Raw genomic sequence first — 55,621 nt, 5'->3', positions numbered from 1 at the left:
TGGTGGACCGCGTCCAGGTGACGCTCTTCCCCGTGATCACCGGCCAGACCGGGCTGGACCCGATCTTCCAGGGCGGGGCCGACTTCGACCTCGAGCTGATCGAGTGCCGGACGCTCGACGGCCGCGTCCAGGAGCTCGTCTACCGGCCCAGCCTGCATGTCTGAGCCGCCCTGTGGCGTCCGGCCCTGAACGGCTGAGGTTTTCCGCAGGACGGCCGGGCGGGGCACCGCATTCCGCCGGGAAGCCGATCTCCCTAGCGTTGATCACATGATGCAGACACTGATGAACGTGCTGGTGGCGGCGACCGTGGCGGCCGGCGGGCAGGACCTCGGGGTGGGCCAGGAGCTGGAGCGGATCGTGGCGGGCAAGGGCGCGACGGCCGCGCTGGCGCGCGTCTCCGACGGCAACCGGACCTGGACGGGCGCCGCCGGCGTGCGGGACGTCGAGCGCGGCGGGCGGCCTTCCCCCAACGGCTACTTCCGGATCGGCAGCGTGACCAAGACCTTTGTCGCGACCGTGGTGCTCCAGCTCGCGGACGAGGGCAAGGTACGGCTCGACGATCCCATCGACGAGTACCTGCCGGGCCTGGTGCCGGACGGCGAGCGCGTCACGGTCCGCCAGATCCTCAACCACACCAGCCACCTGTACGACTACATGAGCGAGCCGGGTTACTCGACCAACCGGTGGCGCGGCGAGGCCCGGTTCCGCTCCTACCAGCCTCGCGAGCTGCTGAAGGTGGCCTTCGCCAAGAAGCTGCCCGACGACGGCAGGTGGCACTACTCCAACACCAACTACGTGGTGCTCGGGCTGCTGGTCGAGAAGCTGACCGGCAGCCCGTACGGGCAGGAGGTCGAGCGCCGCATCCTGCGCCCGCTGAAGCTGCGCCACACGCTGGTGCCGGGCGACCGGGCGGGGCTGCCGTCGCCGCACGCCAAGGGGTACGAGCCGATGCCCGAGCTGGTGGACGCGACCCGGATGAACCCCTCTCTCGACTGGGCGGCCGGAGAGATGATCTCGACCACGGCCGACCTGGAACGCTTCATGTCCGCCCTGCTGAGCGGCAAGCTGACCAGCGCCGTGTCGCTGCGGGCCATGCGCACGACCGTCGAGACCGGGGCCGGGTTCTCCTACGGGCTCGGGTTGCAGGCGTACAAGCTGCCGTGCGGCACCGTGTGGGGGCACAGCGGCGAGCTGATCGGCTACCTGACGTTCGCGTTCCGCTCGGACTCCGGCAAGTCGCTCACCATGTCGTTCAACCCCTCGACGCGCAACCCGTCCACCGAGGAGGTCATGGGGATCGCCGTCAGGACCTTCTGCGGGTCCTGAGCGCGGCGTCGGCCCGGGGGGGCCGCGAACCGGCTAGCCGAGCTGCTCGGACAGCCCGACGATGATGCCCTCGGGGCCGCGGAGGTAGCAGAGCCGGTAGCTGTCCTCGTACCGCGCCAGCTCGCCGACCAGCTCGGCGCCGTGGGTGCGCAGGCGGGCGACGACGTCCTCGATGTCGTCGACGGCGAACATGATGCGGCGGATGCCCAGCGTGTTCGCCGGCGCCTGTTTGGGCGCCGGGCTGATCGCCTCCGGCGTGTGGAACCTCGCCAGCTCGATGCGACCGTGGCCGTCCGGGGTCCGCAGCATGGCCACGTCCTGCCGGACGCCGTCGATCGCGATGATCCGGTCCACCCAACGTCCCTCGACGGGGCCCCTGCCCTCCAGCTCCATGCCGAGTTCGACGAAGAACGCGATGACCGCGTCGAGGTCGTCGACGACGATGAGGACGTTGTCCATCCGCTGGATCGTCATGCTGTGCCTCCCTTGTCCGGTGCGGCCGCGGTGGCCGCATCCGACCCTGGGACGGAGCCGCCGGGCCGTTCTCGACATGGTGGCAGCGGCATGGGCCCTGCCGTCACCGTGCCGTGGTCGTCATCGCGGCCGCCAGCAGCGTGCGCAGTGTCGCCAGCGCTCTGTCCGGGTCGACGAGGTCGGGCGCCAGCAGCCACTGCTGGTGCACGCCGATCCCGGCCCCGATGATCACCGTGGCCAGCGCGTCGGCGGGCAGTTCCGGCGGCAGCGGCAGACGTTCGAGCGACCGCCTGCAGTGCTCGCGCAGGGTGTTGTGGATCTCCACGTACCGGCCCTGGATCGGCGAGCCCGGCTCCAGCGCCTCCACCAGCAGGGTCACGAACAGCTTGGTGGTGGGCTGCACGAACAGGGCGGCGGCGGCCTCCGCCATCCGGTCGAAGCCCGCTTCCCCGCTCTCGGCCGGTTCCTCGCCGAGGCGCGCGCGGATCAGGTCCATCGAGCGTTCGAGCACGGCCAGCAGCAGGCCCTCCTTGCTGCCGAAGTGCCACGGGATCGACCCTCGGCTGATGCCGGACCGCTCCGCCACGTCCGCGAACGTGGTCTGCCGGTACCCCTTGGCCGCGAAGAGCTCGGCCGCCGCGGTGAGGATCAGCTCGCGGCTCTCCTGGCTGGTCTGCTCTCGTCGTGTTGTCACGCCATCCCCTCCTGTGCTAGCAATCCTATTCTATGCTGGCCAACACAGGAGGCCGAAGAGATGAGACTTCCGAACACCGCGCACACCACCCGCCCCTGGCGGATCCACGCGCTGACTCCCGACTTCCGGGTCGAGGACGTGTGGGCGCTGCCCACCCCCGGCGGCCCCGGCGACCTGCCCCGCCTAGTGCGGCAGATGTCATCCGGCGAGGGCGGCTTCTCCGGCGCCGCCCGCGCGCTGTTCGCGCTGCGCTGGAAGCTCGGCCGGCTGTTCGGCTGGGACGGCCCGCGCACCGGCGTCGGCGCCCGGGTGCACAGCCTGCGCGAGCGGCTGCCCGCCGACCTGCGTGACGGCGAGCGCGGGCCGGACCTGCGCGCGGTCCCGCTGACCTCGGTGTTCCTGACCGGCGACGAGTGGGTGGCCGAGACGGCCAACCGGACCGTGCACACGCTCATGCACATCGGCTGGGTCCCGGACGGCTCCGGCGGCTTCAGCGCCCAGATGGCCGTGCTGGTGAAGCCGAACGGCCTGTTCGGCACCGCCTACATGGCCGCGATCAGGCCGTTCCGCCACCTGATCGTCGACCCGGCGCTGGTGCGGCTGATCGGGCGCGGCTGGGGGAGGCGTCCTTGACTGCGGATCCACAGTTCCTTGATCAGGCGTGCACTCCCCCGCCTCCTCCGGGAATCGCATGTTAACGTCATGAGCATCAATTGTTATGGGCATTAACATCGGAGGAAACCGCGATGGCGTCATCAGCGGTGCTCGTCACCGGCCGCTCCTCGCTCCGGCTGAGCCCGGGCGGTGGCGTACGCTGACCCGCGAGCGAGCGAAGGGTGTGGGTCGTGGGGGTCAAGAAGCGCGGGTACCACCACGGCGACCTGCGCGTCGCTCTGATCGACGCCGCCGTCCAGCTGATCGGTGAGCATGGCGTGAAGGGCTTCACCCTGGCGGAGGCCAGCCGCCAGCTGGGGGTCAGCGTCGCGGCCCCCTACCGCCACTTCGCCGACCGCGACCGGCTCGTCGCCGCGGTCGCGGTACAGGCGTGCGGGATCATCGGGGAGGCCGTGAGCGCGGCGGGCGGGGAGACTCCCGCCGAACGGCTGGCCGAGGCGGCCCGCGCGTACGTCTCGGCGGCCGCCGCCAACCGGCCCCTGTTCGTGGCCCTGGTCGGCGTGGGCCTGGACAAGCGGCGCTACCCGGAGGTGGAGGAGGCGGCCCGCCCGGTGGCGCAGGCGTTCCTGGAGCCGGCACGGCTGATCACCGGTGCGGAGGAGGACGCGGTGCACCTCACCGAGACCGTCGTCGCCATCGCTCACGGGCACGCGGTGCTGCTCATGGACGCCTCGTTCGGCCCCGGCCCGCGAGCCGCCGCACCGGTCGCCGCCCGCGCGGCCCACGCCGTTCGCGCCGTCGTGGAGTGCCTCCGGTCCGCGGGCTCCCCGGCCTGAGCACCCCTGCCCCGCCAGGTGACGCCTCGGACGCGAGCCCCGATCCAAGGAGGGATGATGAGAGCGCAGACGTTGATCGGCTTCCGTGACCTGGAACGGCGGATCACGCTCGGCCCTGTCCAGGTGGTGATGAACCCCCGGCTTCCCCTGGAGGCCGATGGCGCCGGCGACGTCTACCGGATACTGGTGCCCCTGTCCGGAAGGGCGTGCGTGAACGAGGTCGTCGTCCACGACGCGGTCACGGAGCGCGGAGCGGCCGGCCTGCTGGAGGGGGCCGTCACCCGCGTGCCCAAGGCCCTGCTGCCGATTCCCCGGGAGCGGGTGGAGCGGCTGGCGGGCCGCCGCCTGCCGAACACCGGCGGCGTGGGCGCCCTGCTCCGCCGCTTCGTCGCCGACCTGGTGGACGAGGAGGAGACGTTCCGCCCGGCGGACGGGCCGCGGCTGGGCATGGTGCTGCTCGATCTGCTGACCGCGTTCCTGGCGGTGGCCACGGAGGCGCCAGGCGGGCCGGACGGCGGAACCGTCGTGCCGCTGAACCCCCGCGCCGAGCTGACCCTGCGGATCCGCGCCTACATCGAGGAGCACCTGCCCGACCACGGGCTCGGCCCGAGGTCGGTGGCCGCGGCGCACCACATCTCGGTCAGCTACCTGCACCGCCTGTTCCAGGACGCCGGGACGACGGTGGCGGCCTGGATCCGGGGCCTGCGGCTGGACCGCGCCAGGCAGGACCTGACCGACCCTGCGCTGCTCGACCTCCCGGTGTACGTCATCGCCGAGCGTTGGGGCTTCGCGAACCCCGCCGACTTCAGCCGTGCCTTCAGAGCGAGGTACGGCCTGCCGCCGAAGGAGTTCCGGCGGCAGGCGGTGAGCCGGCATCCGGCGGCGTGAAGGGGCTCCTCCTCCTCAGCAGCACCCACACCACGCCGGCCGCGCCGGCACCTCGCTGACGAAGCGGGCGTTCAGCGGGCCCGCCCACCGGATGCACCGCGTTTCGCGTGCATTCTCCGTCAAGTGGCCGTCGACTCCCCGTCATGGACATCGAGCGGACCGGCCGGGGATCATGGTGGGCGCCGCATGTCCGGGGGGAGAGGCATCGATGACGTCAGGGGATTCGTTCGACCTGTTCAACAGCCAGATGGGCGGCCTGGAAGTGGACTTCGACCACGAACGCGCATTCCAGGCCGGCGGGCGCGGGGCGGACCTCGGCGCGGTGCAGGTGGCGGTCAAGTCGGTCAGCCCGGTCACGCTGCGACGCCGGCGGACCGGCGCCGATCAGGTCTGGGACGACGAGCTGTACCAGATCGTCATGCCCACCCACGGCACGATCACGGCCGCCTGGGGAGCGCGGGAGGCCAAGGTGGCCGCCGGGGAGGTGTACCCGCACGACATGGCGCGGCTGGAGGGCTGCGAGATCACCGGCTCGGCGGAACGCGAGGAGTTCGAGATGTTGCTCCTCGCCTTCCCCAAGTCCCTGCTGCCGTTCGGCGCGGCGGACCTCGACCGGGTGCTCGGCCGGTCCGTGCGGGGCACGAGCGGGCTCGGCGCCGTCCTGCGGAACTTCACGGCCACCCTGACCGACAGGACGAGCGCGCTGGGGTCCGCCGATCGGTCGCGGATGGGCATGGCGCTCGTCGACCTCGCCACCGCCTTCCTCGCCGGAGAGATCGAGGAGTCGAGCGGCGTCGGCCCGGGCCGGCCCCGGCACGGGCTCACGCTCCGCATCCAGGCCTACATCCTCAGCCACCTGCGCGACCCCTGCCTGTCACCGCGCGACATCGCCGCCGCGCACCACATCTCGCTCAGCTACCTGCACCGGCTGTTCCTGGACCAGAGCGAGACGGTCGCCGCCTGGATCAAGGGCCGCCGCCTGGAGAGGGCCCGCCGCGACCTGGCCGACCCGGCGTTCTCCGCGCTGCCGATCCACGCCGTCGCCGGCCGCTGGGGGTTCGTCCACCCCGCCGACTTCAGCAGATCCTTCCGTACGGCGTACGGCATGGCTCCCAGGGACTTCCGCCACCACGCCCTCACCACGCAGGAACACCGGTCGTAGGGCTCGCCGGACCACCGCCCGGACCACCGCCCGGGCCTCCGGCGGGGCGGTGCCGGGAACGGGCTTCCCCCTGCCGGATCGCCTCTTCAGCCGCCGGGAGCCGCGGGCGCCGCCAGGCCCGGTGGCGGCTCACCCTGCCCGCTCCTGTTGGCCTCGGTGATGAGGGCCAGGGCGAAGTCGGCCGTCCGGGTGGCGATCTCCCCTGCCGGGCTCCGCCTGCCGGTCTCCAGCCACCAGGTGATGGCTTGCAGGAACATGCCGCCCAGCAGTGTCGGCACCAGGTCGCCCGGCTGCTGGGGCACGTGCTGGGCGGTCATGCCGGCGAGCGTGGCGTGCATCCTGCGCGCGAACCAGGGGCTGCCGTTGCCGCCCAGCAGCGCGCCGTAGAGGCGGTGGTACCGGTCGATGTGCTCGAAGAACGCGGTCCACCGGTCGAGCACGGGCGTGCCGGGACTGTCGGTCATGGTGCCGAGCAGTTCCGCCATGGCCTCGTCGAAGATCTGCTCCACGAGCTGGTACTTGTCGCGGTAGTTGCGGTAGAAGGCCGCCCTGCTCACCATCGCCCGCTCGGTGATCTGCCCGACCGTGAGCCGCTCGAAGCCGTGCTCCTCGATGAGCTCGACCAGTGCCTGCCGGAGCAGCGTGCGGGTGCGCCGGACCCGGACGTTCTCCCGCGACATTTCGGGCCTCCTGTCTCCCTCGAGACGTCACGCCGGTGTTGAGGCTGGCCAGTGTAGGCCGGTCCGGACAGCCTGTCTCCTGGAAGACAGCACCGTCACCGAGCTCGGCGACGTCGTACCGGCGTCCCCGATCAGGAGCCTGTCCCCCGTGCGAGCTACCCGCGAATGTCCTCTGGATGGTGACGATTCCGGAACCGCCGATTCCATAGCGTTACGACCTGGCCGCCGCGCATCCGCCGCCGGCCCTTACAGCCAGGTCAATCAGCTCCACCCCATTCTTTCCCTGGAGGACATCGTGCTCGGCAAGCACAAGGCATGCGTCGTGGCCGCACTGTGCAGCACCGTGATCGGCGCCGGAGTCACCGGCTGCGGCGCCGATTCGCTGGAGAACTGGGACCCCCTCGCCCCCGCGACGCGCACGGCCGACGCAGGCGCGATCTCCGGCACCGAGAAGATCGACGTCGAGGGCCGGTCGGTGAACGTGTCCTGTTCGGGTGAACCGGCGAAGGGCGAGCCGGTCATCATGCTGATGCACGGAGGTGGTGACGCGCTCGACAAGCTGGCCGCCCTCCAGAAGACGCTGAGCGAGCAGCACCGGGTCTGCTCCTACGACCGGCTCGGCGCGGGCGCGAGCGCCCAGCCGGAAGGCCCGCAGGACTTCGCCGGGGCGGGCAGGATCCTGACCGGGGTGCTCGACCGCGTCGCCGGTGACAGGCCGGTCGTGCTGGCGGGGCACTCGCTGGGCGGGCTGCTCGCCGCCCGGTACGCCCCCGACCACAAGGAAAGGGTCAAGGGGCTGGTCCTGATGGACGCCACCTCCCCCACCATGGCGGACGACATCACGAAGGCGATCCCCGAGTCCGCCACCGGCCCGGCGGCCGAGCTGCGCGCGCAGAATCTCGCGATGTTCCAGGGCCAGAACCCGGAGAAGCTCGTCATCGCCGACGGGAAGGTGCGCTCTGCCGGGGACATCCCGGTGGAGGTGATCCAGCACGGGAAGCCGTACCTCGCGGCCGTCCCCAAGTACGGCAAGCGCCTGGAGCAGGCGTGGGCCGCGGGCCAGCGCAAGTGGCTCGCGCTGTCCAGCGGCAGCAAGCTGAGCACGGCCGCGAACAGCGGCCACTACATCTACCTCGACCAGCCCGAGGTCGCCGTCAAGGCCATCGACCGCGTCGCCGCGCAGGCCGCGCGTCAGTCGCAGGACCAGTGACCGGTCCGCTCGGCGCCGGTCGCCGGCGTCCGCGGGGCGATGCTCGGTGAGGCGTTCCCCGTTGCGGCGGGCGAGGCCGGCCTTCTGATCATCGGTGCCGGGCGCGTCCTCCAGGAAGGAGCGGGCGGCGCCGTTGCAGACTCGGGGTCAGGCGGTCCGCCGCGCCGACGCTGGTTGCGATGAGTTCGCGGGGCGCGCGGAGTCTGTTCCTTCAAGGAGCCGGACCTGCCGGCCTCCGGCGGAGAGGAGATCCGACAGTGGCAGTGGGGATCTTCGCGGGCATCCCTGTCCGCGACTGCAAGAGCGCCGTGGAGTGGTACACCAGGCTTCTCGGCAAGGACCCGGCGTTCTGGCCCAACGACGTCGAAGCGGTGTGGCAACTGGCCGAGGACCGGTACGTGTACGTCATCGAGGACGCCGCTCGCGCCGGAGGCGGCGTGGGCATGATCTGGGTGGACGATCCGGCGTCCGAGGTGGACCGGATCGCGGGGCGCGGGCTGCGGCCGGTGGACAAGGAGCAGCACGGCAACGTCTGCAAGTGGGTCTTCCGTGACGCCGACGGCAACGAGACGGGCATCGGGGGCGAGATCGCTCCCGCGGCCTGAAGCGGCGGGCGCGCGGGAGGCTTGGCGCCGAGGCCTCCCGCGCCGCTGGAGCGGTTGCCTTCACGCGGGGCCGGTCCCTAGTCTGAAGGGAGCGTGCGAGGGCGCTGCCAGTCCGCGGGCAGGGATTTTCCCACCTCGAGCAGCACATCGACGCACTGGACGAGACCAACCTCTTTCCGGCCGGGCAAGCGGACCTCGGCGACGAAGGAGGTTGCGATGCGCGATCGACATTTCGAGCTGCCTGCCCGCCCGAACCTGGAGTACTACCGCAAGCAGGCCAAGCACCTGCGGCACGCGTACGCGGCGGGCGACCCGGCCGCCGGAGCCAGGGTCGCCGACGTGCTGGGCGATCGGGCCGCCGAGCGGTTCCTGCTCGGCGACGCCCAGTTCGTGCTCGCGCAGGAACACGGGTTCCGGACCTGGGCCGAGTTCCGCGCCCACGTCGAAGGCCACGTCGAAGGCCACGTCGAAGGCCATGGCGCCGGCGCGGAGCGGCCGGTCTCCCGCCTCATGGGGATCAGGCCGGACCTGTACGCCTCGATGGCCGGCGCGCTCCTCGTCGAGCTGCGCCGCGCCGACCCCGGCGCGCTGCGACGGCTGCGGGCGTACGTGCCCCGGCACGCCACCGCGACCTCGCCCGCGGCAGCCGAGCTTCGCGACGCGCGGCTGGTCATCGCGCGGGAGCTCGGCTTCCCGACGTGGCAGGAGCTCGTGTCGTTCACCGAGAAGTCCCGGCGCGACCTCGGCGAACGCCGGGAGCAGCGGCGGCGGCTGCACCGCGAGGCCGAAGCCCTGCTGGCCGGCGACACCGCCCGGCTGGCCGGTCTGACCCCCGAGCAGGCCGACACCCTGCTGCAGATGCTCGCGCGCCCCGAGACGATCCCCGGCGTCCGGCTCGGCAGGGAGCTCGGCGTGCCACGCGCCGCGGTCGAGGTCCTGCTCGGCAGGGCCGCCGACCTGGATCTCCCGCTCATCTGGGCGGCCCGCTCCAACCGGGTCGCGTACGTGCGGCTGCTGCTCGACGCCGGCGCCGACCCCGGCGTCCGGACCTGGGGCGTCACCCCGCTGGAGAACGCCATCCACCACGACGACACGGAGATCGTCGACCTGCTCGCCGAGCACGCGATCGTCCCGCGGGCGCTGTGGACGTACGCCGCGTGCGGCCGGCTGGATCTGGTGCGGGCCTGCTTCGACGCGGACGGGGGCCTGCGGCCGGACGCCGCGCGGGCGCGCCCCGACCTCGCCGACACCGGCTCGGGCTTCCCGTCCCGGCTGCCGCCGGCCGACGATCCGGAGGAGATCGTGGGCGAGGCGTTCGTGCACGCCTGCCAGCACGGCCGGATCGAGGTCGTGCGCTGGTTCCTCGATCGCGGCGTGCATCCCGACGTCGCGCCCTACCTGGGGCGGACCGGCCTGCATTGGGCCGTTCGGGGCGGCCGTCCGCACGTGGTGCGCCTGCTCCTGGAGCGCGGCGCCGACCCGTCCGTCCGCGACGATCTCCTCCGGTCCGACGCCGGCGGCTGGCTGCGCATCGCCTTCGCCGCCCGCCCGTACGATCCCGTGGCCCGGCAGCTCCACGCTCTGCTCGGGTCCCGGTCGCGCTGAACCGTCGCCGCGGGTCCGGGCCGGCCCGGTCCACGCGCTCTGCGACGCATCCTCTCCACGAGAAGGGACTCCGGATGAAGGTAGAGGTGTACGCCGATATCGCCTGCCCGTGGTGCCGCCTCGGCACGCACCGGTTCCACCGCGCGGTGGCCGCGGCCGGGGCGGGCACGGACGTCGAGCTCGTCCATCGTCCGTACCAGCTCATGCCCGACGCGCCCGAGGAGCCCCGGCCGCTGATGGACACGGTGGCCGAGTTGTTCGGGCCGGAACAGGCCGGGGCGATGGTCACGGAGATGGCCCGGATCGGTGCCGGTGAAGGGATCGTGTACCGGTTCGACCGCGCGGTGGCGGTCAACACCCTGACCGCCCACCGGCTGCTGTGGCTCGCACTGCGCGAGCAGGGCGCCGAGGTGCAGGCCAGGCTGGCGACCGCCCTCTTCGACGGGTACTTCCGCGACGGCGTGAACGTCGCCGACCACGCGCGGCTGGCCGAGCTGGCAGAGCGGGCCGGCTCGGACGGCGGCCGGGCGCGGGCCTTCCTCGCCGTCGGGGAGGGACACGCCGAAGTACGTGCGCTGGTGGCCGCAGCGCGACGGGAGGGCGTCACCACCGTGCCGAGGTTCGTCTTCGGGAACGGCGTGGTGATCGCCGGCGTGACCAGCGCCGAGGCGCTCGGCGACGCGCTCCGGCAGTGACTCGTGCGGCTCACCCCCGAGCGGCGGGCCGGCTCGACGCCGCACTGACCCGGTAGCCCCCGTGGGCGGGGAGCGCGGTGGGCGTCAGGGGGCGGCGGTCTGGCTGCGGTCGATGAGGTCCAGGATCGCGTCGCGGATCTCGCGGAAGAGCGCCAGGGTCTCCTCGGCCGCCGCCTCGACGGCCGCCTCGCCGGGCGTCTCCGCCGGTTCGACCAGCAGCGCCACGGTGTCGGCGAGCACCGCGTACGGATCGCCGACGCCGGCCGGGGCGCTCTCCGGCTGGTAGACGGCGGTGGAGAACCCGTCGAGCAGGGCGTGCAGGGCGTAGGCCTGGCTGGGCAGCGGGCGGTCGTCGCGGATCAGGCCGTGGCGGCGCAGGATCGGCATGACCGCGTTGCACATGGCGGCCGGCCGGGTGCGGGCGTACAGCTCGCGGTCGCGGGAGTCCTGCAGGAGCAGCCGCAGCAGGTCCGGGTCCCCGCTGCGCAGGCGGCGTCCCAGCGGCAGTATCAGCCCGGTACGGACGACGAGCGGCGCCAGGTGGCGCGGCCGGACCGTGGCAGGATCGGCGCTGATGCGGGCGATGCCCTCGTCGAGCAGGGCCAGCATGTCGCGGGCGAACAACCCGCGGATGAGATCTTCCTTGCTGGGCCAGTACAGGTAGACGGTGCCCTTGCCGACGCCGGCCGCCCGGCTGATCTCGGACACGGTGACCTTGCCCGCGCCGTGGTCGAGCACCAGCCCGCGCGCGCTGTCCAGGATGCGGGCGGCCTTGCGCGAGTGGAGTTCGACCAACTGGCTCACCGGAATCCGTCCTCTCCTGGGGTCAGGCAGCGGCGACGTCGACGTTCTTGGCCCGCATGTCCTTGGCCATTATCCTGCCCATCGCCTTTCCGATGCCCGGGGCCCGCATCAGGCGCAGCATGCCGGTACGCAGAAGCTGCTCCTTGCGGTCGTCGGGGGTGAAGAGCCGGCGCATCGCCAGGATGTTGTCCTGCTGGTAGCCGATGAACGGCCGCATCCGGGCCTCCCAGTCCCGCAGCGCGCCGGGCACGTCGTCGCCGTGGCGTCGCAGCATGGTGCCGAGCAGCTCGCCGCCGGCGATGCCGCTGGAGGCGCCCATGCCCGAGTAGAGCGTCAGGCACCAGGCGGCGTCCCCCATCAGGACGACCCGGCCGCGGTGCCAGCGCGGCATCCTGACCTGGTGAACCGAGTCGAACAGGAACTCCGGGGCCTGCTCGAAGCGCGCCAGCAGGCTCTCCAGCAGGGGGCCGGTGGGCTCGGGACCGTAGGCGGCCCGGACGGACTCGATCGGCGGGCGGCCGAACTCGGCGTCGATGTCGCCGGTGCGGTAGGAGAACAGCAGGCCCGGGGCGTGGTCGGCGAAGGGGAAGGTCCACACCGAGCGGCCCGGCTCGGCCAGCACCAGCCCTTCGTGCTGGGCGAAGCCCTCGACCGGCGCGTCCAGGACGGTCGCGCCGATCATGTAGTCCAGCGGATGCAGGAACTCCTCGGGGCCGAAGGCCAACCGGCGCACCGTCGAGCGCATGCCGTCGGCGCCGACCACCAGGTCGAAGCGCTCGGTGACGGTGGTGCCGGCCGCCGTGTCGTGCAGCGTCACCTCCGCTCCTGAGGCGTCCTGGACGATGTGGGCCGGCACGGTGGAGTAGCGGATCTCCACGTCGTCCGGCAGCGACGAGAACAGGCCACGCTCGACATCGCCGCGCAGCAGCTGGCGAGGGCCGCCGGCCAGGGCGGCCGGGCTCATGCCCGGACGGCGGCGCCCGGCCCGGTCCACCTCGTACATCGTGAGGTTCGCGTCGCCGCGGTCGCCGATCGCGTCGAGCACGCCCAGCCGCCGCGCGGAGGCGACACCGGTGCCGAACAGCATGACGAAGTACCCGCTCGACCGTCGCCCGGCCGACCGCTCCACCAGCACCGGCTCCCACCCGACCTGCCGCAGCCGCACCGCCGTGGCGATGCCCGCGATCCCCAGCCCGACCACCAGCGCCCGGCCACCCTTGCGCATGCCTGTCATGACGGCTCCATCCCTCGGCTCGCCACCAGAATACGGCACTTACTGACCAAATTGGTTCTGCTGGTCAGCTTGGGTGGACCTCCGCTGGACACCGCGGGTTCCGCGAGCCGGCCGCGTGCAGCGAGGCGGGAGCGGGCCCGAGGGGAGCGGGCCCGGGGGTGAAATGCCCTGCCGCTCGTGATGTCGCCGCAGGTGGTCAGGGGTGCGCGCGTACCGCGCCTTCCGCAGGGAAGGGGTTTCGTCGATGAACGAGCTGCCGAAGGGGACGATTGACGTGTTGCCTGGTTTCCGGCTGGCCTGGCCGATCTCGGACGATCTCGCCACGCTGCGGGCGGCCGTGCGGGCCTTCGGCACCGGGGCCGGGCTGGCCGACGGGCGCCTGATGGATCTGGTGATCACGGCGAGCGAGGCCGCCGCCAGGGTGCTGGAGCACGGCGGAGGCGGCACTCTGATCGCCTGGAGCGACCCGGACGGGGTGAGCCTGGAGCTCGTGGACGTGACCGGCGTGCTCTCCACGGTGTACTGGGCCGCCGACCGCGAGCCGGCCCCGGCCACCGGGCAGGACGCCGGCTGCCGCCTGATGCGCCGGCTGTGTGATGAGATCGCCCTCGACGACAGCGACGGCACCGCGCGGTTGTACCTGCGGTTCCACCATCAGGACCGGCGGCCCAGGACTCCTCTGACCCCGGCGTGAGCGATCACGCGAGGTCGGCGAGGTCCTCCTCGGTGAGGTCGATCGACCGGGCGGCCAGGTTCTGCTCCAGGTGGGCCACGGAGCCGGTGCCCGGGATGGCCAGCGTCGCGGGGGACACGGCCAGCAGCCAGGCCAGCGCGATCTGGTGGACGGTGGCGCCGTGCCGTTCGGCGACCTTGACCAGGGCGGGGTCGTCGATGTCGGCCCTGCCGCCGCCGAGGGGGAAGAAGGGCACGAACGCGATGCCGGCCTCCTCGCAGGCGTCGAGTACGGCCGTCTCGGCGCGGTTGGCGATGTGGAAGTGGTTCTGGACGGCGGCGACGGGAGCGATCGTGCGGGCCTCGGCGAGGTGGCCGGTGTCGACGTTGCTGAGGCCCAGGTGGCGGATCAGGCCCTCCTCGCGCAGCGCGGCGAGCACCTCGAAGCGCTCGGCGAGCGACTCGCCGTGCGGCGGGTCGGTCTTGCCGATGCGCAGGTAGACCAGGTCGAGGCGGTCCAGGCCCAGGCTCTGGAGATCGGCTTCGACCTGGGGACGGAGCTCGGCGGCGGTGGCCTGGCGAGGGCCGCCGGGGCCGAAGACCGGGCCGACCTTGGTGGCGATGACCAGGGTGCCCGGGTACGGGGCCAGGGCCTCGCGGATCAGGGCGTTGGCGCTCGCCGAGCCGTCCGGGGCGCGGTAGAAGCCGGCGGTGTCGATGTGGTTCACGCCGAGTTCGACGGCGCGGCGCAGGACGGCGCGCCCGGACTCGGCGTCCCGGGCGGGGCCGCCCGGGTGGCTCTGGCACAGGCGCATGGCGCCGAAGCCCAGCCGGTCGATCGTCAGGTCGTGGCCGAGGCGGAACTGGTCGGTCATGTCTCTCCCCGTGAGGTGATGTGGCGTCGGAGCAGCGCTCCGCTTGTTCAGCAGCGGGACGACGCCGACACGCCGATCGCGGAGGCGTCCCGCGGGGCGCCGGTCGCCGAGGTGTCCCGCCAGGTGCACGCGAGGCGGAGCCGCCCGCCGGGCCAGACCACGGTCCAGTGCGGCCCGCCGGCGCGGGGGTGCCGGCCGGCGATCCTGTCGAAGGGGCGGAACGACCGAGGCGGCGTGTGCGTGCGGTTCCTCCGCAGCGCCCGCCCGGTCGTGAGCCTGACCGCCACCGGGCGGCGGCAGCCGTTGCGGTGCGCGAACACCACCGGTGCGTCGCGCGCGTCCGCGGGACCGGCACCGGTGACGAACGTGACCGTCTCGTCGAGCGGCGCGCGCCCCGTGCGGCTGTAGTCCGCCTTGACGTCCTCGAACCCGATCGACATGCCGCAGAACAGCATGAGCCCTTCCGGCGGGTGCAGGACGTCCGCGACGGTCTCGCGGTACACCGACCAGGACATCTGCGGGCAGCTGTGCAGCCCCTCCTCGCGGAGCAGCAGCATGACGGTCTGCAGGTACATGCCGACGTCGGCCCACTGGGGCAGGCCCATGTCGCGGTCGATGTAGCAGAACAGGGCGGCGGGGGCGCCGAAGCACTCCCAGTTGCCCGCCGCGGCCCGCTGGCGCGCCTCCCAGTCCTCGCGTGCGATGCCGAGCGCGCCGTAGCGCTCCCGGCCGAAGGCGGACCGGCGCTCGCGGTACGGGGACTTCAGGTCGGCCGGGTACATCTCGTACTCGCGCTCGTCCCAGGGGTCGCCCGCGGCGAGCCGCTCGCCGGCGCGCCTCTTGATCTCGGCGAGCGGCTCGCCGGTCACCACGTAGACGTGCCACGGCTGAAGGTTCGACCCGGACGGGGCCCAGGCCGCGGCCGACAGCACGCGCTTCAGCACCTCCATGGGGACGGGCTGGTCGGTGAATCCGCGTACCGCCCGGCGGCTCGTGACTGCCTCGTAGACATTCATGATCGTAACCTCCTGCCTGCACTCCGTGTCTATCTGTTTACAGTTCGATCGTATCAGACGCAACCGTATCAATCAATACGATCTCAGGTCATGAAGGCGCCACGAGCCGGTAAAACGTGGGACTTCCGGCGCCCTGCGTGCCGCTGCCTACCGCCCGGCGGGCACGCTCACGCGTCGCCGCCGGCGGGGTAGGCGACCCGGGTCAGCAACTCCTTCAACTGCTCGGCCTCATCGGGGGCCAACCCGGCGGCCAGGCGCGCGGCCTGCGGCTCCGCCGCCACATGGGCCGCGTCGAAGAGCTCGGCCCCCCGCGGCGTGATCTCGACCACCCGGACACGCCGGTCGCCCGGCACCGTCCTGCGCACGGCCAGCCCCTTGCGCTCCAGGTCGTCCACGACCCGCATGACGCCCGCCTTGTCCGAGCCCGTCGCCGCCGCCAGGTCCCGCTGCACCGTGGGCCCGCGGTCCATCAGCACGATCAGCACGGCGAAGTGCCGCAACTCGATGCCGAGCGGCCGCAGCGCCTCCGTCATCACCGAGGCCGCGCGCCAGTGCGCCTGGCGCAGCAGCAGCCCGAGGGCGAAGGGCGAGGTGTCGCCGGGGCGGGCGGTCGCGCGCGAGGTGGCGGCACGGTCAGGGACGTCGGCGGTCATGACGTCATGCTACCGGCCGTCCTATCACCCGAAACAGTTTCATTCGCGATGAAATGGCCACGGCAGGCGCCGGCCGACGGCACCGGCCCGGCCAGGCGTTCGTGGCGGAGTCCTGTCACGATCCCGCGCGGCCGTCCGGTCTCAGGAGGGTGAGCGAAACCATGACGCCACACCACCGGCTGGGAAGACGGCCACGCGGCTACCGGAGGACGACCACATGATCGAACCGGATCGCACGCCGTGGCACGCGCTGCCGGCCGGCGAGGTCGCCGTCATGCTCCAGGCGGCCCCTGAGCAGGGCCTGTCGGCAGGCGAGGCGGCGCGGCGGCTCGACCGTCACGGCCCCAACCGCCTGCGGGAGGCGGCCCGCGAACCGCGCTGGCGGGCCTTCCTGCGCCAGTTCCAGGACCTGATGATCGTGATCCTGCTGGTCGCCGCGGCGGTCAGCCTGCTGATCTCGCGGGAGTGGGAGACCCCGCTCGCGATCACCGTGGTCGTGCTGCTGAACGCCACCATCGGCTTCGTCCAGGAGTCCCGGGCCGAGGCCTCGCTGGAGGCGCTGCGGAAGATGACCTCCACCGTGGCGACCGTCCGGCGGGACGGCCGGCTCGCCCGCCTGGACGCCACGGAGCTGGTCCCCGGTGACGTGGTGGTCGTCGAGGCCGGGGACCGGGTGCCGGCTGACGGGCGGCTGCTGTCCGCGGCCGCCCTGGAGGTGCGCGAGTCGGAGCTGACCGGGGAGGCGCAGCCGGTCGCCAAGTCCGCCACCGCCCGCGTCGAGGAGGGGGCGCCGCTGGCCGACCGTACGAACGCGTTGTTCATGAACACCTCGGTCACCCGCGGCCGGGGCGAGATGCTCGTCACGGCCACCGGCATGGCGACCGAGACGGGGCGGATCGCCGGCCTGCTCGCCTCGGCCAAGCCAGCCCCGACGCCGTTACAACGGCAGATCAGCACGCTCAGCAGGACCCTGGCGCTCATCTCCGCCGTGGTGGTGACCGTCGTGGTCGTGCTCGGGCTGGTACGCGGGCAGGAGTTCGGGGTGTTGTTCGTCACCGCGGTCTCGCTGGCCGTGGCCGCCATCCCGGAAGGGCTGCCGGCGGTGGTCGCGTTCACCCTGGCCATGGGCACCGACCGGCTGGCCCGCCGCGGGGCCATCGTCAAGCGGCTGTCCTCGGTGGAGACCCTCGGCAGCACCTCGCAGATCTGCACCGACAAGACCGGCACGCTGACCCTCAACCAGATGACCGCCCGGGAGATCTTCCTCGCGCAGCGGCGCTTCACCGTCTCCGGTCACGGTTACGCCCTCGACGGGCGCATCCGCTCCACCGACGGCCGCCCGCCCCCGGACACCCTGGACGAGGCGTTGATCGCGATGGCGCTGTGCAGCGACGCGGTGTTCCGCGACGACGAGGAGGTGGCGGTGGTCGGCGACCCCACCGAGGCCGCCCTGGTCGTGCTGGCCGAGAAGGGCGGCATCGACGTCACGGCACTGCGCCGGCGCCGCCCGCGCCTGGCGGAGGTCCCGTTCGACGCGGACCACAAGTTCATGGCCACCTTCCACCGCTGGACCGGCGACGACGGCCGGCCGGTCGTGCGCTGTTTCGTCAAGGGCGCGCCGGACGTGCTGGCCGCTCGGGCCACCCACTACCTGGGCCCGGACGGCGTCACCGAGCTCGGCCCGCAGGAGCGGCGGCACTACGACGAGGCGAACGCGACCCTGGCCGGGCAGGGCCGGCGGGTGCTGGCCGTGGCCCGCCAGGACTTCGCCGACGACGGCTTCGCCACCGGCGGCGGCGACGAGAAGGACTTGCTGGACCGGATCGTCCTGATCGCCCTGGTCGGCATCGTCGACCCGCCGAGGCCGGAGGCGCGGCAGGCCATCGAGCAGTGCCACGAGGCGGGCATCCGCGTCCGCATGATCACCGGCGATCACGCGGTGACGGCCGCGGCCATCGCCCGCGACCTCGGCATCCCCGGCCGGGCCGTCACCGGCGCCGAGCTCGACCGGTTCACCGACGACGCCGGCCTGGCCCGCGGCCTGGACGGCATCGGCGTCATCGCCCGGGTCTCACCCGAGCACAAGCTCCGCATCGTCGGCGCCCTGCAGGCCCGCGGCGACGTGGTGGCGATGACCGGCGACGGGGTCAACGACGCCCCCGCGCTGCGCAAGGCGGACATCGGCGTCGCCATGGGCCTGACCGGGACGGAGGTGACCAAGGAGGCGGCGACCATGGTGCTCACCGACGACAACTTCGCCACCATCGTGGGAGCCGTCCGCGAAGGGCGCGGCATCTACGACAACATCGTCAAGTTCACCCGCTTCCAGGTCTCCACCGCGCTCGGCTTCGTGCTGACGTTCCTGATCACCTCGCTGACCGGCCTCGCCGGCGGCGCCCCGTTCACCGCCCTGCAGATCCTCTTCGTCAACCTCGTCATGGACGGCCCGCCCGCGATGTCGCTCGGCGTCGACCCGGCCGGCCCGGACGCGATGAGCCGCCCGCCCCGCCCGGCACGCGAACCCATCCTCACCAGGGAACGCCTCGTGCGCATCCTGCTGACCAGCACGATCATGGCGACCGGCACCGCCGCCGTCCTCGCCTGGGCGCCGGGCCCCGCAGCCGCCGCAGGTCAGGCCAGCGTCGCGGGCACGATGGCGCTCGTCACGTTCGTCTTCTTCCAGGCGTTCAACCTGCTCACCGTCCGCCACCCCACCCGCAGCCTGTTCCACCGCGAGACCCTGCTCCACCCGAACCCGCTGGTCGCCACCCTCGCGGTCGTCGTCCTGCTGCTCCTCATCGTCGAGGTCGACGCCCTGCACGGCTTCTTCACCACCACCGATCTCGCCTTCGGCCAGTGGCTGGCCTGCCTGGCGGTCGGCTCGGCCATCCTGTGGGCGGGCGAGCTCGTCAAGGTCCTGCTCCGGGCCCGTGACCGCCGTCGAGGCGGGCACGGCGCGTGAACCGGCGGCGGGCCGTCAGGCCGGCTCGTCCGTGCCTTCGAGCAGCGTGGCGCGGATCTGCTTGCGGGAGACGATGCCGAGCTTGACGAAGATCTTGCGCAGGTGCCATTCGACGGTATGGGGGCTGATGAAGAGCTGGGCGCCGATCTCGGAGTTCGTCAGCCCGTCGCCGGCTAACTGCGCGATCTGCGCCTCCTGGGCGGTGAGCGTGGTGCGCACCTCGACGGGGCGCTTGCGTACCGCCTCGCCGGTGGCCTGCAGCTCGCGCCGGGCGCGTTCCGCGAACGCCTCGGCCCCCATCTGGCCGAGCAGCTCGTAGGCGGCGCCCAGCTGCTCCCGCGCGTCGGCGCGGCGGTTCTCCCTGCGCAGCCACTCGCCGTAGAGCAGCCGGCTGCGGGCGCGGGCCACGCCGACCTCGGTGCGGCCGAGCCGCTCGATCGCCTCGCGGTAGAGGGTGTCGGCGGCCGGCCCCTCGCTCACCTGGGCGCGCACCAGCGCGGAGGTGCCGAGGGCCCAGTCGGTGCCGGCGGCCTGGGCCATCTCGTCGAGGTGCCGGGCGGCGGCGACGGCGCGGGCCGCGCGTCCGCTCCGGGTGGCGGCCTCGACGAGCTCGACCATGGACGAGATGGCCAGCCCGAGCTCCTGCGGGTGCTCGCAGCCGCGCTCGGCCGAGACGTACGCCTCCTCGTAGCGGCCCAGGCCGTTGCAGAGCACCGCGCTCGCCCAGTGGGTGGCGGTCAGTACCTTCCCCTCCCCTTGCAGGGCCAGGTCGCGCGTGACCGCCTCGATCGCCTGCCGGGTGGCGGCTTCCCTGCCTCGCCACGGCTCGATCACCAGGGCGCAGTACTGGGCGAAGAAGCGGCTGCCCGTCGCCTCGCCGATCGTCACCGCCTCGGCGACCAGCGATTCCGCGACGGCGAGCTGGCCGGCGTGGGCCCGGTTCGGCACGAGCAGCAGCAGAGCGGGCGGCAGGATCGACAGGGCCCCCGTTTCGCGCGCGAGCTCGACCAGCTTCGCCGAGAGCGTCGACCAGCCGTCGAAGTCCCAGGTGTTGAAGGCCATGCGGGAGGCGAGCGGGAGCCAGCCGAGGCCCTCCTCCCTGGAGATCTCTTCGGTGCTGAAGGCCTCCAGGGCCTGCCGGACCGTCGGCATGCCTGCCGCGTACCCCTCGGTGACCATGGCCGCCACGCCGGTCATGAGCAGGTCGTTGCGCTCGGGGCGCGGTCCCGGCGGTGCGGCCAGTGCCGCCGCCGCCACGTCCGCGAGCTGGGCGCCGCTCGGCAGGCGGCCGGCGGTGAAGGCCGCGTACAACGCGTCGCGGTAGGTCTCGCGGGCCAGCCCGGCGTCCAGCGGCTCCAGCCGCTTGGCGGCCTTGAGCAGCAGCGGCAGGCCGGCGCCCGCGCTCCTGGATGCGAACATGATCTGGCCGCGCAGCAGGTCGGCCTGGGCGAGCTCGCGTTCGTCCAGGGGGCTGAGCTCCGCCGCGTCCAGCAGTTCGAGCGCGGCGTCGTACCCGCCGGCCCGTTGCTTGGCCCGGGCCGCCGCCAGCGCCCTGGCGCCGCGGCGGGCGGCGTCGGGGGTCAGCTCGGCCGCCCGCTCCAGGAAGGCGGCCGCCGCCGCGACCCCGCCGCGGGCCTGGGCCCGGCCGGCGGAGCGTTCGAGCTCGGCGGCCACCGCCTCGTCGGGGCCGGCGGCGGCGTTGGCCAGATGCCACGCCCGGCGGTCGGGGTCTGCCTGGGGGTCGGTCGCGTCGGCCAGCGCGCGGTGCACGCCCTGCCGGTCCTCGGGGGCCGCGACGCGGTAGGCCGCCGAGCGGACGAGGGGATGGCGGAACCGCACCCGGGTCCCGATGGTGATCAGTCCCGCCGATTCGGCCGGCGCCGCGGCGGCCGCTTCGACGCCCAGCAGATCCGCCGCGCGCGCCAGCAGGGTCACGTCGCCCACCGGCTCGGCCGCCGCGATGAGCAGCAGGCGCTGGGTCTCGGCCGGCAGCGACCGGACCCGCCGCAGGAAGCTCTGCTCGATCTGGCCGGCCAGCGACCGCGCGTCGGGCCGCCCGAACCCGCCCGCCAGCTCCGCCGGCGTCAGCCCCCGGGGCAGCTCCAGCAGGGCCAGCGGGTTGCCCTGCGTCTCGGCGACGATGCGATCGCGGACCCGCGCGTCGAGCCGCCCGGGCACCACGGAGTCCAGCAGCGCGCGGGCGTCGCCGTCGCTCAAGCGGCCGACCTCGAGCGGCGGCAGCCCTGTCAGGTCGTCCTCCAGGCGGGGCTCGCGCACCGCGAACACCAGCCCGATCCGCTCGGCGAGCAGGCGCCGCGCGACGAAGGCGAGCGTCTGCGCGGAGACCCGGTCGAGCCACTGGGCGTCATCGACGAGGCAGACCAGCGGCTCCTTCTCGGCCACGTCGGCGAGCAGGCTGAGCACGGCCAGCCCGACCAGGAACCGGTCCGGCGGGGCTCCCGCGCTGAGCCTGAACGCGATGCCGAGCGCCTCGCGCTGCGGGGCCGGCAGGTGCGGCAGGTGATCCAGGAACGGGGCGCAGAGCTGGTGCAGCCCGCCGAAGGCCAGCTCCATCTCCGACTCGACGCCCGCCGCCCTGGCGATCCGGCAGCCCGAGGCCGCGGCGCGCGCGTACTCCAGCAGCGCCGTCTTGCCGATGCCGGCCTCGCCGCGCACCACCAGCACCGCGCTGTGGCCGGACTGCACCGTGGCCACGAGCTGGTCCAGCGTCTCGCACTCGGCCTGCCTGCCACGCAGCTGCAACTTCGGGTCCCTGCTCGCCATGGCACCGCCTCCACCGGCCGCGTGCCCGACGACGGAAAGCAGGAGGCGATCGGCCTGATCCGGCCGGTAGCCTATCGCTCCGGTCCGGATCACGGCAAAGAGCTCGTCGCCTGAGGCCCAGGTGCCGTGACGGCTCTCGCCGGCGCGGCCGGGAGCCCCCTCACGGCGAGGGTTTCCTGGCCCCGCAGTGGGCGCGGATGAGGGCGATGACGGTGTCGGTGGTGCGCTCCAGGTGGCTGCGGCCGTCGGGCAGCCGCGCCTCCGGGCTGATGTAGCTGTTGCGCCCGACGTGGGTGGCCGGGTCGAGCCTCCGGGTGGTGATCCTGCCGTCGCGGCGGGCCCGGTTCCACGCGCTGCGGCGGAACACCCGCCAGCGCTGCGGGAAGAGCCAGGTGCCGACCCGCTCGATCCAGTCGTGGTCGCTGGTGAGCTGGTACAGGTGGCCGGCGTGGGTGAGATCGTTGGCGCCGTTGTGGAACCCGCCGAGCGTGATCAGCAGCAGCGGGGCGCGCAACCCGGCGTGCAGCGCCGGGACCGCGCCGATGGCGACCTGGGCGCCGCCGCTGTAGCTGACCAGCACCACGGGTATGCCGCTGCCGGGCCGGTAACCGGCCCGGCGCAACTGGTCGGCGATCTGGGCGCCCACGGCGCGGTTGTACAGCGGGCGGTACCGGTGGTCGGCGGCGACGAAGATCTGCATGACGTTGTGCAGGAACAGCAGCAGCGCGACGTGGTGGCGCAGCCACTCCCACACGGGCCGGTCGACCAGCGGGGCGGCCAGCGGTGAGTAGGGCTGCACCTGCCCGAGCACGCGCAGCTCCGGCGCCCCGGCGATCAGGGCCTCGACCAGCTTGCCCCCGTCGCGGGTGTCGCGGAAGCGGCGCTTGCCGATGCCGTCCAGGTAGACCAGGTACGCGTCCGGCGGCCGGTCCGGGTCCGCGCCCCTGGCGTAGGGCATGTCCTGCGGCAGCTCGGTGGTGGGCGCCCGCCAGCCGGCGGCGTACGCCAGCACCTCGTAGCGGGCGAGCAGCGCCTCGGCGAGCAGGACCGGGCCGAGCACCAGGACCAGGAGCGGGAACTCCGTCATGTGGCCGGCTCCCGCACCCCGGTGATGGCGCTGGCCTTCACCACCAGGCGGCGGACCACCTCGACGGCGATGCCCAGCCCGAACCCGGCGACGGCCACGCAGCCCGCGGCGGCCCACCAGCCCAGCCCGGTCGCCGAGGCGAGCGGGGCCACCAGCCCGGCCCCGACCGCCACGAGCAGCAGCAGGTGCAGCAGCGGCCCGAGCAGCGGGAACGCGAGGACGGCGGCGAGCAGCAGCGGAACGACCAGATCAGGTGTCCAGGTGAACGCGGCCGTGCCGGGCAGGGGCGTGGAGAGCATCAGCCCGGCGAGCGTCCATGCGGTCAGCGGCCACAGCGCGAACACCGCGCCCTCGACGACGGCGCCGATCAGCAGGAGCGGGATCAGCTGGGGCCGCGACGTGCGGGGCCGGCGGGCGATCAGGGGCAGGAGGCGTCCGGCGGCCTCGGACAACCCCGCCAGCAGCAGCAGGACGAGCACGAGGGTCGACACGGGTCACCGCTCCTGCGGCGAATCCGCCGGTGCGGGCCGGTCGGCCCGGTCGCTGCGGTTCAGGTGGCGTTCGAGCTCGTCGGCGGCGCGCACGTAGCCGCCGGCCTCGCGCTGGGCGACCTGCAGGCGGTCGGCCGCGGCCATGAACCGCGGCTCGTCGAGCAGCCGCCGGGCCAGGGCGTGCACGAGCCCGGGGCCGGCGTCGCGAGGGCTGATCGCCAGGCCGGCGCCGAGCTGGACGACCCGGCGGGCCACGAGCGGCTGGTCCGCGCCCTGGGGGATCACCAGCATCGGGACCCCGGCGTACATGGCCTCGTTGACGCTGTTCATGCCGCCGTGCGTGACGAACAGCGCGGCCCGGTCCAGCACCTCCGTCTGCGGGACGAAGCGGCGCGCGATCACGTTGTCCGGCAGCGGATCCAGGGCCGCCGGGTTGGTCTGCCCGGTGGCGATGACCACGGTGCCGCCCAGCGGGGCGAGCGCGATGACGAGGTTGCGCAGCAGCTGCGGGCCCGCGTTGAACACCGTGCCGAGGGAGGCGTACAGGACGGGGGCGCGCAGGCGGTCGGCCGGGAACGACGGGTCGGGCGGGCGGGAGCCCAGGCTGGGGCCGACGAACTGGAACGACTCGTCGAGGGTGTCGCCGCCCGGCTGGAAGTCGCGCGAGGTGAAGACCAGGTTGAGCGGCTGGCGCACGTTCGGGAAGTCGAAGCGCGGCAGGCCGCGGGTGTCGTAGCGGCGGCGCAGCTTCCGCCGCCACCGCAGGTAGTCGCGGGTGTTGCGGGGATGGGCCGCCGCCTGGGCCAGCAGCTTCCACGACAGGCGGGTGGGGCTGGGCGCGTGGCGGCCGTAGGCGAACGTGGTGAACAGCGATACCGCCGGCACGCCGAGCTCGCGGGCGGCGACCGCGGCCCACATGCAGGCGGAGTCGTGCACGATCAGGTCGGGCCGGATGTCGCGCAGCTCGGCGAGCACCCGGGGCAGCAGGCCGGCGGTGGTGCGCGCGAGGCCCTCCAGCATCGTGATCGGCATCGGCGGATCGGCGAGCGGGCGGTCGGCCTCGGGGTAGAGGCACACGGTCGCGCCGGTGGCCGCGATCTCCGCCGAGAACGCGGAGGAGATGTGGTAGGTGACGGAGTGGCCGCGCCGGACGAGCTCGGCCACGACCGGCAGCGTCGGGTTGATGTGCCCGTGCATCGGGATGTTGAGGAACGCGATGGTGCTCATCGGCCGGCCTCCGCGGCCGTACCGGCGGGATGGCAGCTCGGTCCGTAGAGGCCGGGCCCGTTGACGTGCAGCCCGTCGAGGAACCGGCCCGCCGTGCGGGCGGCGGTGCTGATCAGCCGCTCGGCGTGCCGGAAGTCCCACGGGGCGGGCCAGGTCTCGATGCCGGTCGGCAGCACGACGGTCGGGACCCGGGTGGACACCTCGCGCAGATCGCGCTCGATCTGGTGGTGCGCCAGCAGCAGCGCCGCCCTGGCGGCGACCGCGTCGGCCCGCCGGGGCGGCAGGGCCATGCTCAGCGGCCATTCCGGCCCGGCCGACAACACCACCACGCTGGCCGCCCCCGCCTCCTGCGCCGCCCGTACGGGGACGTAGGCGATCACCCCGCCGTCGATGAGCGTGCGGCCTTCCCGTTCCACCGGGGGCAGGACTCCCGGAATGGCCGCGCTGGCCAGCAGCGCGGACACGAGATCCCCCTCGCTGAGCAGCGCCTCGGCGCCGGTGGCCAGGTCCGTGGCCACCGCGGTGAAGGGGATGCTCAGCTGTTCGACGCGCTGCGGCAGCCCGGCCCTGGCGATCAGCCTGCGCAGGCCGTGGTCGGCGACGATGCTGGCCCGGGAGGCCAGGAAGCCGAGCGGGTACACCTCACGGCGGCGTACGCGGGTCCACACGTGGTCCAGCCGCGCGGCGGCCGTGCCGGGGTGGGCGGCCACGATCGCGCCGTTGAGCGCCCCGACCGAGGTACCGATGATCATGTCGGGGGCGAAACCGCGCTGCTCCAGCGCGTACCCGATGCCGACCTGCGCGGCTCCGAGCACTCCCCCGCCGCCGATCACCGCCGCCACGGGACGGGGCAGGGCGCTCAGGCCCGACGCTTGCGGTCGGTCCGGCGAGGGGGTGCGCATCCCCTCGTCACGTGTCATGGCCCGTGGCCTTCCATGACCGGGGCCGCCCGGCCGGGCGGCCTGCAAGGCCGGGGAGGCCGATCTCCTGCGATGTGTCACCCACATGATCCGCCCTTCTCACCAGCGCGCTGAATCGGATAGGTGCCACAACTAAGACAAGGCGGCCCCCTGGGCCCGTGACACCCGCGCCGGCTTTTCGAGGAGGTCGGGGAGCGGGCGTCACGCGGCGGGCCGGTGTCCGGTCTTACCAGCACGAGCCGGGCGGCACGGGCCCGGCCGCGGCTCCGGCGAACCGTCTCCCATCTCCCGTCCGCCTGAGCCGCCCCTCCCACACGGAACAGGACCAGCCATGACCAGTCACCCTGCCCACCCCACGAGACGGCCCCGCACCGCGGTGGCCCTGCTCACCGCGGCCGCCCTCATCCTGGCGAGCCTGAATCCGGCGCAGAGCGCCGCCGCCCAGGACAGCCGGTCGCGTACGGCCAAGCCCACCGTCGTGCTCGTGCACGGAGCCTGGGCGGACGCCTCGAGCTGGAGCCGGATCGTCGCCAGGCTCCAGGCCGGCGGCTACCCGGTCAGGGCGATCGCCAACCCGCTGCGTTCACTGTCGGGCGACGCCGCGTCCGTGAGAGCCTTCCTGGAGACGCTGACGGGGCCGGTCGTGCTCGTCGGCCACTCCTACGGCGGGGCCGTGATCACCAACGCGGCCACCGGGAACGCCAGTGTCAAGGCGCTCGTCTACGTCAACGCCTTCGCACCCGACGCCGGCGAGTCCGCGACCCAGCTCGCGGGGCCGGACTCCGCCCTGTCGGTGCCGGACCCGACGGCCGTGTTCGACCTCGTCCCCCCGACCCTGCCGCCCGCCGCGGACACCGACCTGTACCTGAAGACGTCGACCGTCCTGGCGTCGTTCGCGACCGGGCTGAGCCTCGATGACAAGGCGATCGTGGCGGCCACCCAGCGACCGGCCACGGTGGGAGCGCTCAACGAGCCGTCCGGCGCCCCCGCCTGGCGGACGATCCCGTCCTGGAACGTCATCGGCACCAAGGACCGCATCATCCCGCCCGGCGTGCAGCGGGCCATGGCCAAGCGGGCCGGCTCCACCGTCGTCGAGTACGACGCCGGGCACGTCGGCCTGATGACGGCGCCCAGGACGGTCACCTACGTGATCGAGCAGGCCGCGCGGGCGAGTGTGCGGTAGCGGGATCGATCGTGCCGAGGGCACCGGCGCCGTCACGGGCCGGTGCCCTCGGCACGAGGGGCGAGCTCAGCAGGCGAGGTTGATGGTGGCGGGGATGCCCTGGCGGGCCATCTTGGCGTACGGGCACAGCGCGGTCGCCTGGGCGAGCAGCGGGGTGGCCGTGTCGCGGTCCACTCCCGGCCAGGTCACGACGAGGTCGGCGCGTAGCTGGTAGCCGCCGTCGGCCGGGTCGCGGCCGAAGGTGACGGTCGCCTCCACCGTGATCGGCCCGGGGTCGAGGAGGTGCTGCCGGGCCAGCAGGCTGAGGGCGCCCTGGAAACAGGCCGCGTATCCGGCGGCGAAGAGCTGCTCGGGGTTCGGCCCGAGGTTGTCGCCGCCCAGCTCCTCGGGCATGCGCAGCTCCAGGGCGAGAGCGCCGTCGGCCGAGCGGGCCCGGCCGGTGACGCGCGCGTGGGCGGAGCCGCCGCCGGTCACGGCGACGCGCGTGACGTAGAGCGGTTTGAACGCGGAGCCGCTGTAGTCGCGCTCGGTCGACAGTGTGTGCTCGTTCACTGGGACGCCTTTCAACGGCACGTGAGATGGATCACCATCCGGTCGCCAGCTAAGACAAGACAGCCTTCGGGCTCTGTGACAGCTCCCTGGGCTAGTTGCTCCCGATGTCGGCGTCCGACGGGCGTAGCTGCCTGCGTGAGGTGATGCCGAGCTTGGTGAAGACCTTGCTCAGGTGCCACTCGACGGTGTGCGGGCTGAGCAGGAGCCGGGCGCCGATCTCGGCGTTGGTCAGCCCGTTGCCGGCGAGCCTGGCGATGTGCGCCTCCCGCGGGGTCAGGGTGTCGCGCGGGCGGGTGGCGCGCTCGGTGACCGGCTCGCCGGCGGCGGCGAGCTCGTGGCGGGCACGGTCCGCGAACGCGTCGGCACCGGCCGCGGTGAGCAGGTCGCAGGCGGTGCGGAGCTGGCCGCGCGCCTCCTGGGGCCGGTTCTCCCGCCGCAGCCACTCGCCGTACAGCAGGCGGGCGCGGGCCAGCTCCATCCGGATCCGGGTCCGGCCGAGGTGGTCGATCGCCTGCCGGTACAGGGCCTCTGCCGTACGGCCGGTCGCCAGCAGCGCCTCGGACCGGGCCAGCACGCCGAGCGCCCAGTCGGTCCCGGCGACCCGGGCCGTCGCGGCCAGGCGCTCGTGTGCGGCGGCCGCGAGCTCGGGCTGCCCGCTGCGGACGGCCGATTCGACCAGCTCCGACAGCGCCCAGTAGACGATGGCGGTCTCCGTCGGGTGCTCGGCCGCGGCGCGGGCCGCCGTGACGGCCTCCTGGTACCGGGCGAGCCCGTTCAGCATCAGCGCCCGAGCCCAGCGGGTGACCACGACTCCGCTGTCCTCGCCGCGGGCCATCACGTCGGCCGTGCTCGCCTCGATCAGCGGGGCGGCGGCGGCCTCGTCGCCGTGCCAGGCGGCCAGCGCCAGCGCGCCGTACGGTGCCAGCGCTCCCCCGGTCGCCTCCCCGATCGCCTGGATCTCCGCGACCAGCGAGACGGCCGCCGCGCGCTCGCCGGAGAAGAGCCGTACGACCGCGAGCGAGTTGAGGGTGAGCGGGAGGACGCTGAGATCGCCGACGTCACGGGCGACGCGGACGTGCCGTTCGGTGAGGATCGCCCAGCTCTCGTCGTCCCACATGTCGGCGGCGGTGACCCCCGCCAGCCACAACCAGGGCTGGTCGGTCGCGCTGGACTTGTCCTCGGCGCGGAAGGCCCGCAGGGCCTCCCGGGCCGGCGGCACGGCGGCCGGATATCCGTCGGTGTACAGCGCGGCGAGGCTGTCCAGCAGCAGGTCTCCGGGCCGGTGCCGAGCCGGGCTCGGCGCCGCGCGCACCGCCCGTGCCACCGCGAGCACGCCGGAATCCTCGGTGAACCCGCCGGCGAGCAGGGCCGCCCCCATGGCGTCGCGGTAGGTGTCGCGGGCGAGCTCGATGTCCAGCGGCTCCAGCCGGCGGCCCGCTTCGAGGAGCAGCCGCGGCGCGGCCATGTCGTGGCCGGAGGCGAAGGCGATCTGCGCCCGCATCAGGTTGACCCGTGCCCGGTGGAACTCCTCGGCCGGCGCCTCGTCCGCCGTGTGCAGCAGCCTCAGCGCGACGTCGAAGGCGCCGCAGCGCAGTGCGGCCTCGGCGGCGGACAGGGCGCGGATCGCGCGCGTCGCCGCGTCCGGGGTCAGCTCGGTCGCGCGCCGCAGGAACTCGGCCACGGCCGCGATCCCGCCGCGGCGCTGCGCCCGGTCGGCGGAGCTGACCAGCTCGGCGGCGACCTCCTCGTCGGCGCCGGCCGCCGCGTGCGCCCGGTGCCAGGCACGCCGGTCGGGGTCGACGGCCGGGTCGATCGCCTCGGCGAGGGCCCGGTGCACGGTGCGGCGCTCGTCCGGGCCGGCCGCCCGGTAGATCGCCGTACGCACCAGCGGATGCCGGAACCGCACCCGGGAGCCCAGCTCGATCAGCCCGGCCGCCTCCGCCGCCGCCCCCGCGCTCATCGGCAGGTCCAGCAGCCGGGCGGCGCGCAGCAACAACGTCATGTCGCCGACCGGCTCGGCCGCCGCCGTCAGCAGCAGCTGCCGCGTCGGCGCGGGCAGCGACCGCACCCGCCGGGCGAAGCTGTGCTCGATCTGGCTCGCCAGCGGCTGCGCGTCGGGCCGCCCGAACCCGCCGGCCAGCTCCGCCGCCGTCAGGCCGCGCGGCAGCTCCAGCAGGGCCAGCGGGTTGCCCCGCGTCTCGGCCACGATGCGGTCCCGCACCCGCTCGTCGAGCCGCCCGGGAACGGCCGAGTCGAGCAGCGCGCGGGCGTCGTCCTCGGGCAGGCCGCCGACCGCCAGCTCCGGCAGGCCGCGCCACTCGGGCCCGGCCGCCGGCTCGCGTACGGAGAAGACCACGCCGATCCGCTCGGCGAACAGGCGCCGCGAGACGAACGTCAGCGTCTGCGCCGAGGCCTGGTCCAGCCACTGGCCGTCGTCGATCACGCACAGGAGCGGCTGGTCCTCCGAGACCGCCGCCAGCAGGCTCAGGACGGCCACCCCGATCAGGAACCTGTCCGGCGGGCTTCCGGCGCTGTGGCCGAACGCGACGGCCAGCGCCTCGCTCTGCGGGGCCGGGATGCGGTCGCGGCGATCCAGCATCGGCGCGCACAACTGGTGCAGGCCCGCGAAGGGCAGCTCCATCTCGGATTCGACGCCTGCCGCGCGCAGGACCGTGCACCCGGTCGAGCGGCCCACGAGGTAATCGAGCAACGCCGATTTCCCGACGCCCGCCTCGCCGCGGATCAGCAAGGCGCGCCCCGGGCCGGAGCGCACGTCGGCGAGCACCCCGTCCAGCACCGCGCACTCCACCCGCCGATCGCGGAGCTCGAACGCCCCCGCACCACCAGTCGTCATCGCTGCACCACCCCGACAGGAGGGTAAAGCCATGGGTCGTTCCCGCGACAGGCGGGGTCTATCGGCGGGCTGTCGTGGCCGTGCCTTCGCGCCTGGCCGTGCCTTCGTGCGTGGCCGTGCCTTCGTGCGTGGCCGTGCCTTCGTGCGTGGCCGGCTGCCCGCTGTCCGTGACGGTGGACGGCTGCCCGCCGTGCGTGATGGTGGTCCCGGCCGTGCCGGCGAGCACCGCGGGCGCGTCCCGCAGCGCCCCGATCGCCGCCGGCCGGCCGGTCGCGGTGACGAACCGGATGCAGGCCTCGACCTTCGGCGCCATCGATCCGGCGGGGAAGCGCATGGCGCGCAGCTCGTCGGCGTCCGCCGTGGACAGCGGCCGCTCCTGAGGGGTGCCGAAGTCCCGCCGGACGGCGTCCACGTCGGTGAGCACCACGAGCCGGTCGGCTCCCAGCTCGACCGCCAGCAGCGCGGCCGTGAGGTCCTTGTCGACGACGGCCTGCGCCCCCTCGTACCGGCCACCGTCCCCGGCGAGGACGGGCACCCCGCCCCCGCCGCCGCAGATCACGGTCGTGCCGGCGGCCACCAGCTGCCGGATCGTCGGCAGCTCGATGATCCGGCGGGGTGCCGGGGAGGCGACGACCCGCCGCCAGGCCCGGCCGTCCCTGGCGACGGTCCACCCGTGCTCCAGCGCGAGCCTCCTGGCCACCGGCTCCGGGTAGCCCTGGCCGACGAACTTGGCGGGGGCGTGGAAGGCCGGGTCGTCCGCGCCGACCTCGGTCCGCGTGACGATCGTGACGGCCGGCCCGGCCAGGCCCGCGTTGCCCAGCTCCTGCGCCAGCCAGTATCCGATCATGCCCTGGGTCTGGGCGCCGAGCGTGTCGAGCGGGAACGGGTGGGTCAGGGCCGGGTCGTTCTCGCTCTCCACGGCCAGCATCCCGATCTGCGGCCCGTTGCCGTGGCAGAGCACCAGCGTGTGCTCGGCGGCGAGCGGGGCCAGCGCCAGGGCGGCGGCGCGCACGTGCCGCCGCTGGACCTGCGCGTCGGGGCTTTCCCCGCGCTCGAGCAGGGCGTTGCCGCCCAGGGCGACGACGAGCAGCATGTCACTCCCCCAGCGCCGCGACGAGCAGGGCCTTGATGGTGTGCATCCGGTTCTCCGCCTGCTGGAAGACCACGGAGGCGGCGGAGGAGAACACCTCGTCGGTGACCTCGGCCCCGGCCAGCCCGTACTGCTGGTGGACCCGCCGGCCAAGCTCGGTGGTGGTGTCGTGCACGGCGGGAAGGCAGTGCAGGAAGCGCGTGCCGGGACGGCCCGTGGCGGCCATCACCTCCGCCGTGACCCGGTAGGGGGTGAGCAGCGGGACGCGCCGGTCCCACTCGGCCTCGGCCTCGCCCATGCTGACCCACACGTCGGTGTAGACGAAGGCGGCGCCGTCGAGCGCCGCCGCCAGGTCGCCGGTGACCGTCACCCGGGCGCCGCTGGACAGGGCCGCGTGCTCGGCCTCCTTCACCAGCGCGTCCGGAGGGCGCAGCTCGGCGGGTGCGGCGATGCGCACGTCCATGCCGAGCATGGCCCCGGTGACGAGCAGCGACCGGGCGATGTTGCCGCGCCCGTCGCCGACGAAGCAGCAGCTGATCGCCTCGATGTCGCCGGGCTGGTGCTCCCGCATGGTCAGCACGTCGGCGAGCATCTGCGTCGGGTGCCACTCGTCGGTGAGCCCGTTCCAGACCGGTACGCCGGCGTGCCGGGCCAGCTCCTCGACGGTCTCCTGGGCGAACCCGCGGAACTCGATCCCGTCGTACAGGGCGCCCAGGACCCGCGCGGTGTCCGCGACGCTCTCCTCCCTGCCGAGGTGCGACCCCGACGGTCCGAGGTAGGTGACGTGGGCGCCCTGGTCGTAGGCGGCCACCTCGAACGCGCACCGGGTGCGGGTGGAGTTCTTCTCGAACACCAGGGCGATGTTGCGGCCGGTCAGCGCGGGGCGTTCGCGCCCGGCCCGCTTGGCCTCCTTGAGCTCCGCGGCGAGGTCGAGCATCGCCAGGAAACCCGCGCGGCCCAGGCCGGTCGGGGTGAGCAACGAGCCGGGGGCGGTCGGGAGGGTCATGACGGCTCCTTCGGGGCGGGCGACACGGGGTCACGCAGGATGGGGCAGGTCATGCAGCGGGCGCCGCCGCGGCCACGGCCCAGCTCGCTGCCGGCCAGCGGGATGACCTCCAGGCCGTGCTCGCGCAGCATGGCGTTGGTGGCGGTGTTGCGCTCGTAGCCGAGCACCACGCCGGGCGCGATCGCCAGGAAGTTGTCGGCGTCGTTCCACTGCTCCCGCTCGGCCTCGCGCCGGTCCCCCGCCGCGGTGAGGATGCGGACGCCGTCGTCCTCGAGCGCCTCGCTCAGACCGGCGGCCAGCCCCGCCCGGCGCTGGACGCCCCCGTCGGGGGTGAGCAGCCAGACCCGGGCGGCGGCCTGGTCGAAGTAGGGGTAGGCGACGAAGGTGGCGACGTCCACCATCGTCAGCACGGTGTCCAGGTGCATCGTCGAGCGGGCCTTGGGCAGCTCGACGGCCAGGACGCGGCGGGCGTGGCCGCCCTCGAAGAGCCGCCTGGCCAGCGCCTCCATGCCCATCGGCGTGGTGCGCTCGCCCATCCCGACCATGGCGACGCCGTCGCCGATGACGTGGATGTCGCCGCCCTCCAGCGTGGCGGGGGCGTGGTCGAGATCGTCGTCCCCGTAGACGATCTCGAAGCCGGCGCCGGCGAACAGCGGATGGTGCCGGTAGACGGTCCTGGTGTTGATGGACTCGCGGCTCCTGGCCGGCTTGGCCATCGGGTTGACCGCGACGGCGCGCCCGATCCAGGCCGCGTTGTCCCGCTGGAACAGGGTGTTGGGCAGCGGGGTGAGCACGAAGTCGTCGGCGTCGAGGCTCTGCCATGCCACGCTGCGCCCGCCGAGCGGGCCGAGGTCCGACTTCACCACCCCGCCGATCAGGTAGCCGGCCAGCAGCACCGGGTCGGTGTCCAGGAACAGCGCCCGCAGCTCCCTGGCCAGGGCGGCGCCGAACCGCTGATCGGTGCACAGCCGGTCCACGGCGAAGCTCCGCCCGCCGTCCGTCGCGAGCGCCTGCGCCAGCAGGTCGGCGAACAGGTGCACCCGTACGCCGTGGCCCCGCATCACCTCGGTGAACTCGTCGTGCTCGCGGCGGGCGCGGTCCGCCCACAGCACGTCGTCGAAGAGCAGCTCGGCGGCGTTGTCCGGGGTCAGCCGGTCCAGCTCGCGGCCCGGCCGGTGCACGACGACCTCGCGCAGCCTGCCGATCTCGGAGTGGATGCCGACCCGCAGCGTGAGGTCCTGGCTCGTGGTCATCGCGCCACCGCCGGGCTCTGGCCGTAGGAGCCGCGGCGGGCCTTGACCCACACGTACACCGGCACGCCGAGCAGCAGGCAGAACGTGCCGTAGTAGACGGCCTGGTACCCGCTGCCCGCCAGCGCCCAGAACCCGAACGCCAGCGCGAGCGCCGAGACGGTGACGTCGCGCGCGAGGTGGCCGGCCCGCAGCCGCCTGCCCTCGGTGCGCAGCCAGTACAGCTGTGCGGCGGCGGCCAGCAGGTACGGGACGACCGAGGTGAGCACCGACAGCAGCACCACGGTGATGAACACCTGCTCGAAGCTGGTGTAGCTGACCACGGTGAGCCCCGCGGCCAGCAGGGTGGAGACGACGATGCCGAACGCGGGCACCCCGGCCCTGGTCTGCCGGGCGAAGGCGGTGGGGAACAGCCCGTCCTGCGCCGCCGCCCTGGGCATCTCGGCCACGATCAGGGTCCAGCCGACCAGCGCCCCGAAGCCGGACACGACGGCCGCGGCCGCGACGGTGGCCCCCGCCCACTCGCCGCCGAAGATGGCGTTGGCCGAGTCGGTGAAGGGCGCGGTGGAGCTGACGAGGTCGTCGTGCGCCACGGTGCCGAAGACGGTGACGGTGCCGAGGATGTAGACCACGGCGCAGGCCAGGGTGCCCAGCACGGTGGCCCGGCCGACGTTCCGCCTCGGGTCGCGGACCCGGCCCGCGGCGACCGAGGCGGTCTCGATGCCCAGGTAGCTGAACAGCGCGATGGCGCCCGCGGCGCTGATCGCGCCCAGCCAGGAGGTGCCGCCGGCGTTGAACTCGCCGAAGTTCGCCGTGTTGACGAACAGCAGGCCGACCGTCGCCATGAACAGCAGCGGGATGAACTTCAGCACCGTCGCGACGACCTGGAACGCGGCGAAGCTGCGCAACCCCATCAGGTTGACCAGCGCCGGCAGGAGCAGCCCTGTCAGCGCGATGACGATCGACCACCCCACCTCGTGCCCGGTGTTCCAGAACACCTCCACGTAGCCGACCCAGGCCACCACGATCGCCGCGTTCCCCGCCCACGCGGTGATCCAGTAGCTCCAGGCGATGAGGAACCCGGCGAACTCGCCGAACGCCTCGCGGGCGTAGACGTACGGGCCGCCCGCGCCGGGCAGCCGCACCGCCAGAGCGCGGAACGTCAGCGCCAGCGCGATCGCGCCGATCGTGACGAGCCCGAACGCCACCAGCGAGATCGGCCCGAACACGGCCAGGGCGGACGGCAGCGCGAACACCCCGGTCCCGATGACCGAGCCGACCACCAGCGCCGACGCCGTGCCGAGCCCGAAGCGGCCCCCACCCTGCTCCGCTCCGGCCTCGGCAGGCCCACCCGGCTCCGCACCAGCCTCCGGACGTCCACCCGGCTCCGCATCGGCCTGCAAGGGCCCGGCCGGGGCCGGTGTTCGGGAACGGGAAACCCGCATGATCCACCTCTCTCATCGCGGACGGTGATCGGTTCGCTCACTTGGACCGGGCGGCCGCCGCGTCCGTGACAGCCCCGGCCGGACCCGGCGAGCGGGCCGGACCCGGCGGGCGAGGGCGGGCGAGCGCTACCGGGCGGCCCTGAACGGCCGCCGGGCACGGCGGGTCCCGGAGTGCGGCGCCGGCTCGCGGGCGGAGCTCGCGGCGATCGTGATGGCGACCGCCAGGACGCAGGCCGCCGCGATGGCCGTGGCCACGCCGTGCACGCCGATCCAGGGCACCGCGAGCGGCAGCGCGAGCACGACGGCGGCGCAGCCGGAGATCACGGCGGGATGGATGACGGACTCCGGCTCGATCGGCGTGTGCACCATCCAGAGCAGCAGGAGGAACACCCCGACGGGGATCGCGACGGCGTAGGCGACGGTGAGCGGCGTGGCGGTGATGTGGTGCCCGCTCTGCTCGACGGCGACCTCCAGACCGGCGCCGAGCGCGGCCAGGGCGGCGAAGATGCCGTAGTGGCCGTATCCCCACCGGTAGGAACGATCTCGGCGCCCGCTGAGCCCGTCGCCGGCCTCCACGAGGAAGTACAGCCACCACAGGGCGAACAGCACCACCAGTCCGGAGACAGCGATCATGACGAAGGGGCTGCTGATCGCGCTCGTCTCGAGCGCCCTGGCGACGCCCCTGGACGCGGCGAGCACGCTCTCGCCGAGCAGGATGATCGTGAACAGGCCGTAACGCTCGGCGATGTGGTGCGGGTGCCAGGTGGTGGGCTCGGCCCGCTCCGCCCACAGCGGCACGGCGAGCTCCAGGGCCGCCAGCAGCAGGAAGAGCGGCAGCTCGATGCTCACGGGCGCGACCCACGAGTGGTACATCCAGCCCACGGTCAGGACGGTGATCCCTGCGGCGTAACGCAGTGCGGTACGCCGGCGCGCCGGGTCCTCGAAGGCGACCCGCAGCCACTGGGCGACGAGCCCGATCCGCATGATGACGTAGCCCAGCGTGACGAAGCCGTAGTCGGTGTGCTCGCTCGCGGCCGGCACGCCGGCGGCCAGGACCAGTACGCCGGCCATCTGGACCATGGTCAGCACCCGGTAGGCGACGTCGTCGGTGTCGTACGACGAGGCGAACCAGGTGAAGTTCATCCACGCCCACCAGATCGCGAAGAAGACCTGGAGGAACGGGATGATGCCGGCCAGCGCGTGCCCCTCGACGATGTGGTGGGCGAGCTGGGCGGTGACGGCCGCCACCGCGACCACGAACGTGAGGTCGAACAGCAGCTCCAGCTGGCTGGCGACGCGGTGCGGCTCGTCGATGGGGCGCGCGCTCATGCGGATGCGGATGCGGATTCTGGCTGGTGGCAAGCTGTCACTCCTGTCGCGTGCGTGAGGCGGTCCTGGCGCTGAGACCGGGCAGCGGTCCCGATTCGTGACAGTCCACGCGAAAAATCCGCAGGCGACTCGTTCACCATGCGAGAGAGCGCTCTCTTGACAGGTGGGCTCACCTTGCCGGAGTGTTTCCGTAAACTCTCACCCCCGTGGATCCGATGAGGTAACCCACATGGCACGCACCCCCCGCTCCAGAACGTTGCTCGCCATCGGAAGCGCTCTCGCCGCGATCATCGCGCTGGCCGCCCCTCTCGCCGGCACCGCCGCAGCGGCCCCCGCCCCCGGGCCCCTGGTCTGGTCCGACGAGTTCGACGGCGCCGCCGGCAGCGCCGTCGACCAGTCGAAGTGGCGCTTCGACATCGGCGGCAGCGGCTGGGGCAACAACGAGCAGCAGTACTACACCAGCAGCACCCGCAACGCCGCCATGGACGGCGCGGGAAATCTGGTGATCACCGCCCGCCGCGAGAACCCGTCCAACTACCAGTGCCACTACGGCACCTGCCAGTACACCTCGGCCCGCCTGCTCACCTCCGCCACCTTCACCCGCGCCTACGGGCGGTTCGAGGCGCGCATGAAACTGCCGCGCGGGCAGGGCATCTGGCCGGCCTTCTGGATGCTCGGCAACGACATCGGGACGGTCGGCTGGCCCAACAGCGGCGAGATCGACATCATGGAGAACATCGGCCGCGAGCCCAACACCGTGCACGGCACCCTGCACGGGCCCGGCTACTCCGGCGGCGGCGGCATCGGCGCCGGCCACACCATCGGCAGCCCGTTCGCCGACGCGTTCCACACCTTCGCCGTGGACTGGTCACCGAACCTGATCATCTGGTACGTCGACGGCGTCGAGTTCCAGCGCCGCACCCCGTCCGACCTGGGCGGCAACCGGTGGGTCTTCGACCACCCGTTCTTCATGATCATGAACGTGGCGGTGGGCGGCCACTGGCCGGGCTACCCGGACGCCACCACCACGTTCCCGCAGACCCTGACCGTCGACTACGTCCGCGTCTACGCCCCGCCCACCAGCGGCTCCGGCGGCCGGATCACCGGCTACGGCGGCAAGTGCGTGGACGTCGCCGGCGCCGGCACCGCCAACGGCACGGCCGTCCAGCTCTGGGACTGCAACAGCACCGCCGCCCAGAGCTGGGCCTGGAACACCGACGGCTCCGTCCGGGCGCTCGGCAAGTGCATGGACGTGACAGGCGCCGCCACGGCGAACGGGGCTCAGGTGCAGCTGTACGACTGCAACGGCACCGGCGCGCAACGCTGGACCTTCGACGCGGGCACCGGCCAGATCGTCAACCCGCAGTCCGGCAGGTGTCTGGACGCGACAGGGGTCAGCTCGGCCAACGGCACCCGGCTGCAGATCTGGGACTGCACGGGCGGCGCCAACCAGCGGTGGGCCCGCACCTGACCCGGACCGCCCGCCCGTCTTGATCCGACCAGATCGCCTTCCGCAACGTCCGCGTCAAGCCGCTGAGCGTCACCGGGAAGGGCGAGGCGTGCACGGCGGGCCGCGGGGCGCGGGCAAGCGCTTGACGCCCGGGTGTCAGGGGACGCCCGGGTGTCAGGGGACGCGCCGCACCCGGATGCCGTGGGCGTCGGCGCGCTCGGTGCCGCCCGCGTCCACGTTCGTGATGGGGATCAGCCCCCGCACCTGCCCCGAGCGCCCATCGTCGGTCATGCGCACGATCAGCATGCCGGGGTCGTGGCCGTGGGAGGAGTGCGGGTCGCCGGAGAGCGGGTTGGGGCCGCGGGTCGAGGCGAACACCCACCCGTGGTCCGGCGAGGAGGCGAACAGGTCCACTGTCGGGTCGGCGCTGTACGGGGAGGTCAGCGGCACCGTGTTGACCCGGGCCCCGGTGCGCCCGTCGAAGACCTCCACCACGTTGGCGTCCCGGTCGCCCACCCAGACGTGCCGCTCCCGGGGGCCGACGGCGGTGCCGTGCGCGTCGCGTTCCGGGGTGTCGTCGTCGTAGAGCCGCTCGACGGCCGGCGTGTTCGGCGGGTTGGCGGCCGAGTAGCCGCCGCGCGGCATCCGGAAGACGCTGAACTGGTCGAGGTTGGCCGGGGTGCCGCCGCCCCCGTCGCCGAAGACGGCGCCCTTCGCCTCGATGAACCCGCAGCCGTTGGCGGGCACGTGCGCGGCGTCGTACTCGCCCGTGATGGCCATCGGCGTGGCGCGCCAGTCCACGACGAACATGCCGCCGCCGCGCAGGCTGACGAAGACCGGGCCGTTGTCGGAGGCGATGAACGGGCAGATCGGCGCGTTGTCGGGGCGCAGCTCGGGGGCCTGGCAGGGCGCGCCGGCCGGCGTGGTGCAGCCGGCCAGGTCGAGCGTCGCCGCGGCCTCCTGGGTGAAGGTGCCGGTGGCGTAGTCGGTGCGGATGCGCTCCAGCTTCTTGCCGTTCTGGTTGGCGATGACGAGGTAGCGGTCGTCCCCGGTGGGCCACAGGGCGTGCGCCTGCCGGGCGCCGCCCGCCCCCGTCTCGGTCTCGACGCAGGCGAGCGGGAGGCGGGAGGTGGCGTCGAAGATCACGACATGGCCGCTGGCGACGAAGGCGAGCGCCGCGTGCGTCCCGGCCTGGTTGAACACGATCATGTGCGGCCTGACCGGGTTCCTGCCGGTGGCGGCCAGGCACAGGGACGACGTGGCGCCCGCGAGGTCGATCACGGAGACCGGGCGCGCGGCGGACAGCCGCCTGGTGACCTCGCCGCCGTCGTAGACGTGCACGTAGCCGCCGTAGGTGCGGCCGTTGCTGTCGGACTGGTCCACCAGCCAGATCTCGTACGCCTCACCGCCGGGGTCGGCCCCGGCGGCCCCCAGGGTGAGCGTCATCAGCAGCGCGGCGATCACGACACGCCATTTCACGGCGCCTCCCCAGGGACGTCTCCAGCACTGATCGTCGCCTGCAGTGTCTCCGCGATCTCGTGTCCGGACAAGGGTCACGCCACGATGCCGGCCGGGGGCCGGCGGCCCGCAGCAGCACGTGCTGCAGCGCCTGCCGCAGGCGATGGGCGGCGTCCAGCGCGCCTCACCGAATGATCCCGGATCAGGGCCGAAGCTCCTGCGTCGCGAGGCCGGGAGGCCCGGATCAGGGCCGAAGGTCCTGCGGCGCGGGGCCGGGTGGCGCGGATCGCAGGGGGACCTGCCAGCGCAGGCGGGTGCCGCCGCCGTCGTCGGGAGCGTCGAGGTGCGCGGTGCCGCCGAGCCCGCGGGCCCGCTCCTCGATGTTGCGCAGCCCGCTGCGCCGCCCGGCCTCCCCGACGCCGACGCCGTTGTCGGTCACCACCAGCGTGAGCCGCTCGCCCGCCTCGACCGACACCTCCGCGCGGCCGGCCCGGGAGTGGCGCACCACGTTCGACAGCGCCTCGCGCAGCACGGCGAGCAGGTGCTCGGCGACCGGCTCGGGCACGACGGTGTCGATCTGGCCCTCCATGCGCAGGCCCGGCATGAAGCCGAGATGGCTGCCCGCCCCCTCGACCAGCTCCACGATCTGCCCGCGCAGCCCGGGCGCGATCTCGTCCACCGGCCCCTGCAACGCGAAGATCGACGACCGGATCTGCCGGATCGTCTCGTCCAGCTCGTCGATCGCGTGCTGCAGCCGCTTGGACGCCTGCGGGTGATCGACCAGCCGCACCGTGCTCATCAACGTCATGGCCGTCGCGAACAGCCGCTGGATGACCACGTCGTGCAGGTCCTTGGCGATGCGGTCGCGGTCCTCCAGCAGGCCCAGCCGCTCGGCGTCGCGCCGCGCCTCCGCCAGTTCCAGCGCCAGCGCCGCCTGCCCCGCGAACGCCTGCAACATCTGCCGGTCCGCCCCGCTGAACGGCAACCGGCCGCTCCGCTTGGCCAGCATCAGCACGCCCCGCACCCCCGGCGCGGTGCCCAGCGGCACGAGCAGCGACGGCCGCCCCTCCGGCTCGCTCATCGGCTCGCCCCGGGTGAACACCTCGCCGGCCGGCGTGCCGTCGATCTCGCACGCCGTGCCCAGCAGCTCGCGCGCGCCCTCGCCCTCGGCGGCCGCCACCCGCAGCGCCGGCCCCTCCGGCAGCAGCACCTGCGCCAGGTCCGCGTCGCTCATCTGCCGGGCGCGCGCGGCCACCACCGACAGCACCTGGCGGGGGTCGGCCCCGGACAGCAGATTCGTGGTCACGTCAGCGGACGCCTGCAGCCACCTCTCGCGCCGCCGCGACTCCTCGTAGAGGCGGGCGTTCTCCACCGCGACGCCGGCCGCGGTGGCCAGCGCGATCACGACCGCCTCGTCCTCCTCGTCGAACTCGCCGCCGCCGCGCTTCTCGGTCAGGTACAGGTTGCCGAACACCTCGTCGCGCACGCGTACGGGCACGCCGAGGAACGTGCCCATCGGCGGATGGCCTGGCGGGAACCCGTACGACTCGGGGTGGTCGGCGATACGGCCGAGCCGCAGCGGCCGCGCGTCCTTGATGAGCAGGCCGAGCAGCCCCAGCCCGTGCGGCCAGTGCTCGATCCTGGCGATCTCCTCCTCGCTCAGCCCCACCGGGATGAACTGGACGAGCGTGTCGCCCTCGCCGACCACGCCCAGCGCGCCGTAGCCGGCGTCCACCAGCGTGGTCGCGGTCTCCACGATGCGGCGCAGCACCGTCTCCAGATCGAGGTCGCTGCCGATGGAGACCACGGCCTCGAGCAGCGCATGGACGCGGTCCCGCGTCGCCAGCACGGCGTTCAGCCGCACCTGCAGCTCCGCCAGCAGCTCATCGAGGCGCATCTGCGGCATCAACGGACGGTGCTCGCTCTCCACACCGGCCAGTCTGGCACGCCGGGGACGCGGCCCGTACCTAGGTCGCGGGCAGCGCGGCGGCAAGCAGCACCACGCCCAGCGAGCCCACCAGCGACGCGATCGCCATGCTCCTGGCCAGCCGGGGACGGCCGGCGCCGCCGGCCCAGCCGTGCGCCCCGGCCATGGCCATGACGGCGCAGAACAGCAGCAGCTTGGCCGCCAGGATCCGGCCGTAACCGGGCTCGGCCAGCATGGCCCACGTGACGCCCTTGTGCCAGGCGATGGCCACGCCGGTGGCGAGCTGGAGCGGCAGGAACACCGCGACGGTGAGCAGCCCGAAGCGCCGGCCCACGGCGGTCAGCACCTGGCCGCGCCGCTCGGCGTCGAGCAGCCGCCGGGCCAGCGGCAGCACCACCAGCGACACCGTGAGCTGCCCGCCGACCCACAGCGCCGCCCCGAGCACGTGCAGGAACCGCACCACCGACCACCACGTCATGGCTGTGTCCGCCCTCCTCACCCGTCCCGGAGCCCGATCAGGCTACCGGCCGCGCCGGCCGCGGCCGCAGGGTCCTCCTTCCGGCGAAGAAGGGACTTTGGTCCCTGGTCCCGCACGGGACGGGGTCGGCAGGCTGTGATGGTGATGTACCAGAACGGGACGGGCGCCCGGCGGCTGCGGGAACTGCCCGGGAGCGAGGCGCTGCGCCTGCTGGCCGGCGTGCCGTTCGGCCGGATCGTCTTCACCCGCCACGCGTTGCCCGCGATCCGGCCGGTGAACCACGTCGTGGTGGACGGCGCGATCGTCATCCGGTCCAGCCCCGGCACGATCCTCAGCTCCCACGTGGCGCCGGCGGAGGCCGTGGTGGCGTACGAGGCCGACGAGCTGGACGGGCACGAGCGCCTGGGCTGGAGCGTGATCATCACCGGGGTGGCGCGCCTGGTGACGGAGCCCGGCGAGGCGGCGCGGCTCCGGGCCGTCCTGACCCCCTGGGTGGCGGGCGAGATGGAGCAGGTGATCCGCATCCAGCCGGAGATCGTCACGGGGTTCGAGCTCGTGCCCGCGGCGGTCCCGGCGTAACGGGCGTACAAAGATCGGTCCGCCGGGATAGTGGGCGCGGCACGGACGGATGGGGAACGCTGCCCGTGGACGGAACGGACGCAGCCCCCAGAGTCGGGAGATCCCCATGGACCATGCCGGTGCACGCCCGTTCGTCATCGATCCCGCGGGCCGCGACATCCACGGCGAGGCCGAGCGCATCCGCGCGCTCGGGCCCGCCACGCGCGTCGAGCTGCCCGGCGGCGTCCTGGCGTGGGCGGTGAGCGACCAGGCCCTGCTCAGGCGGCTGCTCACCGATCCCCGGGTGTCCAAGGACGCCTACCTGCACTGGCCGGCCTGGATCAAGGGGGAGATCTCCCCCGAGTGGCCGCTGTTCGCGTGGGTGGCCGTGCGCAACATGCTCACCGCGTACGGGCCGGACCACCGGCGGCTGCGCGGGCTGGTCTCCAGCGCCTTCACCGTCCGCCGCACCGCCGCGCTGCGCCCGCGCATCGAGGCGATCGCCGCGGAGTTGCTCGACGAGCTGGCCGACGTGCCGCCTGCGACGGTGACCGACCTGCGCGAGCGGTACGCCTACCCGCTGCCGATCAGGGTGATCTGCGAGCTGTTCGGCGTCGGCGACGAGGCGACCCGCGAGGAGGTGCGCCACTGCGCGGACTCCTTCTTCCAGATCGGCCGGCCCGACGCCCCGGACACGGCCGACATCCTGGCCCGCCTGCAGGCCGTCCTGCGCGGGCTCGTCGCGGACAAGCGCGCGAACCCCGGCGACGACCTGTCCTCGGCGCTCATCGCCGCCCGCGACGAGGAGAACGCGCCGCTGGAGGAGCACGAGCTGGTCGACACGCTCGTCCTGTTCCTGAGCGCGGGTCACGAGACCACGGTGAACCTGCTCGACAACGCGATCTGCGCGCTGCTCGCCCATCCCGGCCAGCTCGCCCTCGTCCGCGCCGGCCGCGTGAGCTGGGACGAGGTCGTCGAGGAGACGCTGCGCAGCCAGGGCCCGATCGCGAACCTGCCGCTCCGCTTCGCCGTCGAGGACATCGACCTCGGCGACGGCGTCGTGCTGCCCGCGGGCGAGCCCATCCTCAGCTGCTACGGGGCCGCCGGGCGCGACCCGCTCGTGCACGGGCAGGACGCCGGCGCGTTCGACGTCACCCGAGCCTCGAAGGAGCACCTGGCCTTCGGGTACGGCATGCACCGCTGCCTCGGCGCGCCGCTGGCCACGCTGGAGGCCACGATCGCGCTGCCCGCCCTGTTCGCGCGATTCCCCGGCATGAGGCCGGCCGTGGCGCCGGACGAGCTGCTGCCACTGGAGTCGTTCATCTCCAACGGGCACCGCGCGCTGCCCGTCCTGCTGTCGGTCTGACGTCGATCCCGCCGGCACGCCGTCGCGGGCGGTGCCTGCCGCCATGGCTACTCCCTGGCCGTGCCCGGTGACCGCGGTTCCGTGCGCGAGGCGGTCGAGGGCGTCCGCGTCCGTCGGGCACCATGAACACGCCTCGCATTGTTCACCGTCCCTTGGCGTTGACGTCCTTCCTTGACAACACGCGAAAAGCGATCATGACGGTATCCGTCACCCCTTCCGCAAGGAGGCTTCGTGCACGCTCCGCCGCGCCCTCGCCCGTCCTGGCCGGTACGGCTCGCCGTCGTCCTGTCCGCCCTCGCCTCCCTCGTCGGGCTGGCCGGGGTCGCTCCCGCCAACGCCGCGGTCCACAGCTCCTGCACCATCTCCCGCTGCGCCGACGCCCGCTCGGCCAAGGCGATCTGGGCCTCCAAGGGCTACCCCACCAGCGCCGGCTGGTACTCCTGGCCCGACGGCAGGTACAACTACACCGGCGGACGCCACTACAACCGCGAGGGGCAGCTGCCCGCCGACGCGATCTACTACGAGTACGACGTGTACTCTCGTGCCCGGGGCGCCGCGCGTGACGCGTACCGGATCGTCGTCAACCGCAGCACCGGCGTGGCCTGGTTCTCGCCCAACCACTACACCGACTTCTACCGGCTCTAGGGAACGTCCATGACCTCTGCCCCGCGTCCGCTGCCCGCATGGCTGACCGTGTCCACCGGCCGGGTCGTGGACGGGCGGGCCTGCCGGACCCGTGCCGCCTTCTTCGAGGAGGTGGCGCGGGCCCTGCGCTTCCCCGGCTACTTCGGCCGCAACTGGGACGCGCTCACCGACTGCCTGCGCGACATCGGAGCCGTCACGCTCGTCGTCGGCCACGCCGAGGAGCTGCTGGCCGACGAGCCTCCCGAGCAGCTCGCCACGTTGCTGACCGTGCTCGCCGACGCCTCCCACGACGGGCTGGCCGTGACGCTGTGCGCGGACGCAGGGCACGACGCCGCCCTGCGCGAGCGCGTCGCCGCCGCGCTGAGCTGATCCCGGTCAGCCCTGGAGGTAGCGCAGGACGGCCAGCACGCGGCGGTGGTCGTTGTCGGACGGGGCCAGGCCGAGCTTGGTGAAGATCTGCGTGACGTGCTTCTCGACCGAGCCGTAGGACAGGAACAGGCTCTCGGCGATGGCGCTGTTGGAGCGGCCCTGCGCCATCATGGCCAGCACCTCGCGCTCCCGAGGCGTCAGCAGCGCCAGCGCGTCACCGCGGCGGCTGGCGCCCATGAGCTGGGTGACGACCTCGGGGTCGAGCACGGTCTCCCCCGCCGCGACGCGGTCGAGGGCCGACAGGAAGTCCCTGACGTCGGCCACGCGCTCCTTGAGCAGGTAACCGATGCCGCGGGCGCCGCCGGCGAGGAGCTGGGCGGCGTAGCGGGTCTCGATGTACTGCGAGAACACCAGCAGGCCCAGCCCGGGATGGTCGCGGCGGACCTGGATGGCGGCCCGCAGCCCCTCGTCGGTGTGGGTGGGCGGCATGCGCACGTCCACCACCGCCACGTCGGGGCGGTGCTCGGCCACGGCCGCCACCAGCGCGTCACCGTCGCCCACGGCGGCCGCCACCTCGTGGCCGCGCGTGGTGAGCAGCAGGCACAGGCCGTCGCGGAGCACCACGGCGTCCTCGGCGATCACGATGCGCATGGGCCGTCCGTTCACGCACGCAGGGGCAGGTCGACGGTGACCACCGTAGGGCCTCCGGCGGGGCTGTGGATCGCGAGCTCGCCGTCCACCACCCGCACGCGGCCGGTCAGTCCGCGCAGCCCGGAACCGGTGGCGGGCCCGCCGCCCGCCACGACGGCGCCGCCCTCGCCGTCGTCCCACACCCGCAGGCGCAGCCGCCCGCCCTCCGCGCGCAACCGGATCGCGGCCTGCCGGGCGCCGCTGTGCTTGGCCACGTTGGCGAGCAGCTCGGCGGTGCAGAAGAACGCGATCGTCTCGACGGCGGGCGAGGGCCGCTCGGCCAGCTCGGCGTCCAGGTCCACCGGCAGCGGGCTGCGGGCGGCGAGCGTGGCCAGGGCCACCTCCAGGCCCTTGTCCAGGGCGGGCGGGTGGATGCCGCGGATCAGGTCGGTCAGCTCCGACAGGGTCTCCTTGGCGCCGCGGTGGGCGCCGTCGATCAGGGCGCGGGCGCGTTCCAGGCGCTCGGGGTCGCCGGCCTCGGCCAGCTCCTCCCTGGCCATGCTGAGGCTCATGGCCAGCGCCGTCAGCCGGGCCGCCGTCCCGTCGTGCAGGTCGCGCTCCACGCGGCGCAGCGCGGCGGCGGCGTCCTCCACGGCCAGCGCCCTGGTCTCCTCCAGCGTACGGATGCGGGCCTGGGCGGGGGGCGGGCCGAGCAGCGTACGCGCCAGCATCCGCTCCGGCAGCAGCGCGACGTGCACGGCCCAGGGTGCCAGCAGCAGCAACCCCAGCCCGAGCACGCCCAGCAGCAGCGCGCCCGGCCAGCCCTCCGGCGCGGGGAGGCCGGGGAAGCGCCACCACAGCGGGCACGTCAGCAGCACCAGGCCGAGCCCCCACGTCCCGGCGGCGGCCGCGAAGGCGAGCGCCGCCGCGGGCAGGCGGACCACGGCGTGGATGATCGCCCGCCAGCCGGCGACGTCGCCGAGCGCCGAGCCCATCCGGTTCAGCAGGCCCCGGCCCGGGCGGTAGGGCGCGGGCGCCGGCACGTCCGTTCCCGCCAGCGTCCACGCCAGCCCCCGATTGGCCGCGCCGAGCCGTCTCGCGGCCACCACGCATCCCGCCAGCAGCGGCAGGCCGACCAGGTAGGTGGAGGCCACCACGCCGACCAGCACGACCAGCAGGTGGACCAGGCCGAGTGCGGCCATCACCGGCATCGTCAACGTGTAGCCGAGCTCCCGCCAGATCCGCACCGGCCCGCTCCCTTCTCCTCGCCTTCCAGGCTGACGGAACCGCCCCAGGACGGCCACCCGGTGATCCCCCGGGGGTTGTCCCCCGCCGGGTACGGCGGACCTTCCCGTGGTGCGCGGATGGTGGCGCGGGCGAGGGTGGCCCTGTGGGTGATCGATCGGACATCGGTGGATCGAAGGAGAGGAGTCACGACATGTTCCGCAAGTCCACGGGCCTGGCGGCCGGGCTGGCGATGGCGACGCTCATGGGGCTGGCCCCTTCAGCGGAAGCCGCGGCGGACACGACGGCGAGCGCGACGGCGGACACGGCGGCGGGAGCCGGAGCGGTGCGGCCTGCCCGGGAGACGGCGACCCAGCCGGCCTTGGCCGCCCAGACGACGGCGGCTCGCAGGACGGCGCCGATCGTGTGGGGGGCGTGCACCGGTGAGGACGTTCCCGCCGGGATGGAGTGCGGCGCGCTCGACGTGCCGGTGGACTGGTCGAAGCCGCGTGGCAAGCAGGTCAGGCTGGAGCTGGCCAGGCTGCCGGCCACCGAGCCGGCCCGCCGCATCGGCAGCGTGCTCGGCATCCCCGGCGGCCCTGGCGCCAGCGGCATCGACGACCTCAAGCGCGCGGCGCCCGACCTGACCGGACTGCGCCGCCGCTTCGACCTCGTCGGCTACCGGCCGCGCACCACGGCCTGGGGCGCGACCGCGGCCGAGCCGTGCTGGAAGCCCGGCGTGGCGCTGCACGACCCGCGCGACCCCAAGGAGTTCGAGGCCATGAAGGCGGCGATGGCCCGGGCGTTCGAGGCCTGCCGCGAGGCTGACACGACGGGCCTGTTCGCCCACCTGGACTCGCTGTCCATCGCCAGGGACATGGAAGCCGTGCGCAGGGCGCTCGGCGAGGAGCGGCTGAGCCTCATGGCCAACTCCTACGGCGGGGTGGCCGCGGCCGCGTACATCAGGCTGTTCCCGCAGCGCATCAGGGCCATGTACCTGGACGGGGTGGTCGACCAGACGGAGGGCTGGCCCATGGTGAACCTGGTGATGCGCACCGGCGTGGAGGAGGCGCTGGAGCGGTTCGGCCGCTGGTGCGCGGCGACTCCCGCGTGCGCGCTGCACGGCGAGGACGCCACGGAGATCTGGCGCGAGCTGACCCGCACCACCGACCGCGAGCCGATCCCGATCACGTCGGAGCGGTACGGCGAGGGCGAGCTGACCGGCTGGCACCTGCGCAGCCTCGGCTTCCTCCCGGACCCCGGCCCCGGCCACTCCCGGTGGCTGGCGCTGGCCGAGTGGGTGGACAAGGCGCGGCGCGGGGACGGCTCGGGGTTCGCCGACCACGTCCTGGGCAACACGCAGGTGTGGGCCATGCCCGCGATGCTGGCGATGACCTGCGGCGACGAGCGCGGCTACACCGGCTGGGCCCAGCTCCGGAAGTACCGCCGCGACATCCGCGAGGCCGCGCCGGACTTCTCGGGGGCGGCGTTCGACCAGCTGGGCTGCATCGGCTGGCCGGAGCCGGTGGCCAATCCGGCGCGCCCGCTGGAGGTGCACGGGCTGCCGCCGATGCTCGGGGCCGGCACCCTGGAAGGGGACTTCCCGCTGACCGAGCGGTTCATCCGGATGGTGCCGGGCTCGGTGACCCTGGGGTACGACGGGCCCGGGCACGTCCTCTACCTGTCGGGCAGGAAGTGCCCGATCGCGCACGCCACCGCGTACCTGACCGGGCTGAGGCTGCCCGCGGCGGGCACCGTCTGCCCCGCGGAATGACGCGGGCTCACCCCGAGACGGCCCCGTCGCGGACGCAGGTGCGGGTGGCGGGGGCCCGGCGTGGTTCTCATCGAGCGGTGCGCGTGACGTCCTTGATATGGGCGTTGCGCAGGAGGATGAGCCTGGTCAGGTAACGCTTCAGGACCAGGATCTCGGCGAGCGCGCCCAGCGGCGGCACGGGGGCGGCGAAGTCGACGACGTCCGTCATGAGCGTGGCCGCGCCGTCGTGCGCCGCCTCGAACGTGTGGGCGTGACGCCAGCGCCTGAACGGGCCGGTGACCTGCTCGTCCACGAAGTACGAGGGGCGTGTGCAGGCGCTGATGATCGAGGTCAGATGCCAGGTGAGGCCGAAGTGGCGGGCGCGCCACGTGACCTGGTCACCGAGAGAGAGCCGGCCGGACGTGACACCCGCCACCGCCTGCTCGGCGGTGTGTCCCATCGAGGACGTGTGCACGTCCACCGACAGGGACGCGTCGAAGACGACCGGCGGCGGCGCCAGGACCAGCGTGGTCACCTCGAATCGGGCCATGCGCGGATCCTAGCCCCGCACACCCGCCCTGCCTCCGCCAGCCCGGCCCCCCGCAGCCCCGCAGCCCCGCAGCCCCGCAGCCCCGCAGCCCCGCAGCCCCGACGCAGGGTAGGCACCGCAGAGCAGACGGCCGTATGGCACGCGGCCCGCCGCAGGTCGGGCAGCGCTCAGGGCGGCAGCCCCGAACACCACAGGCCGCACACCCCACGGGCCACAGGCAGCGGTCGCAAGGCCGCGGACCGCAGGCGCTGGCCGCACGCGGTGGGGCTGCCCTACGGGAGGCGGCGGCGCCACAGGGCGGCGGTGCTCGGTGCGAAGGCGGCAGGCGGCAGGCGGCAGGCGGCGGTCGCTGGGTTTGCGGGTGGCCGGGTCAGCGGTCGCCGGTGAAGCGGCGGAGCAGTTCGTCGGCGGCGGCGAAGCCGACGACCACGTCCGCCGCCGTGCGCTGCCGCTCCACCATGCCCACCGCCTGCCCGGCGTAGACATAGGCGGTGTCGAAGTCGCCCGCCGCGCGTGCGGCCTCAAGCTCCGCCCGCGCCGCCTCGTCACCGGCCAGTTCCTCCTCCCGCCCGTGCCACCGCTCGAAGAAGGCGTTCCGCAGCGCGCGCCCGCCGAACTCCGGCGGCCAGGCCAGCCGTTGCGCGACGTCGAAGACCCGCCCGTACGCCGTGCCGGTCTCCCCGGTGGCCAGCACGCGCGCCAGGGCGGCCTCGGACAGCGTGGTCTCGGCGCAGCCCAGGAACGCCGTGCCGGCCCAGGCGCCCGCCGCGCCGGCGGCCAGCACGGCGGCCAGGCCCCTGGCCGTGGCGATCCCGCCGGCGGCCAGCACCGGGACCGTCACCTCCTCCAGCACGCCCTGCAGCAGCGGCAGCGTGGCCACCTCGTCACGGCCGTGGCCGCCGCCCTCGCCGCCTCTGGCCACCACGACGTCCGCGCCGGCCTGCTCGGCCTCCCGCGCCTCCCGCGTGGTGCCGGCCTGGACGGCGACGGTGATGCCGGCGCTCCGCAGCGGCTCGACGTACGGGGCGAAGTCTCCGAAACTCACCGAGACCAGCGCCGGCCCCGCCTCGATGGCGGCGTCGAGCTGGGCGGGATGGTGCTCCAGCGCCCACGCCATCAGCCCGATCCCGTACGGGCGCCCGCCCGCGGCGGCGACCGCGGCCTGCTCCGTGATCCACGGGGCCGGCGCGGAGGCGGGCACCCCGATCATGCCGAGCCCGCCGGCCGCCGAGACGGCCGCTGCCAGCCGCCCGTCCCCGACGCCCGCCATCGGCGCACCGACCAGCGGCACGTCCAGCCCGAAACGGTCGGTCAGCCAGGTGCGTGGCATTCGTCGCTCCTCATCACCCAAGGTCTCATCACCATCGCCAGAGGCCACGTTGCCAGAGACCTCGCCACAGCAGATCTCGTCACTGACTCCAGACCTCGTTACTGCAGGTAGCCTTCGACCTGCGCGACCGGCGCGACCTCGGCGTCATCGGGGTCCATCCCGGCCGACTGGCGGGCGCGGCGGCGCCGCAGCAGGTCCCAGCACTGGTCGAGGGTCTCCTCCAGGTGGGTCATCCGGGCGTGCTGCTCCGGGCCGGCGGACTCGCGCCGGGATAGCAGGTCGTGCTCCTCCTCCACGAGGGCGTGAATGCGCTGGAGGATCTGCTGGTCGTCCATCGTCCGTCCGATGCCTTCCTGTGTGCATGCCGATCGGGGCCCACCGTGCCGGGGGGGGACGATCCACCGTACATCGCACCAATGTGTGATCTTGACGGCCATGCCCGCCCGGCCGGCCGGCCGCGGGAAAGGACCCCCGCACCCGGCCGAGACGAATTTCTCGCAACCCGCATATCGATGCGGCAATAAATTTCAACAGGCCCGGAACCGTCTCCGCCGCACCGGCCGGCTTTTTCTGACGCGTAATCTTCTTATGCCGTTCCAGGAAGTACCGTTCCAAGGTCGCTTCCGCCGATCATTGGTCGCGGCAAATCAAGATCCGTGTGTAATCGAACGGTCCTGTTGGGGAAAAGCCGCGCGTTGCAAGGTGGTCATATGGATTTCAAGATCCTCGGGCCGATCGAGGTTCGTACCTCTCTCGGGAGACCGATCGCGCTCGGCCGCCGAAAACAGCGCGTGCTGCTGGCCGCCCTGCTGCTCAACACCGGAAAGGCGATCCCCAGCCGGCGCATGCTCGACTGGCTGTGGGGCGAGCGCGCCCCGGCCACCGCGGAGTCGAACCTCTACACCTACATCTCCGCGCTGCGCAAGGTGCTCGGCTCCCCCTCCCGCATCGAGGCGGGCTCCAACGGGTACATGCTGCGCGTCACGCCCGGCGAGGTCGATGTCACGCTGTTCGAGGACCTCGCCGCGCAGGGGCGGCTGGCGCTGTCCGCCGGACGCCACGACGTCGCGCTCGACCGGCTGACCCGGGCCCTGTGCCTGTGGCGCGGCGAGTCCGTCCTGGAGGAGTTGCCCCTGCCCGCGCCGCTGCGCTGCGAGGCGGCGCGGCTGGAGCGGCTGCGCGCGACCGTCGTGGACGCCTCGCTGGAGGCCAGGCTGGCGCTCGGCCAGCACGGCGAGATGCTCGCCGACCTGGAGGCCATGACCCGCAGGGACCCGCTGAACGAGCGGCTCAGGGCCCAGCTCATGCTGGCCTTGTACCGTTCCGGCCGCAGGGCCGACGCGCTGACCGTCTATCAGAGCGCGCGGATGACGCTGGCCGCGGAGGTCGGCATCGACCCCGGCCCCGACCTGGTCCGCATGCACCAGCGCATCCTCGCCGACGACCCCGCCCTGACGCCGCCGCCGGCGGTCGCCGCCCGCAGGGCCCCGGCCGAGCTGCCCATCGGCTCGGCTGCCTTCACCGGCCGGACCACCGAGATCTCCCGACTGCGCACGATGCTGACCACCGGCTCCGGCGCCACCGCCATCTCGACGATCACGGGCGCCGCCGGGGTCGGCAAGTCGGCGCTGGCCGTGCACGTCGCCCACCAGGTCGCGGGCCATTTCCCGGACGGGCGGCTCTACGTGGACCTGCACGGCTCCACCCCCGGCGTCGCGCCGCTGAACCCGGCCGACGTCCTGGCCCGCCTGCTGCGCTCGCTCGGCGACGACACGGCCGCGGGGCCCTTCGGGCGGCCCGACGTGGACGAGGCCGCGGCCCGCTTCCGCTCGCTGACCGACGGCAGGCACCTGCTGCTCCTGCTCGACAACGCCCGCGACGCCGCTCAGGTGCGCCCGCTGCTGCCCGCGAGCCCCACCTGCCGCGTGCTGGTCACGGCGCGCCGGATGCTCACCTCGCTGGACGCCGCGTCGCACTTTCGCCTCGGCGTCATGGCCGAGGACGAGACCTCCACGCTGCTCGGCCGCCTGATCGGGGAGGAGCGCGTGGCCGCCGAGCAGTGGGCGGCGCGGGCGATCGTACGGCTGTGCGCCGGGTTGCCGCTGGCGATCAGGATCGCCGCCGCCCGGCTGATCGCCCGGCCGGAGCTGTCGCTGCGCGCCCTGGCCGACCGGCTGGCGGTCGAGGACCACCGCCTGTCCGAGCTGCAGGCCGACGACCAGGCCGTACGGGCGTGCTTCATGATGAGTTACCGGAGCCTGGACGCCGAGTCGTCCCGGATGTTCCGGCTGCTGAGCCTGCTCGGCGGCGGCGTCATCAGCGTCGCGGCCGCCGCGGCCCTGGCCGACCGCCCCGAGCCGCGCACCGCCGACCTGCTGGACCATCTCGCGGAAGCCCAGCTTCTGGAGTCATGCGGCCACGACCGCTACCGCATGCACGACCTGCTCAGCCTGTTCGCCCGCGAGCGGGCCAGGGAGGAGGACACCGAGGAGGACCAGGCCCAGGCCGTCCGGCGGGCGCGGCGCGGCGTCCGGACGCTGCCCGCCCTGCCACCCGCCCAGCCACTCCCTCCGCCGCTCACCCCACCGCCCGCCCAGCCGGTCACCTACATGACCGTGAGGGGCTGAAGCCGGCCCGCCCCCGGGAAATCATCCGTATTCACCGGGAGATCGGATCGAGAAATACCCGGCGATCCGCTCCCGGCCGCTTTTTCTTCTCCGCCGTCCCGCGCCCGCCGCCGACCTACACACATTTGTATGGCACGGGGCATAGCCGGATTCGACATTGTTGACGCCAGGTCTCACCTTTTCTCGCCGCCGAGAAGAAGGCCGGGCACCAGCGGAATTCGCGCGAACCGGGAAGGGCGGACGTGTCTGAACTCATCGGCGTGGACGAGTGTGAAAGTTTCACCGTGAAACAGGTCCAGGACTTGTACAGAAGGTACGTCAGCCGCAGCCAGGTCAACCTCATGACCTCCTTCGGCTTCGGCCGGGAACTCGTCGAGAGCGCCGAGGGCGCCCGGATCAGGACCCGCGACGGCCGCGAGGTCCTTGACGTCACCGGCGGGGTCGGCGTACTCAACCACGGCCACAACCACCCCCGCATCCTGCAGGCCCGGCGCCGCTTCGCCGACCGCCGGCGCATGGAGGTGCACAAGGCGTTCTTCTCACCGTACGTGGCCGCCCTCAGCCACAACATCGCCACGCTGCTGCCGGGTGACCTGAACATCTCCTACTTCCCGAACTCCGGCGCCGAGGCGAACGAGGGCGCCGTCAAGATGGCGTACAAGTACCACGGGGGGCGCCGCAACACCATCCTCCGCTCCGACATCAGCTTCCACGGCAAGACCCTGGGCGCGGGCAGCCTGACCGGATCGTCGGAGAACTCCTTCCGCTTCCCCGGCCTTCCCGGCATCGTCGTCCACCCGTACGGCGACGTCGCGGCCGTCCGCGCGGCCGTCGAGGCCGCCCGCACCCCGGACGGCACGTGCGACGTCTACGCGATCATGGTCGAGCCGTACAGCGCGTCGAGCATGCGCTGCTGGTCGGAGAGCGACCTGTACGAGCTGCGGCGGCTCTGCGACGCCGACGACATCATGCTGATCTTCGACGAGGTCTACACCGGCTGGGGCAAGACGGGCAGCCTCTTCTACTTCATGCGCCATCCCGACCTGCTGCCCGACATCCTCGTCTACTCCAAGTCCCTCGGCGGCGGCAAGGCGTCGATCGCCGGGTACACCGCCCGCGAGCGCGTCTTCCGCAAGGCGTACGACCGGCTCTCGGACGTCATCCTGCACAGCACCACCTACTACGGCTTCGGCGAGGAGACCGCCACCGCCATCGAGGCGGTCAACATCGTCGTCGAGGACGACTACCCCGCCAGGGCCCGGCAGATCGAGCGCATCCTGGGCCCCGGCCTGCAGAACATCCACAAGCGCCACCCGGACGTCGTCAGCCGGGTGAGCGGGGTGGGCTCGCTGTGGGGCGTGTTCCTCGGCGGCGGGCCCAAGGTGCTCGACCTGGCCGCCAAGCTGGCGCCGGGCTTCTCCGGCGACCCGCAGTTCCGCACCAAGCTGGTCGCGCTCTCGGTCATCGCCGACCTCTACCGCGAGCACGGCATCGTCTCCTACTACAGCCCGAACGCCGACAACCCCCTCGTCGTCGCGCCGACCCTGGCCATCGAGCCGGAAGACGTCGAGTACTTCCTGGACAGCCTGGACAAGACGCTGTCGAAGGGCCTGCCGCGGTTGCTCGCCGCCTTCGTGCGGGAGAAGGTGGGGTCGCGATGGCCCGCCGGGTCGTAGTCACCGGCAGCGCCGGAATGCTCGGCGGCCACCTGGCCCGCCGGCTCGTGCTCGACGGCCACGACGTGCTCGGAATCGACGTGCGTCCCCAGCCCGACCCGCTGCTGGCCGCGGGGCACCGGATCGGCGACGTGCGCGACCTGCCGCTCATGACCGAGGCCATGACGGGCGCGGACGCGGTCGTGCACTGCGCCGGCGCGCTGCCGAGCTACCCGGCCGAGCAGATCCACGACCTGATCGTCACGGGAACCGGCACGGTCCTGGAGGCCGGGCGCCGGGCCGGCGTGGAGCGGCTGGTCCACGTCTCCTCCACCGCCGTGTACGGGCTGCCGTCGCTCGTGCCCACCCCGGAGGAGCATCCCCGCGCCCCGGTCGACCCCTACACCAGGGCGAAGGCCGAAGCGGAGGAGCTGGCCGAGAAGTACCGGGCCGACGGCATGTGCGTGCCCGTCCTGCGTCCCAAGACCTTCCTCGGCCCCGGCCGGATGGGCCTGTTCGCGATGCTCTTCGAGTGGGCCGAGGAGGGCCGCAACTTCCCCGTGCTCGGCAGCGGGGACAAGCGCATCCAGATGTTCGCGATCGAGGACCTGGTGGACGCGGTGGCCCTCGTGCTCGACGCGCCGGCCGGGGTCGCCGGCGACACCTACAACCTGGCCGCCGCCGAGTTCGGCACGCTGCGCGAGGACTTCCAGGCGGTGCTCGACGCGGCCGGGCACGGCAAGCGGGTCGTCTCGCTGCCCGCGGGACCGGCCCTGGCCGGGCTCCGGCTGCTGGAGCGCAGCAGGCTGTCCCCGGTGTACGGGCGGCTGGCGCGCAAGCTGCTCGCCGACTCCTATGTCAGCATCGACAAGGCCCGCGAACGGCTGGGCTTCCGCCCGCGGCTGTCCAACCGGGACGCGATCCTGCGCACGTACGCGTGGTGGCGGGAGCAGCGGGCGGCCGGCGCACCTGCCGGTTCAAGCGGCGGCGCGACGAGCCGTGACGCGTGGCGGCAGGGCGCGCTGTCCCTGGCGAAGGTCTTCTTCTGAGCTATCGGGGTGAAGCATGCGCCTTGTCGAATCGGCAGACGTTCCAGAGAGCCCGCAGCGCCAGGAAGCGGCGCAGGACCGGGCCGTGGCGACCCGCAGGCGCCCGGTCGCGGACCTGGCCGCCCTGATCCGCCCCTCCCACGCGGCCAAGGCGATCCTGCTCGTGCCCGTGGCGCTCATCGGCGCGACCCCGCCCAGCCTGTCCGAGGTGGTCGGGGTCGCCTGGGCCACGGTGGCGTTCATGCTCGCCTCCGCCGCCGTCTACATCGGCAACGACATCGCCGACCGGCACCGCGACCGCCTCCATCCGGTCAAGTGCGCCCGTCCC

Annotated in this window: 51 protein-coding genes (2 of these 51 cut by a window edge); 23 read left to right on the top strand and 28 right to left on the bottom strand. The window is 73.5% G+C overall.

Annotation, left to right across the window (positions count from 1 at the left end):
- Both ACBJ32_RS01005 and ACBJ32_RS01000 read left to right on the top strand, forming a co-directional pair.
- Nucleotides 1-164, top strand: partial view of a dihydrofolate reductase family protein gene (locus ACBJ32_RS01005; protein WP_375124948.1) — the 3' portion only. It extends 1,189 nt beyond the left edge of the window; the window shows 164 of its 1,353 coding nt (coding positions 1,190-1,353); its start codon lies off the left edge, out of view; its stop codon occupies nt 162-164.
- A gap of 103 nt (nt 165-267) precedes the next feature.
- The gene (locus ACBJ32_RS01000; protein WP_375124947.1) at nt 268-1,326 is read left to right on the top strand and encodes a serine hydrolase domain-containing protein; all 1,059 of its coding nucleotides are present in this window, start codon (nt 268-270) and stop codon (nt 1,324-1,326) included.
- 33 nt (nt 1,327-1,359) lie between these two features.
- Here the strand turns inward: ACBJ32_RS01000 and ACBJ32_RS00995 are convergent, their stop codons facing one another.
- Entirely contained in the window at nt 1,360-1,785 is a 426-nt protein-coding gene (locus ACBJ32_RS00995) for a VOC family protein (protein WP_375125951.1), read from the bottom strand.
- A gap of 118 nt (nt 1,786-1,903) precedes the next feature.
- Nucleotides 1,904-2,494, bottom strand: coding sequence for a TetR/AcrR family transcriptional regulator (locus ACBJ32_RS00990; RefSeq protein ID WP_375124946.1), 591 nt, complete (start codon nt 2,492-2,494; stop codon nt 1,904-1,906).
- Between the two features lie 60 nt (nt 2,495-2,554).
- On the opposite strand from ACBJ32_RS00990, the gene ACBJ32_RS00985 reads away from it, so the two are divergent.
- The 4 genes from ACBJ32_RS00985 to ACBJ32_RS00970 all read left to right on the top strand — a co-directional run bounded on the left by ACBJ32_RS00985 (nt 2,555) and on the right by ACBJ32_RS00970 (nt 5,995).
- Nucleotides 2,555-3,127 (top strand): DUF2867 domain-containing protein, encoded by a 573-nt coding sequence (locus ACBJ32_RS00985; RefSeq protein ID WP_375124945.1) that lies wholly within the window; start codon nt 2,555-2,557, stop codon nt 3,125-3,127.
- Nucleotides 3,128-3,339: 212 nt separating this feature from the next.
- Entirely contained in the window at nt 3,340-3,945 is a 606-nt protein-coding gene (locus ACBJ32_RS00980; RefSeq protein WP_375124944.1) for a TetR/AcrR family transcriptional regulator, read from the top strand.
- Between the two features lie 57 nt (nt 3,946-4,002).
- Nucleotides 4,003-4,833 carry a helix-turn-helix domain-containing protein gene (locus tag ACBJ32_RS00975; RefSeq protein ID WP_375124943.1) on the top strand — a complete coding sequence of 277 codons (831 nt, stop codon included), beginning with the start codon at nt 4,003-4,005 and terminating at the stop codon, nt 4,831-4,833.
- Between the two features lie 208 nt (nt 4,834-5,041).
- Nucleotides 5,042-5,995 carry a helix-turn-helix domain-containing protein gene (locus tag ACBJ32_RS00970; protein WP_375124942.1) on the top strand — a complete coding sequence of 318 codons (954 nt, stop codon included), beginning with the start codon at nt 5,042-5,044 and terminating at the stop codon, nt 5,993-5,995.
- 86 nt (nt 5,996-6,081) lie between these two features.
- On the opposite strand, the gene ACBJ32_RS00965 is transcribed toward ACBJ32_RS00970, so the two are convergent.
- On the bottom strand, nt 6,082-6,675 hold the full coding sequence (locus tag ACBJ32_RS00965) for a TetR/AcrR family transcriptional regulator (protein WP_375124941.1): 594 nt from the start codon (nt 6,673-6,675) through the stop codon (nt 6,082-6,084).
- A 295-nt stretch (nt 6,676-6,970) separates the two neighbouring features.
- Here ACBJ32_RS00965 and ACBJ32_RS00960 point away from each other — a divergent pair, with 295 nt between their 5' ends.
- The 4 genes from ACBJ32_RS00960 (at nt 6,971) to ACBJ32_RS00945 (ending at nt 10,790) form a co-directional block, all read left to right on the top strand.
- On the top strand, nt 6,971-7,885 hold the full coding sequence (locus tag ACBJ32_RS00960; RefSeq protein ID WP_375124940.1) for an alpha/beta fold hydrolase: 915 nt from the start codon (nt 6,971-6,973) through the stop codon (nt 7,883-7,885).
- Between the two features lie 257 nt (nt 7,886-8,142).
- Complete coding sequence (locus ACBJ32_RS00955; RefSeq protein ID WP_375124939.1) at nt 8,143-8,490, top strand: VOC family protein; 348 nt, start codon at nt 8,143-8,145, stop codon at nt 8,488-8,490.
- Between the two features lie 216 nt (nt 8,491-8,706).
- Nucleotides 8,707-10,095: an ankyrin repeat domain-containing protein gene (locus ACBJ32_RS00950; protein WP_375124938.1), complete on the top strand. Its 1,389-nt coding sequence runs from the start codon at nt 8,707-8,709 to the stop codon at nt 10,093-10,095.
- Nucleotides 10,096-10,169: 74 nt separating this feature from the next.
- Nucleotides 10,170-10,790 (top strand): DsbA family protein, encoded by a 621-nt coding sequence (locus ACBJ32_RS00945; RefSeq protein ID WP_375124937.1) that lies wholly within the window; start codon nt 10,170-10,172, stop codon nt 10,788-10,790.
- Between the two features lie 84 nt (nt 10,791-10,874).
- On the opposite strand, the gene ACBJ32_RS00940 is transcribed toward ACBJ32_RS00945, so the two are convergent.
- A complete protein-coding gene (locus ACBJ32_RS00940; RefSeq protein WP_375124936.1) occupies nt 10,875-11,594 on the bottom strand; it encodes a TetR/AcrR family transcriptional regulator in 720 nt (239 codons plus the stop codon).
- Nucleotides 11,595-11,616: 22 nt separating this feature from the next.
- The gene (locus ACBJ32_RS00935) at nt 11,617-12,828 is read right to left on the bottom strand and encodes an FAD-dependent monooxygenase (protein WP_375124935.1); all 1,212 of its coding nucleotides are present in this window, start codon (nt 12,826-12,828) and stop codon (nt 11,617-11,619) included.
- 244 nt (nt 12,829-13,072) lie between these two features.
- Here ACBJ32_RS00935 and ACBJ32_RS00930 point away from each other — a divergent pair, with 244 nt between their 5' ends.
- A complete protein-coding gene (locus ACBJ32_RS00930) occupies nt 13,073-13,522 on the top strand; it encodes an ATP-binding protein (protein WP_357887244.1) in 450 nt (149 codons plus the stop codon).
- A 4-nt stretch (nt 13,523-13,526) separates the two neighbouring features.
- On the opposite strand, the gene ACBJ32_RS00925 is transcribed toward ACBJ32_RS00930, so the two are convergent.
- The 3 genes from ACBJ32_RS00925 to ACBJ32_RS00915 all read right to left on the bottom strand — a co-directional run bounded on the left by ACBJ32_RS00925 (nt 13,527) and on the right by ACBJ32_RS00915 (nt 16,044).
- The gene (locus ACBJ32_RS00925) at nt 13,527-14,375 is read right to left on the bottom strand and encodes an aldo/keto reductase (RefSeq protein WP_375124934.1); all 849 of its coding nucleotides are present in this window, start codon (nt 14,373-14,375) and stop codon (nt 13,527-13,529) included.
- 47 nt (nt 14,376-14,422) lie between these two features.
- Entirely contained in the window at nt 14,423-15,391 is a 969-nt protein-coding gene (locus tag ACBJ32_RS00920; RefSeq protein WP_375124933.1) for a nitroreductase, read from the bottom strand.
- A gap of 167 nt (nt 15,392-15,558) precedes the next feature.
- Nucleotides 15,559-16,044 carry a MarR family transcriptional regulator gene (locus tag ACBJ32_RS00915; RefSeq protein ID WP_357887253.1) on the bottom strand — a complete coding sequence of 162 codons (486 nt, stop codon included), beginning with the start codon at nt 16,042-16,044 and terminating at the stop codon, nt 15,559-15,561.
- A gap of 217 nt (nt 16,045-16,261) precedes the next feature.
- Between ACBJ32_RS00915 and ACBJ32_RS00910 the strand changes: the two genes are divergently transcribed.
- A complete protein-coding gene (locus tag ACBJ32_RS00910; RefSeq protein WP_375124932.1) occupies nt 16,262-19,006 on the top strand; it encodes a cation-translocating P-type ATPase in 2,745 nt (914 codons plus the stop codon).
- 15 nt (nt 19,007-19,021) lie between these two features.
- Here ACBJ32_RS00910 and ACBJ32_RS00905 read toward each other — a convergent pair whose 3' ends face one another.
- The 5 genes from ACBJ32_RS00905 to ACBJ32_RS00885 all read right to left on the bottom strand — a co-directional run bounded on the left by ACBJ32_RS00905 (nt 19,022) and on the right by ACBJ32_RS00885 (nt 25,515).
- Nucleotides 19,022-21,790, bottom strand: a complete 2,769-nt coding sequence (locus ACBJ32_RS00905; protein WP_375124931.1) for an AAA family ATPase — start codon at nt 21,788-21,790, stop codon at nt 19,022-19,024.
- A 160-nt stretch (nt 21,791-21,950) separates the two neighbouring features.
- Nucleotides 21,951-22,877: a hypothetical protein gene (locus tag ACBJ32_RS00900; RefSeq protein ID WP_375124930.1), complete on the bottom strand. Its 927-nt coding sequence runs from the start codon at nt 22,875-22,877 to the stop codon at nt 21,951-21,953.
- Nucleotides 22,874-23,368 carry a hypothetical protein gene (locus tag ACBJ32_RS00895; RefSeq protein ID WP_375124929.1) on the bottom strand — a complete coding sequence of 165 codons (495 nt, stop codon included), beginning with the start codon at nt 23,366-23,368 and terminating at the stop codon, nt 22,874-22,876. The genes ACBJ32_RS00900 and ACBJ32_RS00895 overlap by 4 nt, the downstream gene beginning before the upstream one ends.
- Before the next feature lie 3 nt (nt 23,369-23,371).
- Nucleotides 23,372-24,595: a macrolide family glycosyltransferase gene (locus ACBJ32_RS00890; RefSeq protein ID WP_375124928.1), complete on the bottom strand. Its 1,224-nt coding sequence runs from the start codon at nt 24,593-24,595 to the stop codon at nt 23,372-23,374.
- Nucleotides 24,592-25,515, bottom strand: coding sequence for a patatin-like phospholipase family protein (locus tag ACBJ32_RS00885; RefSeq protein ID WP_375124927.1), 924 nt, complete (start codon nt 25,513-25,515; stop codon nt 24,592-24,594). Before ACBJ32_RS00885 ends, ACBJ32_RS00890 begins: the two co-directional genes overlap by 4 nt.
- 331 nt (nt 25,516-25,846) lie before the next feature.
- On the opposite strand from ACBJ32_RS00885, the gene ACBJ32_RS00880 reads away from it, so the two are divergent.
- Nucleotides 25,847-26,698: an alpha/beta fold hydrolase gene (locus tag ACBJ32_RS00880; RefSeq protein ID WP_375124926.1), complete on the top strand. Its 852-nt coding sequence runs from the start codon at nt 25,847-25,849 to the stop codon at nt 26,696-26,698.
- 66 nt (nt 26,699-26,764) lie between these two features.
- Here the strand turns inward: ACBJ32_RS00880 and ACBJ32_RS00875 are convergent, their stop codons facing one another.
- The 7 genes from ACBJ32_RS00875 to ACBJ32_RS00845 all read right to left on the bottom strand — a co-directional run bounded on the left by ACBJ32_RS00875 (nt 26,765) and on the right by ACBJ32_RS00845 (nt 36,224).
- Nucleotides 26,765-27,250 carry an Ohr family peroxiredoxin gene (locus ACBJ32_RS00875; protein WP_357895399.1) on the bottom strand — a complete coding sequence of 162 codons (486 nt, stop codon included), beginning with the start codon at nt 27,248-27,250 and terminating at the stop codon, nt 26,765-26,767.
- A gap of 91 nt (nt 27,251-27,341) precedes the next feature.
- Complete coding sequence (locus tag ACBJ32_RS00870) at nt 27,342-30,104, bottom strand: LuxR C-terminal-related transcriptional regulator (RefSeq protein WP_375124925.1); 2,763 nt, start codon at nt 30,102-30,104, stop codon at nt 27,342-27,344.
- Nucleotides 30,105-30,162: 58 nt separating this feature from the next.
- A complete protein-coding gene (locus ACBJ32_RS00865) occupies nt 30,163-31,197 on the bottom strand; it encodes a carbamate kinase (RefSeq protein ID WP_375124924.1) in 1,035 nt (344 codons plus the stop codon).
- Between the two features lies 1 nt (nt 31,198).
- Nucleotides 31,199-32,200: an ornithine carbamoyltransferase gene (argF, locus tag ACBJ32_RS00860; RefSeq protein ID WP_375124923.1), complete on the bottom strand. Its 1,002-nt coding sequence runs from the start codon at nt 32,198-32,200 to the stop codon at nt 31,199-31,201.
- The gene (locus ACBJ32_RS00855) at nt 32,197-33,453 is read right to left on the bottom strand and encodes an arginine deiminase (protein ID WP_375124922.1); all 1,257 of its coding nucleotides are present in this window, start codon (nt 33,451-33,453) and stop codon (nt 32,197-32,199) included. Before ACBJ32_RS00855 ends, argF begins: the two co-directional genes overlap by 4 nt.
- Complete coding sequence (locus tag ACBJ32_RS00850; protein ID WP_375124921.1) at nt 33,450-34,895, bottom strand: amino acid permease; 1,446 nt, start codon at nt 34,893-34,895, stop codon at nt 33,450-33,452. The genes ACBJ32_RS00855 and ACBJ32_RS00850 overlap by 4 nt, the downstream gene beginning before the upstream one ends.
- A 126-nt stretch (nt 34,896-35,021) precedes the next feature.
- Nucleotides 35,022-36,224 carry a low temperature requirement protein A gene (locus ACBJ32_RS00845; RefSeq protein ID WP_375124920.1) on the bottom strand — a complete coding sequence of 401 codons (1,203 nt, stop codon included), beginning with the start codon at nt 36,222-36,224 and terminating at the stop codon, nt 35,022-35,024.
- 229 nt (nt 36,225-36,453) lie between these two features.
- Here ACBJ32_RS00845 and ACBJ32_RS00840 point away from each other — a divergent pair, with 229 nt between their 5' ends.
- The gene (locus ACBJ32_RS00840) at nt 36,454-37,695 is read left to right on the top strand and encodes an RICIN domain-containing protein (protein WP_375124919.1); all 1,242 of its coding nucleotides are present in this window, start codon (nt 36,454-36,456) and stop codon (nt 37,693-37,695) included.
- Between the two features lie 153 nt (nt 37,696-37,848).
- Here ACBJ32_RS00840 and ACBJ32_RS00835 read toward each other — a convergent pair whose 3' ends face one another.
- The 3 genes from ACBJ32_RS00835 to ACBJ32_RS00825 form a co-directional block, all read right to left on the bottom strand.
- The gene (locus ACBJ32_RS00835; protein ID WP_375124918.1) at nt 37,849-39,153 is read right to left on the bottom strand and encodes a hypothetical protein; all 1,305 of its coding nucleotides are present in this window, start codon (nt 39,151-39,153) and stop codon (nt 37,849-37,851) included.
- Between the two features lie 223 nt (nt 39,154-39,376).
- Complete coding sequence (locus ACBJ32_RS00830) at nt 39,377-41,038, bottom strand: GAF domain-containing protein (RefSeq protein ID WP_375124917.1); 1,662 nt, start codon at nt 41,036-41,038, stop codon at nt 39,377-39,379.
- A 61-nt stretch (nt 41,039-41,099) separates the two neighbouring features.
- Nucleotides 41,100-41,537, bottom strand: coding sequence for a hypothetical protein (locus ACBJ32_RS00825; protein ID WP_375124916.1), 438 nt, complete (start codon nt 41,535-41,537; stop codon nt 41,100-41,102).
- 138 nt (nt 41,538-41,675) lie between these two features.
- Here ACBJ32_RS00825 and ACBJ32_RS00820 point away from each other — a divergent pair, with 138 nt between their 5' ends.
- The 4 genes from ACBJ32_RS00820 to ACBJ32_RS00805 all read left to right on the top strand — a co-directional run bounded on the left by ACBJ32_RS00820 (nt 41,676) and on the right by ACBJ32_RS00805 (nt 44,475).
- Entirely contained in the window at nt 41,676-42,116 is a 441-nt protein-coding gene (locus ACBJ32_RS00820) for a pyridoxamine 5'-phosphate oxidase family protein (protein WP_375124915.1), read from the top strand.
- 106 nt (nt 42,117-42,222) lie between these two features.
- The gene (locus ACBJ32_RS00815; protein ID WP_375124914.1) at nt 42,223-43,461 is read left to right on the top strand and encodes a cytochrome P450; all 1,239 of its coding nucleotides are present in this window, start codon (nt 42,223-42,225) and stop codon (nt 43,459-43,461) included.
- A gap of 231 nt (nt 43,462-43,692) precedes the next feature.
- The gene (locus ACBJ32_RS00810; protein WP_375124913.1) at nt 43,693-44,106 is read left to right on the top strand and encodes a ribonuclease domain-containing protein; all 414 of its coding nucleotides are present in this window, start codon (nt 43,693-43,695) and stop codon (nt 44,104-44,106) included.
- A gap of 9 nt (nt 44,107-44,115) precedes the next feature.
- The gene (locus tag ACBJ32_RS00805) at nt 44,116-44,475 is read left to right on the top strand and encodes a barstar family protein (RefSeq protein ID WP_375124912.1); all 360 of its coding nucleotides are present in this window, start codon (nt 44,116-44,118) and stop codon (nt 44,473-44,475) included.
- 6 nt (nt 44,476-44,481) lie between these two features.
- Here ACBJ32_RS00805 and ACBJ32_RS00800 read toward each other — a convergent pair whose 3' ends face one another.
- Together ACBJ32_RS00800 and ACBJ32_RS00795 are read right to left on the bottom strand one after the other, a co-directional pair.
- Nucleotides 44,482-45,126, bottom strand: a complete 645-nt coding sequence (locus ACBJ32_RS00800; RefSeq protein ID WP_357888060.1) for a response regulator transcription factor — start codon at nt 45,124-45,126, stop codon at nt 44,482-44,484.
- 11 nt (nt 45,127-45,137) lie between these two features.
- Nucleotides 45,138-46,352, bottom strand: coding sequence for a sensor histidine kinase (locus ACBJ32_RS00795; RefSeq protein WP_375124911.1), 1,215 nt, complete (start codon nt 46,350-46,352; stop codon nt 45,138-45,140).
- A gap of 191 nt (nt 46,353-46,543) precedes the next feature.
- Between ACBJ32_RS00795 and ACBJ32_RS00790 the strand changes: the two genes are divergently transcribed.
- Nucleotides 46,544-48,103, top strand: coding sequence for an alpha/beta fold hydrolase (locus ACBJ32_RS00790; protein ID WP_375124910.1), 1,560 nt, complete (start codon nt 46,544-46,546; stop codon nt 48,101-48,103).
- Between the two features lie 67 nt (nt 48,104-48,170).
- Here the strand turns inward: ACBJ32_RS00790 and ACBJ32_RS00785 are convergent, their stop codons facing one another.
- From ACBJ32_RS00785 to ACBJ32_RS00775, 3 genes are all read right to left on the bottom strand, one after another.
- Nucleotides 48,171-48,632 carry a cyclase gene (locus tag ACBJ32_RS00785; RefSeq protein ID WP_375124909.1) on the bottom strand — a complete coding sequence of 154 codons (462 nt, stop codon included), beginning with the start codon at nt 48,630-48,632 and terminating at the stop codon, nt 48,171-48,173.
- 370 nt (nt 48,633-49,002) lie between these two features.
- Nucleotides 49,003-49,962: an NAD(P)H-dependent flavin oxidoreductase gene (locus ACBJ32_RS00780; RefSeq protein WP_375124908.1), complete on the bottom strand. Its 960-nt coding sequence runs from the start codon at nt 49,960-49,962 to the stop codon at nt 49,003-49,005.
- A 98-nt stretch (nt 49,963-50,060) separates the two neighbouring features.
- Entirely contained in the window at nt 50,061-50,297 is a 237-nt protein-coding gene (locus ACBJ32_RS00775) for a DUF2630 family protein (RefSeq protein WP_375124907.1), read from the bottom strand.
- A gap of 375 nt (nt 50,298-50,672) precedes the next feature.
- Between ACBJ32_RS00775 and ACBJ32_RS00770 the strand changes: the two genes are divergently transcribed.
- The 4 genes from ACBJ32_RS00770 to ACBJ32_RS00755 form a co-directional block, all read left to right on the top strand.
- Nucleotides 50,673-52,589, top strand: a complete 1,917-nt coding sequence (locus tag ACBJ32_RS00770; RefSeq protein WP_375124906.1) for a BTAD domain-containing putative transcriptional regulator — start codon at nt 50,673-50,675, stop codon at nt 52,587-52,589.
- 302 nt (nt 52,590-52,891) lie between these two features.
- Entirely contained in the window at nt 52,892-54,265 is a 1,374-nt protein-coding gene (locus ACBJ32_RS00765; protein WP_375124905.1) for an aspartate aminotransferase family protein, read from the top strand.
- On the top strand, nt 54,247-55,293 hold the full coding sequence (locus ACBJ32_RS00760) for an NAD-dependent epimerase/dehydratase family protein (RefSeq protein ID WP_375124904.1): 1,047 nt from the start codon (nt 54,247-54,249) through the stop codon (nt 55,291-55,293). Before ACBJ32_RS00765 ends, ACBJ32_RS00760 begins: the two co-directional genes overlap by 19 nt.
- An 85-nt stretch (nt 55,294-55,378) precedes the next feature.
- A protein-coding gene (locus tag ACBJ32_RS00755) for a UbiA prenyltransferase family protein (RefSeq protein WP_375124903.1) crosses the window boundary here: on the top strand, nt 55,379-55,621 show its start. The gene runs 645 nt beyond the window's last position; 243 of the gene's 888 nt are visible here — the first part of the coding sequence; it begins with the start codon at nt 55,379-55,381; the stop codon falls past the right edge of the window.

Source organism: Nonomuraea sp. GTA35 (assembly GCF_041950525.1).
Lineage (GTDB): Bacteria > Actinomycetota > Actinomycetes > Streptosporangiales > Streptosporangiaceae > Nonomuraea.
Note: the sequence above shows the minus strand (reverse complement) of the source record. Positions and strands in the feature narration are given on the sequence as shown.

Excerpts from the sequence above, each read along its gene's own strand:
- ACBJ32_RS00890 (WP_375124928.1), bottom strand. The coding sequence starts at position 24,595 with ATGAGCACCATCGCGTTCCTCAACATCCCGATGCACGGGCACATCAAC.
- ACBJ32_RS00965 (WP_375124941.1), bottom strand. The coding sequence starts at position 6,675 with ATGTCGCGGGAGAACGTCCGGGTCCGGCGCACCCGCACGCTGCTCCGG.
- ACBJ32_RS00945 (WP_375124937.1), top strand. The coding sequence starts at position 10,170 with ATGAAGGTAGAGGTGTACGCCGATATCGCCTGCCCGTGGTGCCGCCTC.
- ACBJ32_RS00815 (WP_375124914.1), top strand. The coding sequence starts at position 42,223 with ATGGACCATGCCGGTGCACGCCCGTTCGTCATCGATCCCGCGGGCCGC.
- ACBJ32_RS00995 (WP_375125951.1), bottom strand. The coding sequence starts at position 1,785 with ATGGACAACGTCCTCATCGTCGTCGACGACCTCGACGCGGTCATCGCG.
- ACBJ32_RS00800 (WP_357888060.1), bottom strand. The coding sequence starts at position 45,126 with ATGCGCATCGTGATCGCCGAGGACGCCGTGGTGCTCCGCGACGGCCTG.
- ACBJ32_RS00900 (WP_375124930.1), bottom strand. The coding sequence starts at position 22,877 with ATGACGGAGTTCCCGCTCCTGGTCCTGGTGCTCGGCCCGGTCCTGCTC.
- ACBJ32_RS00825 (WP_375124916.1), bottom strand. The coding sequence starts at position 41,537 with ATGACGTGGTGGTCGGTGGTGCGGTTCCTGCACGTGCTCGGGGCGGCG.
- ACBJ32_RS00760 (WP_375124904.1), top strand. The coding sequence starts at position 54,247 with ATGGCCCGCCGGGTCGTAGTCACCGGCAGCGCCGGAATGCTCGGCGGC.
- ACBJ32_RS00925 (WP_375124934.1), bottom strand. The coding sequence starts at position 14,375 with ATGACCGACCAGTTCCGCCTCGGCCACGACCTGACGATCGACCGGCTG.
- ACBJ32_RS00905 (WP_375124931.1), bottom strand. The coding sequence starts at position 21,790 with ATGGCGAGCAGGGACCCGAAGTTGCAGCTGCGTGGCAGGCAGGCCGAG.
- ACBJ32_RS01000 (WP_375124947.1), top strand. The coding sequence starts at position 268 with ATGATGCAGACACTGATGAACGTGCTGGTGGCGGCGACCGTGGCGGCC.
- ACBJ32_RS00865 (WP_375124924.1), bottom strand. The coding sequence starts at position 31,197 with ATGCTGCTCGTCGTCGCCCTGGGCGGCAACGCCCTGCTCGAGCGCGGG.
- ACBJ32_RS00805 (WP_375124912.1), top strand. The coding sequence starts at position 44,116 with ATGACCTCTGCCCCGCGTCCGCTGCCCGCATGGCTGACCGTGTCCACC.
- ACBJ32_RS00975 (WP_375124943.1), top strand. The coding sequence starts at position 4,003 with ATGAGAGCGCAGACGTTGATCGGCTTCCGTGACCTGGAACGGCGGATC.
- ACBJ32_RS00910 (WP_375124932.1), top strand. The coding sequence starts at position 16,262 with ATGATCGAACCGGATCGCACGCCGTGGCACGCGCTGCCGGCCGGCGAG.
- ACBJ32_RS00870 (WP_375124925.1), bottom strand. The coding sequence starts at position 30,104 with ATGACGACTGGTGGTGCGGGGGCGTTCGAGCTCCGCGATCGGCGGGTG.
- ACBJ32_RS00830 (WP_375124917.1), bottom strand. The coding sequence starts at position 41,038 with ATGCCGCAGATGCGCCTCGATGAGCTGCTGGCGGAGCTGCAGGTGCGG.
- ACBJ32_RS00885 (WP_375124927.1), bottom strand. The coding sequence starts at position 25,515 with ATGACACGTGACGAGGGGATGCGCACCCCCTCGCCGGACCGACCGCAA.
- ACBJ32_RS00880 (WP_375124926.1), top strand. The coding sequence starts at position 25,847 with ATGACCAGTCACCCTGCCCACCCCACGAGACGGCCCCGCACCGCGGTG.
- ACBJ32_RS00920 (WP_375124933.1), bottom strand. The coding sequence starts at position 15,391 with ATGAATGTCTACGAGGCAGTCACGAGCCGCCGGGCGGTACGCGGATTC.
- ACBJ32_RS00930 (WP_357887244.1), top strand. The coding sequence starts at position 13,073 with ATGAACGAGCTGCCGAAGGGGACGATTGACGTGTTGCCTGGTTTCCGG.
- argF (WP_375124923.1), bottom strand. The coding sequence starts at position 32,200 with ATGACCCTCCCGACCGCCCCCGGCTCGTTGCTCACCCCGACCGGCCTG.
- ACBJ32_RS00970 (WP_375124942.1), top strand. The coding sequence starts at position 5,042 with ATGACGTCAGGGGATTCGTTCGACCTGTTCAACAGCCAGATGGGCGGC.
- ACBJ32_RS00770 (WP_375124906.1), top strand. The coding sequence starts at position 50,673 with ATGGATTTCAAGATCCTCGGGCCGATCGAGGTTCGTACCTCTCTCGGG.
- ACBJ32_RS00915 (WP_357887253.1), bottom strand. The coding sequence starts at position 16,044 with ATGACCGCCGACGTCCCTGACCGTGCCGCCACCTCGCGCGCGACCGCC.
- ACBJ32_RS00850 (WP_375124921.1), bottom strand. The coding sequence starts at position 34,895 with ATGCGGGTTTCCCGTTCCCGAACACCGGCCCCGGCCGGGCCCTTGCAG.
- ACBJ32_RS00775 (WP_375124907.1), bottom strand. The coding sequence starts at position 50,297 with ATGGACGACCAGCAGATCCTCCAGCGCATTCACGCCCTCGTGGAGGAG.
- ACBJ32_RS00840 (WP_375124919.1), top strand. The coding sequence starts at position 36,454 with ATGGCACGCACCCCCCGCTCCAGAACGTTGCTCGCCATCGGAAGCGCT.
- ACBJ32_RS00845 (WP_375124920.1), bottom strand. The coding sequence starts at position 36,224 with ATGAGCGCGCGCCCCATCGACGAGCCGCACCGCGTCGCCAGCCAGCTG.
- ACBJ32_RS00985 (WP_375124945.1), top strand. The coding sequence starts at position 2,555 with ATGAGACTTCCGAACACCGCGCACACCACCCGCCCCTGGCGGATCCAC.
- ACBJ32_RS00935 (WP_375124935.1), bottom strand. The coding sequence starts at position 12,828 with ATGACAGGCATGCGCAAGGGTGGCCGGGCGCTGGTGGTCGGGCTGGGG.
- ACBJ32_RS00780 (WP_375124908.1), bottom strand. The coding sequence starts at position 49,962 with ATGCCACGCACCTGGCTGACCGACCGTTTCGGGCTGGACGTGCCGCTG.
- ACBJ32_RS00785 (WP_375124909.1), bottom strand. The coding sequence starts at position 48,632 with ATGGCCCGATTCGAGGTGACCACGCTGGTCCTGGCGCCGCCGCCGGTC.
- ACBJ32_RS00820 (WP_375124915.1), top strand. The coding sequence starts at position 41,676 with ATGGTGATGTACCAGAACGGGACGGGCGCCCGGCGGCTGCGGGAACTG.
- ACBJ32_RS00790 (WP_375124910.1), top strand. The coding sequence starts at position 46,544 with ATGTTCCGCAAGTCCACGGGCCTGGCGGCCGGGCTGGCGATGGCGACG.
- ACBJ32_RS00950 (WP_375124938.1), top strand. The coding sequence starts at position 8,707 with ATGCGCGATCGACATTTCGAGCTGCCTGCCCGCCCGAACCTGGAGTAC.
- ACBJ32_RS00855 (WP_375124922.1), bottom strand. The coding sequence starts at position 33,453 with ATGACCACGAGCCAGGACCTCACGCTGCGGGTCGGCATCCACTCCGAG.